General features: G+C 70.9%; 53 protein-coding genes, 1 tRNA gene and 1 pseudogene (1 of these 55 running past the window's edge). 25 read left to right on the top strand and 30 right to left on the bottom strand.

The window, feature by feature from the left end; all coding sequences use genetic code 11:
• Positions 1–7 precede the first annotated feature (7 nt).
• From ACIQVZ_RS17980 to ACIQVZ_RS17970, 3 genes and pseudogenes are all read left to right on the top strand, one after another.
• Positions 8–460, top strand: a complete 453-nt coding sequence (locus tag ACIQVZ_RS17980; protein ID WP_402450967.1) for an ATP-binding protein — start codon at positions 8–10, stop codon at positions 458–460.
• Positions 461–473: 13 nt separating this feature from the next.
• Positions 474–1,040 (top strand): hypothetical protein, encoded by a 567-nt coding sequence (locus ACIQVZ_RS17975; RefSeq protein ID WP_402450964.1) that lies wholly within the window; start codon positions 474–476, stop codon positions 1,038–1,040.
• Between the two features lie 151 nt (positions 1,041–1,191).
• Positions 1,192–1,681 (top strand): annotated as a pseudogene (locus ACIQVZ_RS17970) (ATP-dependent helicase C-terminal domain-containing protein); the annotation flags it as partial.
• Positions 1,682–1,727: 46 nt separating this feature from the next.
• On the opposite strand, the gene ACIQVZ_RS17965 reads toward ACIQVZ_RS17970, so the two are convergent.
• Together ACIQVZ_RS17965 and ACIQVZ_RS17960 are read right to left on the bottom strand one after the other, a co-directional pair.
• Positions 1,728–1,904 (bottom strand): hypothetical protein, encoded by a 177-nt coding sequence (locus ACIQVZ_RS17965; protein ID WP_402450961.1) that lies wholly within the window; start codon positions 1,902–1,904, stop codon positions 1,728–1,730.
• Between the two features lie 290 nt (positions 1,905–2,194).
• Positions 2,195–3,073 (bottom strand): glycosyltransferase family 2 protein, encoded by an 879-nt coding sequence (locus ACIQVZ_RS17960; RefSeq protein WP_402450959.1) that lies wholly within the window; start codon positions 3,071–3,073, stop codon positions 2,195–2,197.
• Positions 3,074–3,778: 705 nt separating this feature from the next.
• On the opposite strand from ACIQVZ_RS17960, the gene ACIQVZ_RS17955 reads away from it, so the two are divergent.
• Entirely contained in the window at positions 3,779–3,982 is a 204-nt protein-coding gene (locus tag ACIQVZ_RS17955) for an EF-hand domain-containing protein (protein ID WP_402450956.1), read from the top strand.
• Between the two features lie 150 nt (positions 3,983–4,132).
• Here the strand turns inward: ACIQVZ_RS17955 and ACIQVZ_RS17950 are convergent, their stop codons facing one another.
• Entirely contained in the window at positions 4,133–4,273 is a 141-nt protein-coding gene (locus tag ACIQVZ_RS17950) for a hypothetical protein (RefSeq protein WP_402450953.1), read from the bottom strand.
• A gap of 126 nt (positions 4,274–4,399) precedes the next feature.
• Here ACIQVZ_RS17950 and ACIQVZ_RS17945 point away from each other — a divergent pair, with 126 nt between their 5' ends.
• Positions 4,400–5,251: an alpha/beta fold hydrolase gene (locus tag ACIQVZ_RS17945; protein WP_402450950.1), complete on the top strand. Its 852-nt coding sequence runs from the start codon at positions 4,400–4,402 to the stop codon at positions 5,249–5,251.
• 96 nt (positions 5,252–5,347) lie between these two features.
• On the opposite strand, the gene ACIQVZ_RS17940 is transcribed toward ACIQVZ_RS17945, so the two are convergent.
• Entirely contained in the window at positions 5,348–5,749 is a 402-nt protein-coding gene (locus ACIQVZ_RS17940) for a hypothetical protein (RefSeq protein ID WP_402450947.1), read from the bottom strand.
• 148 nt (positions 5,750–5,897) lie between these two features.
• Positions 5,898–6,560, bottom strand: coding sequence for a class I SAM-dependent methyltransferase (locus tag ACIQVZ_RS17935; RefSeq protein WP_350881720.1), 663 nt, complete (start codon positions 6,558–6,560; stop codon positions 5,898–5,900).
• Positions 6,561–6,630: 70 nt separating this feature from the next.
• Between ACIQVZ_RS17935 and ACIQVZ_RS17930 the strand changes: the two genes are divergently transcribed.
• Positions 6,631–7,311 (top strand): TetR/AcrR family transcriptional regulator, encoded by a 681-nt coding sequence (locus ACIQVZ_RS17930; RefSeq protein WP_402450943.1) that lies wholly within the window; start codon positions 6,631–6,633, stop codon positions 7,309–7,311.
• Between the two features lie 69 nt (positions 7,312–7,380).
• Here the strand turns inward: ACIQVZ_RS17930 and ACIQVZ_RS17925 are convergent, their stop codons facing one another.
• Entirely contained in the window at positions 7,381–7,929 is a 549-nt protein-coding gene (locus ACIQVZ_RS17925; protein ID WP_402450940.1) for a GNAT family N-acetyltransferase, read from the bottom strand.
• A 122-nt stretch (positions 7,930–8,051) separates the two neighbouring features.
• Positions 8,052–10,739 (bottom strand): DNA polymerase I, encoded by a 2,688-nt coding sequence (gene polA / locus ACIQVZ_RS17920; protein ID WP_402451036.1) that lies wholly within the window; start codon positions 10,737–10,739, stop codon positions 8,052–8,054.
• A 271-nt stretch (positions 10,740–11,010) separates the two neighbouring features.
• Here polA and ACIQVZ_RS17915 point away from each other — a divergent pair, with 271 nt between their 5' ends.
• From ACIQVZ_RS17915 to ACIQVZ_RS17890, 6 genes are all read left to right on the top strand, one after another.
• A complete protein-coding gene (locus ACIQVZ_RS17915; protein WP_350881726.1) occupies positions 11,011–11,475 on the top strand; it encodes a hotdog fold thioesterase in 465 nt (154 codons plus the stop codon).
• Between the two features lie 601 nt (positions 11,476–12,076).
• Complete coding sequence (locus ACIQVZ_RS17910; RefSeq protein WP_350881728.1) at positions 12,077–13,315, top strand: branched-chain amino acid ABC transporter substrate-binding protein; 1,239 nt, start codon at positions 12,077–12,079, stop codon at positions 13,313–13,315.
• Positions 13,316–13,474: 159 nt separating this feature from the next.
• Positions 13,475–14,404 (top strand): branched-chain amino acid ABC transporter permease, encoded by a 930-nt coding sequence (locus ACIQVZ_RS17905; RefSeq protein ID WP_350881730.1) that lies wholly within the window; start codon positions 13,475–13,477, stop codon positions 14,402–14,404.
• Positions 14,405–14,409: 5 nt separating this feature from the next.
• Positions 14,410–16,338 (top strand): branched-chain amino acid ABC transporter permease, encoded by a 1,929-nt coding sequence (locus ACIQVZ_RS17900; protein ID WP_402451034.1) that lies wholly within the window; start codon positions 14,410–14,412, stop codon positions 16,336–16,338.
• A gap of 8 nt (positions 16,339–16,346) precedes the next feature.
• Positions 16,347–17,168: an ABC transporter ATP-binding protein gene (locus ACIQVZ_RS17895; RefSeq protein ID WP_350881767.1), complete on the top strand. Its 822-nt coding sequence runs from the start codon at positions 16,347–16,349 to the stop codon at positions 17,166–17,168.
• Positions 17,165–17,881 carry an ABC transporter ATP-binding protein gene (locus ACIQVZ_RS17890; protein ID WP_350881732.1) on the top strand — a complete coding sequence of 239 codons (717 nt, stop codon included), beginning with the start codon at positions 17,165–17,167 and terminating at the stop codon, positions 17,879–17,881. Before ACIQVZ_RS17895 ends, ACIQVZ_RS17890 begins: the two co-directional genes overlap by 4 nt.
• Before the next feature lie 66 nt (positions 17,882–17,947).
• Here the strand turns inward: ACIQVZ_RS17890 and ACIQVZ_RS17885 are convergent, their stop codons facing one another.
• Positions 17,948–18,634 (bottom strand): ANTAR domain-containing response regulator, encoded by a 687-nt coding sequence (locus tag ACIQVZ_RS17885; protein WP_402450935.1) that lies wholly within the window; start codon positions 18,632–18,634, stop codon positions 17,948–17,950.
• Between the two features lie 66 nt (positions 18,635–18,700).
• Between ACIQVZ_RS17885 and ACIQVZ_RS17880 the strand changes: the two genes are divergently transcribed.
• Both ACIQVZ_RS17880 and ACIQVZ_RS17875 read left to right on the top strand, forming a co-directional pair.
• Positions 18,701–18,778 (top strand) — tRNA-Leu (locus tag ACIQVZ_RS17880).
• Between the two features lie 116 nt (positions 18,779–18,894).
• Positions 18,895–19,668, top strand: coding sequence for a transcriptional regulator (locus tag ACIQVZ_RS17875; RefSeq protein ID WP_402450933.1), 774 nt, complete (start codon positions 18,895–18,897; stop codon positions 19,666–19,668).
• A 43-nt stretch (positions 19,669–19,711) separates the two neighbouring features.
• Here ACIQVZ_RS17875 and pyk read toward each other — a convergent pair whose 3' ends face one another.
• Positions 19,712–21,142, bottom strand: coding sequence for a pyruvate kinase (gene pyk / locus ACIQVZ_RS17870; RefSeq protein WP_350881740.1), 1,431 nt, complete (start codon positions 21,140–21,142; stop codon positions 19,712–19,714).
• A 281-nt stretch (positions 21,143–21,423) separates the two neighbouring features.
• On the opposite strand from pyk, the gene ACIQVZ_RS17865 reads away from it, so the two are divergent.
• The 5 genes from ACIQVZ_RS17865 to ACIQVZ_RS17845 all read left to right on the top strand — a co-directional run bounded on the left by ACIQVZ_RS17865 (position 21,424) and on the right by ACIQVZ_RS17845 (position 27,422).
• On the top strand, positions 21,424–22,500 hold the full coding sequence (locus ACIQVZ_RS17865; protein ID WP_402450930.1) for a hypothetical protein: 1,077 nt from the start codon (positions 21,424–21,426) through the stop codon (positions 22,498–22,500).
• An 8-nt stretch (positions 22,501–22,508) separates the two neighbouring features.
• On the top strand, positions 22,509–24,140 hold the full coding sequence (locus ACIQVZ_RS17860; protein WP_402450927.1) for a VWA domain-containing protein: 1,632 nt from the start codon (positions 22,509–22,511) through the stop codon (positions 24,138–24,140).
• A complete protein-coding gene (locus ACIQVZ_RS17855) occupies positions 24,127–24,684 on the top strand; it encodes a hypothetical protein (RefSeq protein WP_402450924.1) in 558 nt (185 codons plus the stop codon). The genes ACIQVZ_RS17860 and ACIQVZ_RS17855 overlap by 14 nt, the downstream gene beginning before the upstream one ends.
• A 251-nt stretch (positions 24,685–24,935) precedes the next feature.
• Complete coding sequence (locus tag ACIQVZ_RS17850) at positions 24,936–26,768, top strand: 5'-nucleotidase C-terminal domain-containing protein (protein WP_350881748.1); 1,833 nt, start codon at positions 24,936–24,938, stop codon at positions 26,766–26,768.
• An 84-nt stretch (positions 26,769–26,852) separates the two neighbouring features.
• On the top strand, positions 26,853–27,422 hold the full coding sequence (locus ACIQVZ_RS17845; RefSeq protein ID WP_402450921.1) for a Uma2 family endonuclease: 570 nt from the start codon (positions 26,853–26,855) through the stop codon (positions 27,420–27,422).
• Positions 27,423–27,510: 88 nt separating this feature from the next.
• Here the strand turns inward: ACIQVZ_RS17845 and ACIQVZ_RS17840 are convergent, their stop codons facing one another.
• The 19 genes from ACIQVZ_RS17840 to hisI all read right to left on the bottom strand — a co-directional run bounded on the left by ACIQVZ_RS17840 (position 27,511) and on the right by hisI (position 48,680).
• Complete coding sequence (locus tag ACIQVZ_RS17840) at positions 27,511–28,968, bottom strand: aldehyde dehydrogenase family protein (RefSeq protein WP_350887750.1); 1,458 nt, start codon at positions 28,966–28,968, stop codon at positions 27,511–27,513.
• 84 nt (positions 28,969–29,052) lie between these two features.
• Positions 29,053–29,919, bottom strand: a complete 867-nt coding sequence (locus ACIQVZ_RS17835; RefSeq protein ID WP_402450917.1) for a helix-turn-helix domain-containing protein — start codon at positions 29,917–29,919, stop codon at positions 29,053–29,055.
• A gap of 342 nt (positions 29,920–30,261) precedes the next feature.
• A complete protein-coding gene (locus ACIQVZ_RS17830) occupies positions 30,262–31,722 on the bottom strand; it encodes a glutamate synthase subunit beta (RefSeq protein ID WP_350887754.1) in 1,461 nt (486 codons plus the stop codon).
• On the bottom strand, positions 31,715–36,316 hold the full coding sequence (gene gltB, locus ACIQVZ_RS17825; protein ID WP_350887756.1) for a glutamate synthase large subunit: 4,602 nt from the start codon (positions 36,314–36,316) through the stop codon (positions 31,715–31,717). Before gltB ends, ACIQVZ_RS17830 begins: the two co-directional genes overlap by 8 nt.
• A 489-nt stretch (positions 36,317–36,805) precedes the next feature.
• Entirely contained in the window at positions 36,806–37,528 is a 723-nt protein-coding gene (locus ACIQVZ_RS17820) for a VIT1/CCC1 transporter family protein (RefSeq protein WP_350885790.1), read from the bottom strand.
• A gap of 160 nt (positions 37,529–37,688) precedes the next feature.
• Entirely contained in the window at positions 37,689–38,798 is a 1,110-nt protein-coding gene (lgt, locus tag ACIQVZ_RS17815; RefSeq protein WP_402450914.1) for a prolipoprotein diacylglyceryl transferase, read from the bottom strand.
• Positions 38,799–38,941: 143 nt separating this feature from the next.
• Positions 38,942–39,805: a thioredoxin domain-containing protein gene (locus ACIQVZ_RS17810; RefSeq protein WP_350885693.1), complete on the bottom strand. Its 864-nt coding sequence runs from the start codon at positions 39,803–39,805 to the stop codon at positions 38,942–38,944.
• A gap of 67 nt (positions 39,806–39,872) precedes the next feature.
• A complete protein-coding gene (locus tag ACIQVZ_RS17805) occupies positions 39,873–40,391 on the bottom strand; it encodes a MauE/DoxX family redox-associated membrane protein (RefSeq protein WP_402450909.1) in 519 nt (172 codons plus the stop codon).
• Between the two features lie 176 nt (positions 40,392–40,567).
• Positions 40,568–40,816 carry a hypothetical protein gene (locus ACIQVZ_RS17800; RefSeq protein WP_350885697.1) on the bottom strand — a complete coding sequence of 83 codons (249 nt, stop codon included), beginning with the start codon at positions 40,814–40,816 and terminating at the stop codon, positions 40,568–40,570.
• Positions 40,817–41,028: 212 nt separating this feature from the next.
• Positions 41,029–41,838, bottom strand: coding sequence for a tryptophan synthase subunit alpha (gene trpA, locus ACIQVZ_RS17795; protein ID WP_402450906.1), 810 nt, complete (start codon positions 41,836–41,838; stop codon positions 41,029–41,031).
• A 2-nt stretch (positions 41,839–41,840) separates the two neighbouring features.
• Complete coding sequence (gene trpB / locus ACIQVZ_RS17790; RefSeq protein WP_350885701.1) at positions 41,841–43,112, bottom strand: tryptophan synthase subunit beta; 1,272 nt, start codon at positions 43,110–43,112, stop codon at positions 41,841–41,843.
• Between the two features lie 47 nt (positions 43,113–43,159).
• Positions 43,160–43,309 (bottom strand): tryptophan biosynthesis modulator TrpM, encoded by a 150-nt coding sequence (gene trpM / locus ACIQVZ_RS17785; RefSeq protein WP_167745855.1) that lies wholly within the window; start codon positions 43,307–43,309, stop codon positions 43,160–43,162.
• Between the two features lie 9 nt (positions 43,310–43,318).
• A complete protein-coding gene (gene trpC, locus ACIQVZ_RS17780; protein WP_350885703.1) occupies positions 43,319–44,125 on the bottom strand; it encodes an indole-3-glycerol phosphate synthase TrpC in 807 nt (268 codons plus the stop codon).
• A gap of 347 nt (positions 44,126–44,472) precedes the next feature.
• A complete protein-coding gene (locus ACIQVZ_RS17775; protein WP_350885705.1) occupies positions 44,473–44,916 on the bottom strand; it encodes a DUF2752 domain-containing protein in 444 nt (147 codons plus the stop codon).
• Between the two features lie 168 nt (positions 44,917–45,084).
• The gene (locus ACIQVZ_RS17770) at positions 45,085–45,339 is read right to left on the bottom strand and encodes an HGxxPAAW family protein (protein WP_350885707.1); all 255 of its coding nucleotides are present in this window, start codon (positions 45,337–45,339) and stop codon (positions 45,085–45,087) included.
• 209 nt (positions 45,340–45,548) lie between these two features.
• A complete protein-coding gene (locus ACIQVZ_RS17765) occupies positions 45,549–46,079 on the bottom strand; it encodes a TIGR02234 family membrane protein (RefSeq protein WP_402451031.1) in 531 nt (176 codons plus the stop codon).
• A 68-nt stretch (positions 46,080–46,147) separates the two neighbouring features.
• Positions 46,148–46,672, bottom strand: a complete 525-nt coding sequence (locus tag ACIQVZ_RS17760) for a Uma2 family endonuclease (protein ID WP_402450899.1) — start codon at positions 46,670–46,672, stop codon at positions 46,148–46,150.
• 64 nt (positions 46,673–46,736) lie between these two features.
• Positions 46,737–48,260, bottom strand: coding sequence for an anthranilate synthase component I (locus tag ACIQVZ_RS17755; protein ID WP_402450896.1), 1,524 nt, complete (start codon positions 48,258–48,260; stop codon positions 46,737–46,739).
• A gap of 48 nt (positions 48,261–48,308) precedes the next feature.
• Entirely contained in the window at positions 48,309–48,680 is a 372-nt protein-coding gene (gene hisI / locus ACIQVZ_RS17750) for a phosphoribosyl-AMP cyclohydrolase (RefSeq protein WP_063347172.1), read from the bottom strand.
• 204 nt (positions 48,681–48,884) lie between these two features.
• On the opposite strand from hisI, the gene ACIQVZ_RS17745 reads away from it, so the two are divergent.
• Entirely contained in the window at positions 48,885–49,454 is a 570-nt protein-coding gene (locus ACIQVZ_RS17745) for a hypothetical protein (protein ID WP_402450893.1), read from the top strand.
• A 19-nt stretch (positions 49,455–49,473) separates the two neighbouring features.
• Entirely contained in the window at positions 49,474–50,112 is a 639-nt protein-coding gene (locus tag ACIQVZ_RS17740) for a TIGR03085 family metal-binding protein (protein ID WP_402450891.1), read from the top strand.
• Positions 50,113–50,216: 104 nt separating this feature from the next.
• Here the strand turns inward: ACIQVZ_RS17740 and ACIQVZ_RS17735 are convergent, their stop codons facing one another.
• Together ACIQVZ_RS17735 and ACIQVZ_RS17730 are read right to left on the bottom strand one after the other, a co-directional pair.
• The gene (locus ACIQVZ_RS17735) at positions 50,217–50,717 is read right to left on the bottom strand and encodes an NUDIX domain-containing protein (protein WP_402450890.1); all 501 of its coding nucleotides are present in this window, start codon (positions 50,715–50,717) and stop codon (positions 50,217–50,219) included.
• A 29-nt stretch (positions 50,718–50,746) separates the two neighbouring features.
• Entirely contained in the window at positions 50,747–52,099 is a 1,353-nt protein-coding gene (locus tag ACIQVZ_RS17730) for a tetratricopeptide repeat protein (protein WP_402450888.1), read from the bottom strand.
• 192 nt (positions 52,100–52,291) lie between these two features.
• Here ACIQVZ_RS17730 and ACIQVZ_RS17725 point away from each other — a divergent pair, with 192 nt between their 5' ends.
• From ACIQVZ_RS17725 to ACIQVZ_RS17710, 4 genes are all read left to right on the top strand, one after another.
• Positions 52,292–52,972 carry an ATP-binding protein gene (locus ACIQVZ_RS17725; protein WP_402450885.1) on the top strand — a complete coding sequence of 227 codons (681 nt, stop codon included), beginning with the start codon at positions 52,292–52,294 and terminating at the stop codon, positions 52,970–52,972.
• A gap of 16 nt (positions 52,973–52,988) precedes the next feature.
• Positions 52,989–54,110 (top strand): radical SAM protein, encoded by a 1,122-nt coding sequence (locus ACIQVZ_RS17720; protein ID WP_402450883.1) that lies wholly within the window; start codon positions 52,989–52,991, stop codon positions 54,108–54,110.
• The gene (locus tag ACIQVZ_RS17715; RefSeq protein WP_402450881.1) at positions 54,107–54,241 is read left to right on the top strand and encodes a hypothetical protein; all 135 of its coding nucleotides are present in this window, start codon (positions 54,107–54,109) and stop codon (positions 54,239–54,241) included. Before ACIQVZ_RS17720 ends, ACIQVZ_RS17715 begins: the two co-directional genes overlap by 4 nt.
• Positions 54,242–54,310: 69 nt before the next feature.
• On the top strand, positions 54,311–54,861 hold the 5' portion of the coding sequence (locus tag ACIQVZ_RS17710) for an aminoglycoside phosphotransferase (protein WP_402450878.1). Its footprint extends 259 nt past the window's final position; 551 of the gene's 810 nt are visible here — the first part of the coding sequence; it begins with the start codon at positions 54,311–54,313; the stop codon falls past the right edge of the window.

The raw sequence follows: 54,861 nt of genomic DNA, 5'->3' as shown, positions 1-54,861 counted from the left end.
CACAACCATGCTCGTTTCCCGTCGGCCCCGGACGTTCGCCGCCAGCCTCGGCTCCCGCACCGAATCCACCCCCGTCGCCCGGCAGTTGCTCCGCGCCTACCTCGCCGCCCTCCCCGCCGGCGACCGCTACCGCGACACCGCCGAACTCCTCCTCGGCGAACTCTTCGCCAACGCCGTCCAGCACACCGACGCCCCCACCGACCGCCTCATCGAAATCCGCTTCTCCCTCACCCCCGACCACCGCCTCCGACTCGAAGTCCACGACGCCGGCACCGGCCGCCCCTCCCTCCACACCCCCACCCCCGACGACGAACACGGACGCGGCGTCCTCCTCGTCAACGAACTCGCCGAGAAGTGGGGCTGCTGCCCCCGCGCCGGCGGCATCGGCAAATTCGTCTGGGCCCTGATCGCCCCCACGCCCTCCCCCGCACCCACCGCCCTCACCCTCCTCACCGTCTGAACAGGCACCCACCATGCGACTCCCCCTCACCGCCCGGCACCTGTTCGACACCGGCTCCACCCCCGCCGACGCCTACGCCACCCTCGCCCGCCGCACCCGCCAGCCCCTGCGCTCCGCCCGCGCCGTCTGCATCGCCCTCGGCATCCCCGCCGCCGACACCCAGCGCCGCCTCGACGACTGCTACGACGCCCTGCTCGCCAGCCCCCGACCGGGATCCGAGGCCGACACCGGCGAACTCCTCGAAGCCCTCGGCGTCTTCGACATCCCCAAGACCCCCGACGACCGCGACCTCGCCATCATCGACCTCTTCCTCACCGCCATCGACGCCCACGGCAGCATCCGCGCCGGCCACCAACACGGCCTCACCCGCTGGTTCACCACCGGCAACCTCACCACCGCCTACCTCTCCCTCACCGCCACCCAACCCCACCCCACCACCGGCGACCCCGCCCGCTACTGGACCACCCTCATCACCGCCGGCGAACTCCTCACAGCCCACCCCTCCCCCGACCCCCGCCTCAAACCCGCCCTCACCCACGCCCGCACCCAAGCCCAAGCCGCCCACGCAACCCACCACTGACCCGCACCAGAAGTCGACCCCACCGACTTCCTACGCAACGCAGAAAACACCGCCCCAGGCTCCCCACCTCCTCGCCGCCGGATCCGCCGCCTTTCCACCCTCCTCCGACGGCGGGCCCCTATCCGGGCCGCTGGCGCGCGGAAGTCCGCCGCCTGTTGCCGACGTCAGCGCCGAGGCGCTGCCGGAGCACGCCGAAGAGTGGCTGGAACCCGAACTCTCCCAGGCCCGCCGCCGCGCCGACCTCGCCCACATCGACACCACAGGGGCCCTCCAACGCCTCCTCCCCTGGGCCACCGGCGAGGCAGGCCGCCTGGACGAACTCGCGCCGGAGCGGATCACCGTCCCCAGCGGGTCGACGATCCGCGTCGACCACACCACCGAACACCCCGTGTTGGCCGTCAAGTTGCAAGAACTCTTCGGCTGGGCAGCGGCCCCCGCCCTGGCCGGCGGCCGCATACCGCTCACCATCCACCTACTCCCCCGCCGACCGCCCCGCCGCCGTCGCCGGCGATCTGGAGAGCTTCTGGCACAACGGCTACCGCGCCGTCCGCGCAGAGCCGAGAGGCCGCTACCCCCGCCACCCCTGGCCCGAAGACCCGACGACGGCGGAACCCACCCGCCGCCTCAACGCCCGGAAGTAGCCGGCGCGACTGACGACACCGCCGCCGCTGCCCGACTGCGTCGTCGTCAGTCGCGCCGGTTCGTCCGGATCGCGGAGTAGAGGACGAGCGCCAGGATCACAGAGGTGAAGAGGATCAGGAACTTCCGGAAACCCTCGGAACTGGCGGGCAGCCATCCCTGGAGCAACCCGACCAACAGCACGATGTCGAGCACGATCGCTATCGCGTACCCTGGCCGCTTCATGCGCTCCCCCCTCCCGGATCCCGTTCGCACCACACCCGTCGTCTTCCGTTAGATCAAGCGGGATTTTACGAAACGGAAGCCGGCTGCGGCCGAGACCTCGGGTACCCCGTGATCCGCCAGATGAATCCGAGGTCACGCGGATACGAGCTCGGAAACCCGCTGAGCAAGCTCGGGAGCGCCGGGAATTCCTCGTGTGCGATAGAAGGCAATGGTCGCGCGCACCATCTTGAGCTCTTTCTTGTTCCGGTCGGATGCCACGCCATCTGGACCTGACCACGCTGGGCCGGCCGTCAGAACACCGGTGGTCGGCCCAGCTTCGCCATCCGCCACACCGTGCTCCACCGCATAGGCCGACGCGGCGGGCACGGTGTGCGCACGCCCTCGAAGAAGCCTGACCACCACGCCTTGAGACCGGACAGCGGCGGCCGGCGGACCAGCGTGTACAGCGCCCAGGAGGTGAGGTAGACCGGCACCAGCACCGCAGGCAGGTGGCGCTTGGCCAGCCAGACCCGGTTGCGGGCCGTCAGCCGGTAGTAGGTGGCATGCCGGGCCGGGTCGGTGCGGGGGTGCTGAAGCACCACGTCGGCGCGGTAGTCGATGCGCCAGCCCGCGTCCAGGGCACGCCAGGCGAAGTCGGTCTCCTCGTGGGCGTAGAAGAAAGCAGCGGGGAACAACCCAACCTGGTCGATCACGCTCATCCGGATGGCATGGCCGCCGCCCAGGAAGGTGGTGACCGGCCCGGACTGCATCGGGTCGCTGGCGCCGAGACGGGGGACGTGCCGACGCTGGGTGAACCCGGTCTCATCCGCGATACGGAAGGACATGATCCCCAACTGCGGGTCCTGCTCGAAGGCTGCCCGGACCAGGCGGAAGGTGTCGGTGCGGGGCAGCAAGCCGTCGTCGTCCAGGACGACCAGTACATCCACGCCGCCCAGTTCGCGCAGCCGCTCGACGCCCACATTGCGGCCTCCGGGAATCCCGAGGTTCTCCGGCAGCTCCACGGCGTCCGCCCAGTCCGGCAGTTCGGGCAGCTCCACGCCCTGCCCGAGCACCACGGTCCGCACGCCGCTGTCGCCGCCGTCCTGGGCCCGTACCGAGTCCAGCAGCGCCGTCAGCTCCGCAGGCCGGTCTCCCATCGTCAGCACCACCACGCCCAGCGTGACGCCCATCGCACCCGACCCCAAGTTGAGGAACCCTTCATGATCCCGCCGACACCGCATCCCGGGAACGCGCCGCTGCGTGTACTGGCTGAGACCGGCCATCTCCCGGACCACCAGTACATGGACCGGACCACACTGGCCTGGATCGCCGGCAACCGTCCCACCGGTCCGGGTGTCCGGGCCACCATCCCATACCGTCCGCTCCTGCTGGTACCCGAAGGCCCCTGGTTCGCCCGTAGGGAGGCTGCCGGCTGCGGGCGAAGACGTTTGTGCGCCAGTAGACCGCGAGGAGGAGGGTGCAGCCGTCCAGCAGCAGCGACCAGGGGCGCGCCGGGCACGTCGTACGTCATCGAGTCGAACGTGAAGTCCCCTCTCCCACCATCCGAAAGACGCAGCCAGAGCGAGAGGGCGCGGGCCAGTTCCGCTACCGGGGACCTGTTCTCGCTCCACACCGTGCGGCCGCCGTCGCCGATTGTCGCCGCCGGTTAGGAGTGCGGGTCAGTAACCAACGCGGTTCCTGATTTCAGGAGAGAGCCCTTCCTGTGACTCCAGCCATAAATTGCATTCTCCTATGATCCTAATCGTGCAACTAATTTCCCGCCTATTCTCTCCCTGGGGAGTCCTGGGCAAATAAAGAGTCGACTGCCATATTCTTCAGCGGGCGAGGAATGTTCTCGGCCTGACATCGACGGTTCCAACGAACAGAGGATGGCGATGACCAGCATGCGCAGCGCCCGCGAGCAGTTTGACGAGATCGACACCGATCACAACGGCTACATCAGCCCCGATGAGCTGAAGACGTACCTCATGCAGAACCCCAAGGTCAGCGAAGCCAACGCGAAGGCGACGATCCAATACGCCGACGAGAACAACGACGGCCAGATCGGCTTCAAGGAGTTCTCCGACCTCATTCGGTAGGCGGGGCCGTCCCCGACTCGACCGCTCCAAGGCACCTGCCGTGACCGCACGGCAGGTGCCTTGGCGGTTGGCTACGAATCCGGCCTTGCGGCGTACTGAACTTCAATGCGTGATGCCGGGTTGGTTATCCGAGCACCTGCCCCTCCGCCGTCACGACGAGAGCCGCCGCATCAACCGAACCCGCTCTTTCGAGATCGAGCAGATCTGGTCCTTGAGCCCGATCGGCGCGTTGGCAGCGTCCACCCGTGTTCCGATCGGGAACCTGGCCAGCGACCAGGCGACCACCTCCATCGCGGAGACCAGCCCTCCGCATCAAGGGTTGGCAAAGGCGCCACCCGCAACAATGCCCGCCGCACCCGCCTGGTCAGCCCTGTGATCTGATCGTCCTCTTGACGGACCGCCACCAGGAGCTGACCCATGTCGACACCCCAGCCCACCGCCCTCCGCCTGACCGTCGGCCGGCACACCTTCGACGCGCTGGCCGCCGGGCCCGCCGACGGGGAACTCGTCCTGCTGCTGCACGGGTTCCCCGAGTTCGCCGACTGCTGGAGCGCCGAGCTGACGGCGCTGGCCGCGGCCGGCTACCGCGCGGTGGCGGTGGACCAGCGCGGCTACTCCCCCGACGCCCGCCCCTCCGACATCGCGGACTACTCCGTCGAGCTGCTGGTCGCGGACGCGCTGGGCTTCGCCGACGCCCTGGACGCGCCGCGCTTCCACCTGGTCGCCCACGACTGGGGCGGCCTCGTCGCCTGGGCGCTGGCCTCCACCCACCCGGAGCGGCTGCACAGCCTGACCGTGCTCTCCACCCCGCACCCCGAGGCGCTCTACGAGGCCCTGAACAACGACAGCGACCAGCGCCAACGCTCTCAGTACATCAGGGAGTTCCGCCTGCCGGGGCACGTGGCCGAACAGGCCATGCTGGCCGACGACGCGGCCAGGCTGCGCGCGATCTACCGGGGCGCGCTGCCGACGGACCAGGCCGAGTCCAACGTCCGACGGCTGACCGAGCCGGGCGTGCTGACGGCCGGGCTCAACTGGTACCGGGCGATCAACGAGGAACTCCGGGTGCCGGCCGGTGAGATCACCGTCCGCACGCTCTTCGTCTGGGGTACCGAGGACCGCGCCCTGGGCCGCGAAGCAGCCGACCTGACGGCCAAGCACGTCAGCGCCCCGTACCGGTTCGTTGCGCTGGAGGGTGCCACCCACTGGCTGCCGGAGGCCGACGCCGAGCGGATCGTGCCGCTGCTCCTGGAGCACCTCGCGGGCTGACCCGGAGGTGTTCCCGGCGTGCCGCCCCACCGGCGCGCCGGCTTCGCCGCCCTCAGGCCGCCCTCAACCCGTACTCAGCCCGGCCCCAGCCCGGCCTCAGCGCGTCTTCGGCGCGTTCCGGGATCGCGCCCAGCTCTCCGCCTGCTCCTGGTCCCACAGGAGGCGGGCCCCGAAATCCTTCTCCTCGCCGGGTTCCGCCTCCGTCAACGCGCGCACCAGCGCCGGGCTGTAGACGGCATGGACCCGGAAGTTCACCAGGAACCGACTCTTGATCACGATCCGCACGTAGCGGCGGCTGTTGCCCCGGTGGCGTCCGGCCACGATGACGCAGTCACCGCCATCACCCCAGGCCGGCGGCGCGATCCACACCTTCGCCCCCGGCGCGAAGTGCCTCAGCCCCTTGCGGATCTCCGACCCGCCTTCGCCGTGGCCGGTCTCCTGGGCGACATTGGCCACGAGGCACACGCCCAGCGGCTCCGGTCCGGTTGCATCCGTCATGGCAGCCATGATCGCCTGACCGGACGCAGTGGCGCGCGTCCTTTTTCCCTGGGCATCCGTGAGTTGCCCACGCGTCACGACCAGTGTCGTACCGGACTACCCCCACGAAGAACGCGGTACCCGCACCTGATCACGACGCCACACGGGTCTACAGGCGGCAGCTGATCTCCATTCCGTCCTCCACGGGGAACGTGACGCTCTGGTAGCCGTTGCGGGGGTCGCGGACGTAGTCGAGGTAGGGCGCGAGGGCCTCCAGGTCGACGTCGTCGGCGACGACGAGGGTGCCGGGCGCGAGGCGTGGTTCGAGGAGTCGCAGGACGGGCAGGCACAGGTCCTTCCAGCCGTCGAGGAGGACGAAGTCCGCGGAGCCGTCGACTGCGGCGAGGGTGTCGCGGGCGTCTCCTTCGAGGACGGTGATCAGGTCGTCCAGCCCCGTCTCGGCGAACGTCCGGCGGGCGGCCGCGGCCTTGGCGGCGCTCAGTTCCGTACTGATCACCCGCCCCGTCCCGTTGTCGCGCACCGCGGCGGCGAGATGGAGCGTGGAGATGCCGAAGGACGTGCCGAACTCGACGACGGTGGCGGGGCGGGTGGCCCGGATCAGGTTGTAGAGGAGGCGGCCGCCCTGGGCGGAGATCGGCATGTACACCTCGGCGTTGGCGTCAGCCTGCTCCTGCGGGCCGAGGGGCGCGGAGCCCTGGGGCCACGCCGCCCGGATCCGCTTGCTGGTCGCCTCGTCCTGCTCGGCGTGCCGGAACATCCGGTCGAGGGCGGTGGCGACGCGGGGGTCTTCGAGGGTGTTGGTCGGTGTCATGGACCTAGACTAGACGCACCGTTGCGTTGCGTCTAGCGGTTCTGGCCTACCCTGGCCCCAGGAGGCAGACATGGAACGAGGAAGTACGGCCGCCGCGGCGGCCGGGTCGCAACCGGCGGCACGCCACCACGGCAACCGGCACGGCCGCAGCGAACAGGCCCGGCAGGCAGTGCTGGAGGCGGCCGACGACCTCCTGGTCGAGAAGGGCTTCACCGGCGTCACCATCGAGGGCATCGCCGCCCGGGCGGGCGTCGCCAAGCAGACCGTCTACCGCTGGTGGAAGACCAAGACCGACATCCTCCTGGACGCCTTCCTCCAGGACGCGGCCGAAGCCCTGACCCCGCCGGACCACGGCGACCTGGCCCCGGACCTACGCGCCCACCTGCGCCAACTGGCCCTGTTCCTCACCCGGTCCGACGCCGGCGCCGTCTTCAGGGCCCTCATCGGGCACGCCCAGCACGATCCCGCGTTCGCCGCCGCCCTGCGGTCCGGGTACCTCGACGAACAGCGCCGACGCGACCGGCTCCCGCTGGAACGCGCGGTGGAACGCGGCCAGCTCGCCGCCGGACTCGACATGGCGGCGGAGATCGACCAACTCGTGGGGCCGCTCTACCACCGCGTCCTGGTGACGGCGGAACCCGTGGACCAGGCTTTCACCGACCGCCTCGTCGAGGCGTTCCTGCACCGCGTGAACGTAGCGGACGTAGCGCACGCAGCGGACGCAGCGCACGCGGCGCACGCGGCGGAGTAGCCGACGCAGGGGAGACGGTGAGCAGTTGACTCCGAGGCACCGGCGGGACCGCCGATCGGATGGCCGAGCTCAGTGCCGAGTGGTCGTTGCGGCGTACTGGTCCGACGACAACGCGAACACCCGCACTCGCCGACCGCCGGCGGGACTGACGGTCTCACGGGTCAGCTGCATCCCCAGTTTGGTCATGATCCGTTCGGAGGCGTCGTTGCCCACCTGAGTGATGCTGACGATCCGCTCCAGCCCTCGCTCCTCGAACGCGAACCACACAGCGGCCGCAGCGGCCTCGGTGGCCAAGCCCTGCCCCCAGTGGGAGCGCCCCAACCGCCAGCCGACCTCGACCGCCGGCAGTACCTCCGGCAGGAAGCCGGGGACCGAGAGACCGGTGAACCCGGCCAGCTCGCCAGTGGAGCGGATCTCCACCGCGAACAGGCCGAAGCCCTGCGCATCCCACTCGCTCTCCCACGCCTGGATCCCGCCGCGGGTCTGCTGCTCGTCACGGACGCTGCCGTCCCGGATCCACCGCATCACCTCGGGGTCGGCATTGACGGCAGCCATGGGCGCAACGTCCTCCTCGCGCCAGCGGCGCAGGATCAGACGCGGAGTCTCAAGCGTGGCCATCGGATCATTCTGGACAGCCAAGGGGCTCTCCGCCATCCCCCGCTGCGCGACGGCCCGCGGAAACCTGGCAGCGGGCTCGGACACCAGCCGTGTCCGAGCCCGCCGAGAACCGCGCCGCCAGATCAGTGCGCGGCGGCCTCCCAGTTGGCGCCGACGCCCACCGAGACGTCCAGCGGGGCGCGCAGCGGGTAGGCGCCGGCCATCTGCTCGCGGACGATCGCCTCGACCTGCTCGCGCTCGCCCGGCGTCAGCTCCAGCACGATTTCGTCGTGCACCTGGAGCAGCATCCGGGAGGTGAGGCCGGCGGCGCGCAGCGCCTCGTCCACCCGCAGCATGGCGATCTTGACGATGTCGGCGGCCGAGCCCTGGATCGGGGCGTTGAGGGCCATCCGCTCCGCCATCTCGCGGCGCTGGCGGTTGTCGCTGTTGAGGTCCGGCAGGTAGCGGCGGCGGCCGAGCAGCGTCTCGGTGTAGCCGGTGGCGCGGGCCTCGTCGACGACCCGGCGCAGGTAGTCGCGGACGCCGCCGAAGCGCTCGAAGTAGGTGTCCATCAGGCCCTGGGCCTCGCCGGGCTTGATGCCGAGCTGCTGCGAGAGCCCGTACGCGGACAGCCCGTAGGCGAGGCCGTAGGACATCGCCTTGATCTTGCGGCGCATCTCGGCGTCCACCGCGCTGCCCGGGACCTCGAAGACCTGGGAGGCGACGGTGGTGTGCAGGTCCTCGCCGGTGGCGAAGGCCTCCAACAGCGCCTCGTCCTCGGAGAGGTGGGCCATGATGCGCAGTTCGATCTGCGAGTAGTCGGCGGTGAGCAGCGACTCGTAGTCCTCGCCGACGACGAAGGCGCGGCGGATGGCGCGGCCCTCCTCGGTGCGGACGGGGATGTTCTGCAGGTTCGGGTCCTGCGAGGAGAGCCGGCCGGTGGCGGCGACCATCTGGTTGAAGGTGGTGTGGATGCGGCCCTTGGGCGAGACCGTCTTCAGCAGGCCCTCGACGGTGGTGCGCAGCTTGGCCTGGTCGCGGTGGCGCAGCAGGATGACCGGCAGTTCGTTGTCGGTCTGGGTGGCGAGCCAGGTGAGCGCGTCGGCGTCGGTGGTGTAGCCGGTCTTGATCTTCTTGGTCTTGGGGAGGGCGAGCTCGCCGAAGAGGATCTCCTGGAGCTGCTTGGGCGAGCCGAGGTTGAACTCGCGCCCGGCGGCGGCGTGCGCCTCCTCGACCACGCGCTGGATCTCGGTGGCGAACTGCGCCTCCAGGCTGGTGAGCCAGGGGCGGTCGGCGGCGATGCCGGTGCGCTCCATCCGGGCCAGCAGGGCGGCGATCGGCAGTTCCATGTCGCGCAGCAGCCCGGTGGCGCCGACCTCGGCGAGGCGGGTGTCGAAGAGCGCGGCGAGGTCGAGGACGGCACGGGCCTGGAGCATGAGCGCCTGGGCGCCGGCCGCCGGGTCCTCCTCCGGGGCGTCGAAGGCGAGTTGGCCGTCCTCGGTGGCGGGGGCGGGGGTGAGCGAGCGGGCCAGGTACTCCTCGGCGAGCACCTCCAGGGTGAAGGTGCGGCGGCCGGGCTTCTCCAGGTAGGCGGCGAGGGCGGTGTCGGCGACGACGCCCTCGATGGCCCAGCCGCGCTCGGCGAAGGCCCGCATGACCTGCTTGGCGATGTGCAGGGCCTTGGGGGCGGCCGGGTCGGCGAGCCAGGCGGCGAAGGCCCGCTCGTCCTCCTCGGCGAGCTGCGCCGGGTCGAACCAGGCGGCGGCTTCTCCTGCGGCCAGGGCGACTTCGGTGACCTCGCCGGTGCCGAGCGCCCACTGGTAGACGGCGGCGAGGGCGACCGGGGCCTTGGTGTCGGCGGCGTGCTCGCGCAGCCAGCCGGCCAGTGTGCCCGGGTCGGTGAGGAGTTCGCCGTCGACCTCGACGCCGGGGGCGAGTTCGGCCGCGGCCTCCTCCTCGCCGGCGGCCGGGTCGATGCCGTGGACGCGGTCGCGGAAGTTGGCGTTGCGGAACTCCAGCGACTCCATCAGCGTGCCGACGGCGGCCTTGTCGAACGGCGCGCGGGCCAGGTCGCCGACGCCGAGCGGGAGTTCGACGTCGCGGACGAGCTCGGTGAGGACGCGGTTGCGCTTGACCGAGTCGAGGTGTTCGCGCAGCTTCTCGCCGATCTTGCCCTTCACCTCGTCGGCGCGGGTGACGAGTTCGTCGAAGGAGCCGAACTGGTTGACCCACTTGGCGGCGGTCTTCTCGCCGACGCCGGGGATGCCGGGCAGGTTGTCGGACGGGTCACCGCGCAGGGCGGCGAGGTCCGGGTACTGGCGCGGGGTGACGCCGTACTTCTCGGCGACCTTCTCCGGGGTGTAGCGGGTGAGCTCGGAGACGCCCTTGGTCGGGTAGAGGACGGTGATGTGTTCGGTGACCAGTTGGAGGGAGTCGCGGTCGCCGGTGACGATGTCGACGTCGTAGCCGGCCGCCTCGGCGGCGGTGGCCAGGGTGGCGATGATGTCGTCGGCCTCGAAGCCCTCGGCCGTCAGCCGGGGGACGTTCATCGCGTCGAGCAGTTCGCCGATCAGGCCGATCTGGCTGCGGAACTCGTCCGGCGTCTTGGCGCGGTTGGCCTTGTAGTCGGGGAACTCGACGGAGCGGAAGGTCTGCCGGGAGAGGTCGAAGGCGACGGCGAGGTGGGTGGGCTGCTCGTCCCGGACGGTGTTGGCGAGCATCGAGGCGAAGCCGTAGACCGCGTTGGTGGGCTGGCCGGTGGAGGTGTTGAAGTTCTCCACGGGCAGGGCGTAGAAGGCCCGGTAGGCCATCGAGTGCCCGTCGAGCAGCATCAGCCGGGGCCGCGGGCCGGCCCCGCCGCCACCCGTCGCGCCCTTGTCCGTACTCTGCGTAGCCACGTCAACGTCCCGTTCCTGCCGATTCCACTACCGGCCACCGATCCTATGGCCCGGCACCGACAAAAGGGGCGCCGTGCCCGTCGAGCGCCGCGCCCGGGGCGCCCGTTGACACGCCCCGGCCCCGGACACGACCGCTACCGCCGAGTAGGACGGTCGTACGATCACAGGCAGCACGATGACGATCCCCGAGCGGCAGGAGTTCCCCATGACCGACGCGGCCCCCGACGCGGCCCCCGTCCTGAAGGTCCCGCAGGACGTGCTGGACCACTTCGCCAAGCTCGGCGTCGACCCGCAGACCTTCTCCGGCGGCGCCCTCGGCGAGAAGCTCGGCCTCCGGATCGTCGAGGCCTCCGGCGACCGGGTGGTCGGCACCATGCCGGTGGAGGGCAACCAGCAGCCGTACGGGCTGCTGCACGGCGGCGCGTCGGCGGCGCTGGCCGAGACGCTGGGCTCGATCGGCGCGATGCTGCACGCGGGCCCCGGCCGGTACGCGGTCGGGGTGGACCTCAACGCCACCCACCACCGCTCGGCCACCTCCGGGCTGGTCACCGGGGTGGCGACGGCGGTGTTCAAGGGCCGCACCGCCGCCACGTACGAGATCGCGATCACCGACGACACCGGCAAGCGGGTCACCAGCTGCCGGCTGACCTGCATGCTGCGCGACCTCTGACCCCGCGCCGGGACGCTTCCCGGTGCCGACGGATCATCAAATCCCTTGGCCGCCCCCTTGTTTGACCTCACGCCCCCCTGGGCAGGCGTTGGTCTGGACAAGGGGGCGGCGGCATGTCCGGGCAGCTCCGGGCGCGGCCGAAGCGGCAGCATGTCCGAAATCCGCACAAGTAACGCTGCGTAACCAGTAGGAAATCCGAGCAATGGCCCGCTCCGAGGCCCGCAGGCAGCCCGGAGTTCCTTCGCCATGCCCTCATTGTCCGAAATCCGGACGAGCATGACCGGAACAAGTGAATCGGACACGAGTGTCCGAGTATCGACCAGGCCAGCTGCAACCCCCATTTCTGGCCCTTACATCGCCCCAACAGCCCCTAAACGCCCTACATCGGCGGATCGGTCGCGCCAAAACGACCACATGCTGAGACAACTGCTCTGTGTGCTCATAACAAGAGAATCACAGCCTCGCCACACCACTGCCCGAGTCGCCCAGAGGCATCTAGAGTCACGGCCAGTCACCGCGCCAACGGATTGGGCCCGGCCCTCCGCGCATCCCGGCTCCCGCCAACTCAGGCGCGGCGCCTCCCGAACCGAAGGGGACCCTCGTGCGTCACCGTTCCGCAATTGTCGTGAGCATTGCCGTGATCGGCGCCCTGAGCCTCAGCGCGTGCGGCTCCCGCGACGACAAGAAGTCCGCCGACGGAGGCAGCGGCAACAGCGGCTCCACCACCACCGTCACCATCGGCATCGACGCCCCGCTCACCGGCGACCTCTCCGCCATCGGCATCGGCATCCGCAACTCCGTCGACCTCGCGGTCAAGAAGGCCAACGAGCAGAACGAGGTCCCCGGCGTCAAGTTCCAGGTCAAGGCCCTGGACGACACCGCCAAGCCCGGCCCCGGCCAGCAGAACGCCACCCAGCTCGTCGCCGACAACAGCGTCCTCGGCGTCGTCGGCCCGCTCAACTCCAGCGTCGCCCAGTCGATGCAGCAGATCTTCAACGACGCCAACCTCGTCGAGATCTCCCCCGCCAACACCGGCGTCGCCCTCAGCCAGGGCGAGAAGTGGGTCACCGGCGAGAAGAAGCGCCCCTTCAAGACCTACTTCCGCACCGCCACCACCGACGCCGTCCAGGGCCCCTTCGCCGCCCAGTTCCTCGCCAAGGACGCCAAGAAGTCCAAGGTCTTCCTCATCGACGACCAGAAGACCTACGGCGCCGGCCTCGCCGCCACCTTCAAGGCCGAGTTCACCAAGCAGGGCGGCAGCATCGTCGGCGAGGAACACGTCAACCCCGACGACCGCGACTTCTCCGCCATCGTCACCAAGGTCAAGACCTCCGGCGCCGAAGCCGTCTACTACGGCGGCGAGTACCCCGCCGCCGGCCCGCTCTCCCTCCAGCTCAAGGACGCCGGCGTCAACATCCCGCTGATGGGCGGCGACGGCATGCAGAGCGCCGACTTCATCAAGCTCAACCCCAAGAGCGCCGGCGACTACGCCACCGCCGTCGGCGGCGCCGTCGAACAACTCCCCACCGCCGCCAAGTTCATCGCCGACTACAAGGCCGCCGGATACAAGGACCCCTACGAGACCTACGGCGGCTACTCCTACGACAGCGGCTGGGCCATCATCCAGGCCGTCAAGGCCGTCACCGCCGCCAACAACGGCAAGCTGCCCGCCAACCCGCGCGCCGCCGTCGTCGACGCCGTCCAGAAGGTCTCCTTCGACGGCGTCACCGGCAAGGTCTCCTTCGACGAGTTCGGCGACACCACCAACAAGCAACTCACCGTCTACACCGTCAAGGACGGCAAGTGGACCGTGGAGAAGACCGGCACCTTCAACGGCTGAACCTCCAGCGGCTCAGCCTTCGGCGGCTGAACCCCAGCGGCCGAGCCGGCCCGCACCACCTTCCAGCAGCACAGCGCGCGGGGGCGCCACGAGTGCCCCCGCGCGCCCCCACATCCACCACCCACGCGGACACCCCGAACGCACTACGGAGGCCCAGCGGTGCACGACCTACCGCAGCAGCTGGCCAACGGCCTGATCCTCGGCGCCCTCTACGGACTCGTCGCGATCGGCTACACGATGGTCTACGGCATCGTCCAGCTCATCAACTTCGCCCACGGCGAGATCGTCATGGTCGGCGGCTTCGGCGCCCTGACCGCCTACCTCGCCCTCCCCGGCGGCACCACCCTGTGGCTGGCCCTGCCGCTCATGCTGATCGCCGGCATCCTGGTCTCCACCCTCACCGCCGTCGCCGCCGAGCGCTTCGCCTACCGGCCCCTGCGCAACGCCCCCCGACTCGCCCCCCTCATCACCGCGATCGGGCTGTCCATCTTCCTCCAGCAACTCGTCTTCTCCTTCTACCCCGACGCCAAGAAGGCCCGGGTCTTCCCCAAGATCCCCGGCGACCCCTTCAACCTCGGCTCCGTCACCATCCAGCGCAGCGACCTCTTCCTGCTCGTCGCCGCCCCGCTGTGCATGCTCGCCCTCGGCTGGTTCGTCACCCGCACCCGCTCCGGCCGCGCCATGCAGGCCACCAGCCAGGACCCCGACACCGCCAAGCTCATGGGCATCGACACCGACCGCATCATCGTCATGGCCTTCGCCATCGGCGCCGCGTTCGCCGCCGTCGCCGCCGTCGCCTACGGACTGCGCAGCGGCCAGGTCGACTTCCGCATGGGCTTCATCCTCGGCCTCAAGGCCTTCACCGCCGCCGTCCTCGGCGGCATCGGCAACATCTACGGAGCCATGCTCGGCGGCATCGCCCTCGGCCTCGCCGAAAGCCTCGCCACCGGCTACATCCAGCACCTCCCCGGCATGCATCTCTTCGGAGGCGGCGCCTGGAAGGACGTCTGGGCCTTCGTACTCCTCATCCTCGTGCTCCTCGTCCGGCCCCAGGGCCTGCTCGGCGAGCGCGTCGCGGACAGGGCGTGACCACCATGACCACCACCACCGAAACCACCCCGGTCATCCCCCTGCCGGCCCGCGCCGCCACCGCCCTCACCGGCCTCGGCGCCCTCACCACCGCCGCCTCCGCCGCCCTCCCCTGGACCTGGACCTCCGACTTCCCCGGCGACCTCACCTACACCGGCTCCCCCGCCGGCCTCCAATGGCTCGCCCTCGCCGCCGGACTCCTCACCCTCCTCCTGCTCCTCGCCACCCACGGCACCCCCGGCCTGCGCTGGGCCGCCCCCACCCGCAGCCACAACGCCGTCCTCTACACCGCCACCGGCACCCTCGCCGTCAGCGTCTTCTCCGTCGCCGCCATCGCCACCGAACTCGGCGGCCTCGCCAACCTCGAAGCCGGCGGCTGGATCCTCGCCGCCGGCGGCCTCCTCACCGTCCTCGGCGCCCTCGGCCTGCCCCTCGACCGCCGCACCAGCGTCCCGCTGCGCATCCTCGACAGGCGCCTCTTCCTGCTCGTCCCCGTCGCCCCCGCCGGCTGGTTCGCCGCCCACGCCATCCCCGGCGACCAGCCCGTCGCCCCCGTGATGACCGCCCTCGCGGGCGCCCTCGCCATCGCCGCCGGCGTCGTCCTGCTGCTCCAGCTCGGCCACCTCGCCCACACCTGGCTGCGCCTGGGCACCGTCGAGCGGCCCCTGCCCGCGCCGCGCCAACTCCCCTCCTGGGCCGAAGTCCTGATCATCGTCCTGGCCTTCGGCCTCGGACTGTTCACGATCACCTTCGGCATCGACACCGAGTACGGCGAACTCTTCATCGGCTACCTGCTGCTCGCCGCCCTCGTCGTCCCCGCCCTCACCCGGTCCGGCCTGCTCGCCCGGCTGCGCGCCCTGACCGTCAAGCACCGCCCCGTCACCACCGGCGCCGCCTTCGCCGCCGCCGCCAGCTTCCCCTTCACCCAGACCAGCGACCAGTACACCTCCGTCGCCACCAACATCCTGATCTTCGCCACCGTCGCCCTCGGCCTCAACATCGTCGTCGGCCTCGCCGGCCTGCTCGACCTCGGCTACGTCGCCTTCCTCGGCGTCGGCGCCTACGCGGCGGCCCTGGTCTCCGGCTCCCCCGCCTCCCCCATCCACGTCCAGTTCCCGTTCTGGGCCGCGATGCTCACCGGCGCCGCCGTCTCCATGGTCTTCGGCGTCCTCATCGGCGCCCCCACGCTGCGCCTGCGCGGCGACTACCTCGCCATCGTCACCCTCGGCTTCGGCGAGATCTTCCGCATCACCATGCTCAACCTCAACGGCACCACCGGCCCCAAGGTCACCAACGGCTCCAACGGCATCCCCCGGATCCCCGACCTGGAGATCCTCGGCTTCGACCTCGGCAAGCCGCACACCGTCGCCGGCATCGAACTCGGCCGCTTCTCCAACTACTACCTGCTGATGCTCCTCGTCACCGCCCTGGTCGTGCTCGTCTTCGCCCGGGTCGGCAACTCCCGCATCGGCCGCGCCTGGGTCGCCATCCGCGAGGACGAGACCGCCGCCGAAGCCATGGGCATCAACGGCTTCCGCCTCAAGCTCCTCGCCTTCGCCCTCGGCGCCTGCCTCGCCGGCCTCGCCGGCACCGTCCAGGCCCACGTCAGCTACACCGTCACCCCCGACCAGTACACCTTCGCCGAGGCCCTGCCGCCCAACTCCGCGTTCCTGCTCGCCGCCGTCATCCTCGGCGGCATGGGCACCATCAGCGGGCCCCTCGCCGGCGCCACCCTCCTCTTCCTCATCCCCAAGAAGCTCGAATTCCTCTCCGACTACCAGCTGCTCGCCTTCGGCGCCGCCCTCATCATCCTGATGCGCGTCCGCCCCGAGGGCCTCATCCCCAACCGGCGCCGCCAACTGGAGTTCCACGAGGCCGCCATCCCGGCCCAGCCCGCCGGCGACGGCGCCGCACTCACCAAGGCAGGGGCGTGACCACCCAGATGACCACCACCGCCACACCCCTGCTCGAAGTCACCGGCGTCACCATGCGCTTCGGCGGCCTCACCGCCGTCAACGACGTCAGCCTCACCGTCGGCGAAGGCGAGATCATCGGCCTCATCGGCCCCAACGGCGCCGGCAAGACCACCTTCTTCAACTGCCTCACCGGCCTCTACGTCCCCACCGAGGGCGCCGTCCGCTACCGCGGCACCCTCCTGCCGCCCAAACCCCACCTCGTCACCCAGGCCGGCATCGCCCGCACCTTCCAGAACATCCGGCTCTTCGCCAACATGACCGTCCTGGAGAACGTCCTCGTCGGCCGCCACACCCGCACCAGGGAAGGCATCTTCTCCGCCATCCTCCGCGGCCCCGGCTACCACCGCGCCGAGAACGAGAGCCGCGAGAAGGCCATGGAACTCCTGGCCTTCACCGGCCTCGCCGACAAGGCCGACCACCTCGCCCGCAACCTCCCCTACGGCGAACAGCGCAAGCTGGAGATCGCCCGCGCCCTCGCCTCCGACCCCGGCCTCCTGCTGCTCGACGAACCCACCGCCGGCATGAACCCGCAGGAGACCCGCGCCGCCGAGGAACTCGTCTTCGCCATCCGCGACCAGGGCGTCTCGATCCTCGTCATCGAGCACGACATGCGCTTCATCTTCAACCTCTGCGACCGCACCGCCGTCCTCGTCCAGGGCCAGAAGATCGTCGAAGGCGACCGCGAAACCGTCCAGAACGACGACCGCGTCATCACCGCCTACCTCGGCGCCCCGCTCGAAGGCACCACCCCCGCAGTCGCGGAGACCGTTACGGAGACCGACCAGTGACCGCACTCCTCGAGGTCGAGGACCTCCGCGTCGCCTACGGCAAGATCGAAGCCGTCAAGGGCATCAGCTTCACCGTCAACCAGGGCGAGGTCACCACCCTCATCGGCACCAACGGCGCCGGCAAGACCACCACCCTGCGCACCCTCTCCGGGCTCCTCAAACCCACCGCCGGACGCATCGCCTTCGACGGCCAGGACCTCACCACCGTCCCCGCGCACAAGATCGTCGCCCTCGGCCTCGCCCACTCCCCCGAAGGCCGGCACATCTTCCCCCGCATGACCATCGAGGAGAACCTCCTCCTCGGCGCCTTCCTGCGCACCGACACCGCCGGCATCACCGCCGACGTCGACCGCGCCTACGACCTCTTCCCCATCCTCGGCGAACGCCGCCGCCAGGCCGCCGGCACCCTCTCCGGCGGCGAGCAGCAGATGCTCGCCATGGGGCGGGCCCTGATGTCCCAGCCCAAACTGCTCATGCTCGACGAGCCGTCCATGGGCCTGTCGCCGCTGATGATGCAGAAGATCATGGCGACCATCATCGAGCTCAAGGCCGCCGGCACGACCATCCTGCTCGTCGAACAGAACGCCCAGGCCGCCCTCTCCCTCTCCGACCGCGGCTACGTCATGGAGACCGGCCGCATCGTCCTCTCCGGGACGGGCGCCGACCTCCTGCACGACGAGTCCGTCCGCAAGGCCTACCTCGGCGAGGACTGACACCCCCACGCGTCCACGCACGAAGGGCCCGGCGGATCCCATCCGCCGGGCCCTCCTCGCATCCGTCTACTCGGAGACGTCCCCGTCCGCCTTCTTGCGGTCCTGGGCCTCGCCCTCCTCGATGACCGCCTCGGCCACCGCGGCCATCGTCATCCGCCGGTCCATCGACGTCTTCTGGATCCACCGGAACGCCGCCGGCTCGTTCAGCCCGAACTTCGTCTGCAGCACGCCCTTCGCCCGGTCCACCAGCTTCCGGGTCTCCAGCCGCTGGGTGAGATCCGCGATCTCCTCCTCCAGCGTCCGCATCTCGGTGTACCGCGACACCGCCATCTCGATCGCCGGCACCAGATCCGCCTTGCTGAACGGCTTCACGATGTACGCCATCGCCCCGGCGTCCCGCGCCCGGTCCACCAGCTCCCGCTGCGAGAACGCCGTCAGCATCAGGACCGGCGCCAGGTGCTTCTCGTGGATCTGCTCGGCGGCGGAGAGCCCGTCCAGCACCGGCATCTTCACATCGAAGATCGCGAGGTCCGGCCGGAGCTCCTCCACCAGCTTCACCGCCGTGGCCCCGTCCCCGGCCTCACCGACGACGGTGTACCCCTCCTCTTCGAGCATCTCCTTGAGGTCGAGGCGGATCAGCGCCTCGTCCTCGGCGATCACAATCCGGGTGATCTGGGGCGAATCGGTCTCAAGCGGCTGTGCCTGCTCGTCGGCGGTGCTCACGGGGCTCCTAGTTCCGGCGGGGTACTGCATGCACGAGGGTACCCAGACACGGTATGTTTGAGTTAATCGATTGAGGCAGCCGCCTTCAAATCGTAGGCCCCGATAGCCCAATTGGCATGAGGCAATGGTCTCAAACACCATAAAGTGTGGGTTCGAGTCCCACTCGGGGCACCACGCCTTCGAATCGAAGGAAGTTCGATTCGGCCCAACGGTCGGAGGGCTTCACCCGCCAGGGTGAAGCCCTCCCTGTTTGTGCGCCAGCGTCCCCCCAGCCGTGCAATCTCGGTCACATGTACGACATGGCTACGCGGCAGCGGGCGCTCGACCTCCACGCGAACGGGCTGACCTTCAGCCAGGTCAGCCGTGCGACCGGAATATCCCGGTTCGCGATCCGCGCGTGGGCGTCCGGCACCGTGCCCAGTCCACGCATGACCGCCGAGTGCCCGGTCCGCAGCGGCCGGCTCGACCCCTCACGCCCGCGCGCCGGCTACTCCTACCTCCTCGGCCTCTACCTCGGCGACGGCTGCGTCAGCGAGGGCCGCCGCAAGGTCTACGCCCTCCGCATCGCCTGCTGCGACGCCTGGCCCGGCCTCATCGACGAATGTGAGCGAGCCGTCTCCGCCGTCATGCCGCTCAACAGGGTTCAGCGCGTCCGCGCGCCGGGCTGCACCAGTGTCGTGAGCACCAGCAAGCACTGGCCCTGCCTCTTCCCCCAGCACGGTCCCGGCCCGAAGCATCGACGGTCGATCTCCCTCGCACCCTGGCAGCAGGAGATCGTCGACGCCCACCCGTGGGAGTTCCTGCGCGGCCTGGTCCACTCCGACGGCTGCCGCATCACCAACTGGACGACACGGACGGTCGGCGGCGTCAAGAAGCGCTACGAGTACCCGCGTTACTTCTTCACCAACACCTCGACCGACATCATCGGCCTCTTCACCGCCACCCTCGACGCCGTCGGCGTCCAGTGGAAGGCCGCGGCCCGGCCGACCGGTGCCACCAACATCTCCGTCGCCCGCAAGGAGTCCGTCGCCCTCATGGACGCCCACATCGGCCCCAAGCACTGACAGCGGCGGCGCGGCCCCTCCGGAAGGGCCGCGCCGCACCCGGTCAGTTGTCCAGGGTCCCCACGTGGTGGACGCGGACGAGGTTGGTGGAGCCGGCGAGGCCGGGCGGGGAGCCGGCGGTGATGACGACGATGTCGCCCTTCTGGCAGCGGCCGAGCGACAGGAGGGCCGCGTCGACCTGTTCGACCATCTGGTCGGTGGTGGGGGCGAAGGGGCCGAGGAAGGTCTCGACGCCCCAGGTGAGGGCGAGTTGGCTGCGGACGGCGGGTTCGTAGGTGAAGGCGAGGACGGGGATGGGCGAGCGGTAGCGGGTCAGCCGGCGCGCGGTGTCGCCGGACTGGGTGAAGGCGATGAGGTACTTGGCGTGCAGGAAGTCGCCGATCTCGGCGGCCGCGCGGGCGACGGCGCCGCCCTGGGTGCGCGGCTTGTTGCCGGTGGTCAGGGGCGGCAGTCCGGCGGCGAGGATGTCGGTTTCGGCGGCCTCGATGATGCGGCTCATGGTCTTGACGGTCTCGACGGGGTACTTGCCGACGGAGGTCTCGCCGGAGAGCATCACGGCGTCGGTCCCGTCGAGGACGGCGTTGGCGACGTCGGAGGCCTCGGCCCGGGTGGGCCGGGAGGCGTTGATCATCGAGTCGAGCATCTGGGTGGCGACGATGACCGGCTTGGCGTTGCGCTTGGCGAGCTTGACGGCGCGCTTCTGGACGAGCGGGACCTGTTCGAGGGGCATCTCCACGCCCAGGTCGCCGCGGGCCACCATGATGCCGTCGAAGGCGTCGACGATGGATTCCAGGTTGTCGACCGCCTGCGGCTTCTCGATCTTGGCGATGACGGGGACGAGGCGCCCCTCCTCGGCCATGATCCGGTGGACGTCCTCGATGTCGCGGCCGCTGCGGACGAAGGAGAGCGCGACCAGGTCGGCGCCGGTGCGCAGGCCCCACCGCAGGTCGGCGACGTCCTTGTCGCTGAGTGCGGGGACGGAGACGGCGACGCCGGGGAGGTTGAGGCCCTTGTGGTCGGAGACGAGCCCGCCTTCGATGACGAGGCAGCGCACGCGCGGCCCGTCGACCTCGACGACCTCCAGGGTGACCCGGCCGTCGTCGACGAGGATGCGTTCGCCGCGGGTGACGTCGGCGGCGAGGCCGGGGTAGGTGGTGCCGCAGATGTCCTTGTCTCCGACGACGCCGTTGTCGGTGGAGATGGTGAACTCGTCGCCGCGTTCGAGAAGTACGGGGCCGTGGGCGAAGGTGTCGAGCCGGATCTTCGGGCCTTGAAGGTCGACGAGGATGCCGACGCTGCGGCCGCTCTCGTCGGCGGCCTTGCGGACGCGGCGGTAGCGTTCCTCGTGCTCGACGTGGGTTCCGTGGCTGAGGTTGAAACGGGCGATGTCCATTCCGGCGTCGACCAGGGATTTGATCTGGTCGTACGAGTCGGTGGCCGGCCCGAGGGTGCAGACGATTTTTGCTCGGCGCATACTGCTGAGGGTAGGCATTACCGGCGCGTAACCACGACGCGGGTCCGGACGGCGGGATGACCTTTGCCGTAAGGCGAGTTGAACAATCTGACACATCCTCGGACCGGTGTACGAGCACCTGCCCGGGTGTCGTCGCCGCCCGGCCTTCCGATGCGAACCCGTGAAGGGGTGTTCACCCTTGGTTCACCGTCGGTTCCGCCGCCGCTCCCCGCCCGGCGGGACGCTCGTCACCCCCGGGTGACCACCCGGACGACGTAGCGGACGAGGGGGAGGCGTTCGGCATGAGACGCACTCTGGGGGTGTTGGCGGCGTTGGCCCTGCTGGGCGGGGTGACGTACGCACTGATCCCGCAGGACGACCCGGGCGGCGACATCGTCACCGTCTCCGGCCTGATCGGTTCGGAGAAGCGCGACTTCTTCCAGGATCCGCAGGTCGTCGCCGAGTTGGCCAAGCAGGGCATGAAGGTGAACGCGGAGAGCATCGGCTCCTGGCTGATGGACGGCGACGCGAAGGACTTCGCGTTCCCGGCCAGTCAGCCGCCGGCCGACAAGCTGCGCGTGGACTGGAACATCAAGGAGGTCCCGGTCCAGCCGTTCTACTCGCCGCTGGTGATCCTCGCGCACCGCCCGGTGGCGGACGTCCTGATGGGCAACGGCCTGACCACCCTGGACCGTTCCACCGGGCTGTGGACGTTCCGGATGGACGCCTACCTGGCCGCGCTGAAGGCCGGCCGCACCTGGCCGGACCTCGCGGGCGCCACCGAGCACGCGGAGCTGAAGGGCCCGGTGTTCCTCACCACCACCGACCCGGAGACGTCCTCCTCGGGGGCGCTGCACATCGCCCTGCTGTCGTACCTGTTGAACAACCGCCAGGTGGTCTACGACCAGGCCGGGATCGACGCCACCAAGGACGTGCTGCGCACGGCGACGGCGATCCAGGGCGGCCAGAAGAGCAGCAGCGACGAGCCGTTCAAGGCCTTCCTGGCCGGGGTCGGCAATCCGCTGGTGCTCGCGTACGAGTCGCAGGCCGCCGCGATGGTGCTCAAGGGCGAGTCGACCGGCGACATGGTGGTGCTGTACCCGGACACCACCGTCTACACCGACCACACCATCGTCGGCCGCACGCCGAACGGCCGGCGGCTGGCCGCCCAGCTGCACGACAACGCCGAACTGCGCAGGCTGGAGGCGAAGTTCGGCTTCCGCCCGCAGGACGACCCGGACGCCTTCGCCGCGCTGGTGAAGGGCAGGACCCCGGTCCTGGCGCCCAATCTCGCGGCGGCGAAGGTCAACCAGCCGCAGATTCCCGTGCCCGACATCCTGACCAGGCTGATCAAGGCCGCCAAGGGGAAGGCTCAGTGAACTCCCGGATGAAGAAGCACAGTTGGCCGGTCGCCGCGCTGGCGACGCTGCTGGCGGCCGCCGCCTGCACCTCCACCCCGCCGGGCCCGAAGCCGTCCGACCCGCCGGCCACGACGGCGCAGGCGGGGGTGCTGCGGGTGCTGGCCGGCAGCGAGCTGCAGGACCTGGCGCCGATCCTGGAGGACGCCAGGAAGGCGACCGGGGTGACGGTGCAGTTCTCCTGGACGGGCTCGCTGGACGGCGCGGACGCGGTGTCCTCGGGCCGGGCGGACGGCAAGTACGACGCGGTGTGGTTCCCGTCCAACCAGTACCTGCGGCTGGACGACGCGGGGAAGTCGAAGGTGCTGTCGGAGACGCCGGTGATGGTGTCGCCGGTGGCGGTGGGGGTGCGGTCCTCGGTTCTCGACGAGCTCGGCTGGGGGGACGGTTCGAAGGTCTCCTGGGCGCAGATCGGGGATGCGGCGTCGGCCGGGAAGCTGGCGTACGGGATGGCGGACCCGTCCCGGTCGAACTCGGGCTTCTCGACGCTGGTGGCGGTGGCGTCGGCGTTCTCGGGCGCGGGGGCGGCGCTGACCGAGGGGGACGTGCAGAAGGCGGCGCCGCAGTTGAAGCAGTTCTTCACCGGCCAGAAGCTGACGTCGGGCTCCTCGGGCTGGCTGGCGCAGGCGTACACCCGGGCGGAGCCGGGCAAGGTCGGGGCGCTGGTGAACTACGAGTCGGTGCTGCTGTCGATGAACAAGTCGCTGGCGGCGGGCCAGCAGTTGACGGTGATCCGCCCGGTCGACGGGGTGGTGTCGGCGGACTATCCGCTGTCGCTGCTGTCCTCGTCCGCGCAGCGGGAGCGGGACTCCTTCCAGCGGTTGACGGCGTACCTGGTGAAGGAGGACGTGCAGAAACGGATCTCCGAGACGACGCTGCGCCGCCCGGTGGCGCCGGGGGTGTCGCCGGCGGCCGGGCTGCCGACGGACCGGCGGCGGGAGCTGCCGTTCCCGGGGAGCCGGGCGGTGGCGGACGGGCTGCTGGCCTCGTACCAGAACGAGCTGCGGCGGCCGTCGCGAACGGTGTACGTGCTGGACACCTCGGGGTCGATGGAGGGTTCGCGGATCTCGGCGCTGAAGTCGGCGCTGGGCCGGTTGACGGGGGCGGACGACACCCGGGCGGTGCGCCGGTTCCGGGACCGCGAGGAGGTGACGCTGATCTCCTTCGCGTCGAAGGTGAAGTGGGCGAGGACGCACGCGGTGCCGGCCTCGGGGAGCAAACCGGGCCCGGAGGCGGAGCTGGCGTCGATCGACGCGGACGTGCAGTCGCTGGCGGCGTCGGGGGGTACGGCGCTGTACGACTCGCTGGAGGAGGCGTACCGGGTGATCGACCGGCAGCAGTCGGCGGCGGGGGATGACCGGTTCACGTCGATCGTGCTGATGACCGACGGGGAGAGCAACGAGGGGGCTTCGGACGGGGACTTCAAGCGGTTCCACGACGGGCTGCCGGCCGGGCAGAAGTCGATCCCGGTGTTCCCGATCAAGTTCGGGGAGGCGGCGGTGAGCCAGCTGCAGGGGATCGCGGACGTGAGCGGCGGCAAGCTGTTCGACGGGTCGGGCTCGCTGGACGGGGTGTTCGAGGAGATCCGTGGCTACCAGTGACGGGTTCGGCCGGCGGGTGCTGCGGTACCTGGAGTCGGCCCGGAACCTGGTCGGCTGCGGGGGCGGCGCGGTGGGGCTGGGGCTGCACTTCGCCGGGCTGGGCGGGGCGTGGTGGCCGGCGGTGGTGGCGGGGCTGTACGGGGCTGGCGCGCTGCTGACGCCGGGCCCGCGGACGGAGCCGCCCGTCGTACCGCCCGTCGTCCTGCCCGTCGATCCGCTGGTGCCGCCGCCGTCGGGGCCCGGCCCGGAACCGGAGCCCGGGCCGGAGCCCGCACCGCGACCCGATCCCGAGCTCGCGGCGCTGTCCGACTACCTGGCCACGGTGCCGCTGCCGGATTCGGCGGGGGTGGCGGGCCTGCTGGCGGCGCTGCGCTCGGCGGGGCCGGGGCCGGTGCCCGAGGAGATCGTGCGGCACCGGCTGCCGGTGGCGGTGGCCGGCTACCTGCGGGCGCTGACCTGGCGGCCGTGGGCGGGGCCGGACGCCCCGGACCCGGAGGCGGAGCTCGGCCGCGAGGTGCGCCGGCTGGTCGCGGACCTGACCTGACGGTCCTGCCTGAGAAAGCCCCGGCAGGCCCAGGCCGGAGCCCCTTACCACCCCGCCCTCCGCGCACCCCCGTCACGAACGAGTCGCCAAGATCTCACCTGCTGGAAACGTCGGAGGGCTATCCACCGGCCGGGCCCGCACGGCACACTTCTACGCGCGTCCTTCTACGCGCGTCGATGCGCGTCGGCGCGCCACCCGAACACCAGTTGACGGACCATCGGCCCGTCAGTCCCCACCCGGGAGAGTCGTCCATGCCCCTGAACCGCCGTGACTTCGTCACCCGGTCCGCCGCCACCGCCGCCGGCGCCGCCCTGACCGGCGGAGCAGTCGTCGCCGCCGCCCCCGCCGCCGTGGCCGCCGAGCCGGCCGCGGCGGCCGCCAAGGGCAAGCGCAAGGGCCGCAAGCAGGCCTTCACCGTCATGGGCACCACCGACCTGCACGGCCGGGTGCTCAACTGGGACTACTTCACCGACGCCGTGTACGCCGACAAGGCGCACAACGACGTCGGCCTCGCCAAGATCTCCACCTTGGCCAACCAGGTCCGCGAGGAGAAGGGCTGGGACCGCTGCCTGCTGATCGACTCCGGCGACATCATCCAGGGCACCCAGCTGACCTACTACTACGCCCGGATCGAGCCGATCGCCACCGACGGCGACAACGTGCCCGACCACCCGATGGCCGTCGCCATGAACCTCATGGGCTACGACGCCGCCGCGCTCGGCAACCACGAGTTCAACTACGGCATCCCCACCGTGAAGGCCTTCGAGGACCAGCTGGAGTTCCCGCTGCTGGGCGCCAACGCGCTGCACGCGAAGAACGAGAAGCCGGCCTTCAAGCCGTACGTGATCAAGGAGGTGTGGCTGGACGAGGACACCCCGCTGAAGGTCGGCATCCTCGGCCTCACCAACCCGGGCATCGCGATCTGGGACAAGGCCAACGTCACCGGCAAGATGGTCTTCCCGGGCATCGTCGAGACGGCCGCCAAGTACGTGCCCCGGATGAAGGCCGCGGGCGCGGACGTCATCGTCGTCTCCGCCCACTCCGGCATCGACGAGCCGACCACCTACGGCGACCAGCTGCCCTGGCCCGAGGACGCCTCCGGCGAGATGGCCGAGACCGTTCCGGGCATCGACGCGGTGCTGGTGGGCCACACCCACAAGGAGGTGGCGCAGCGGCTGATCGTCAACAAGAAGACCGGCAAGACCGTGGTGCTCTCCGAGCCGCTGTGCTGGGGCCAGCGCCTGAGCTGCTTCGACTTCGACGTCGAGTTCGCCGACGGCGCGTGGAAGGTCCTCTCGGTGTCCTCGCGGGTGCTGAACTCCAACACCGTGCCGGAGAACCCGGAGATCGTGGACGCGCTGACCGAGCAGCACAAGAAGGTCGTGGCGTACGTCAACCAGCAGATCGGCACCTGCAAGACGGACCTGTCGATCGCCGAGGCGCGGTTCCGGGCGACCCCGATCATCGACCTGATCGGCCGGGTGCAGGCGGACGCGGTGAAGGCGGCGCTGGCGGGCGGGCAGTACGCCAACCTGCCGGTGCTGGCGCAGGCGGCGCCGTTCAACCGGACGGCGCTGATCCCGGCGGGCCAGGTGAAGCTGCGCGACGCGGCGGGCCTGTACATCTACGAGAACACGCTGGAAGCGCGCGTCCTGACGGGTGCGCAGCTGAAGGACTACCTGGAGTTCTCGGCCAAGTACTACAACCGGCTGGCTCCGGGCGCGCCGGTCGACAAGGACGCGCTGACCGGTGCGGAGACCACGCCGGACTACAACTACGACTCGGTGTACGGGCTGAGCTACGACATCGACATCGCGCAGCCGAAGGGTCAGCGGATCGTCAACCTGTCGTTCCAGGGCAAGCCGATCGACCCGGCCGCGCAGTTCGTCCTGGCGGTCAACAACTACCGTGCCAACGGCGGCGGCAACTTCCCGCACGTGGCGCAGGCCAAGCTGGTCTGGTCGAACTCGGACGAGATCCGCAACACGATGATCGCCTGGGTGAAGGCCAAGGGCGTCATCGACCCGGCCGACTTCTTCACCGACTCCTGGCGCCTGGTGCGTGCCGGCCAGCCGGTGTTCTGAGCACCTCATCCGAAGGCCGTCGGCGCGGGACGAACCGTCCCGCGCCGACGGCCTTCGTGCTGTTCGCAGTGGAAGAATGGGGCCATGAGCGAGTTCCAGATCCCAGAGCGCCACGCGCGGCTGCTGGCCTACGCGCGGAGCCTGACGCCTCCGGCCGGGTGGAAGATCGAGATCTCCGGCGACGAGATCATCATGATGGCCGGCCCATCGGTGATCCACCAGCGCAACCTGCTGCTCATCCGCGAGCAGTTCGACGCGCGCCGCCCGTCCGACCTGATGCCGAGCGAGAACACCGATCTGGCGTCGCCGAACGTGGGCAAGCTGCGCAACCCCGACCTGACCTACATCCCGATCTCGGTCGTCGAACTGGGCGGCAACGAGGTGCCGGCCGAGGAGGCGGCGATCGCGGTGGAGATCGTCTCGCCGTCGAACCCGGAGAACGACCTGGTCGGCAAGGTGCGCGACTACCCACAGATGGGGATCCCGCTGTACCTGCTGATCGATCCGCGCAAGGGCGACATCACCCTCTACTCCGAGCCCTCCGGCGGCGCATACCACCAACGCTGGACCGGCGGCTTCGGCGACCGGGTGCCGATCCCCGCCCCCTTCGGCTTCGAGCTCGCCACCGACGGTCTCATCCGTTACCCGGCCTGACCGATCAGGTCGCCCGGCGGCTGCCGCCGGGCGACCCGCACCGCCCGAGGCGGCACCGTCAGAACAGAAACACCCGGAACAAGAACGCTCAGAACGGGAAGGCCGTGCGCCCGTGCTGGACGGAGATCCACTTCACGGTGGTGAACGCGTCCACCGTGGACTCCCCGTTGAGCCGCCCGATGCCGGAGTTCTTCTCCCCGCCGAACGGCACCGCCGGCTCGTCGGCGATGGTCCCGCCGTTGACGTGGATCATGCCGGTCTCGATCCGGTGCGCGACCCGGACGCCGCGCTCGACGTCGCCGGTGTGCACCGCGCCGCTGAGCCCGAAGGGGCTGTCGTTGGCGAGCCGGACGGCCTCGTCCTCGCCGTCGAAGGGCACCACGAGCACGACCGGGCCGAAGAGTTCGCGCTGGAGGATCGGCGCGTCCTCGGCCAGGCCGGTGAGGACGACGGGCTCCATCAGGCTGCCGACCGTGGTGCCGCGCAGCAGCGCGGTGGCGCCGGCGGCGATGGCCTGGTCGACCTGGGCGGTGATGGTGTCGGCCTGGACGGGGTTGATCAGCGGGCCGATCTGGGTGGCCGGGTCCTTGGGGTCGCCGACGGTGAGCGAGGAGATCTTCGCGACGAACTTGGCGGTGAACTCGGCCTCGACGGAGCGGTCGACGAGGACGCGGTTGGCGGCCATGCAGACCTGGCCCTGGTGGGCGAAGCGGCTGAACACGGCGGCGTCCACGGCGTAGTCGAGGTCGGCGTCGTCGAGCACGATCAGCGCGCTGTTGCCGCCGAGTTCGAGCACGGTGCGCTTGAAGTTGGCGGCGGCGACGGTGGCGACGTGCCGGCCGATCCGGTCGGAGCCGGTGAAGGCGATGACCTTGGGCACCGGGTGCTCGATGAAGGCGTCGCCGATCTCGGCGATGTCGGTGACCACGACGTTGAACAGCCCGGCCGGCAGGCCCGCCTCCTCGAAGAGCCGGGCGATCAGGGTGCCGCCGACGATCGGGGTCTCCTGGTGCGGCTTGAGCACCACGCCGTTGCCGAGGGCGAGGGCGGGGGCGACGGCCTTGATCGAGAGGTACAGCGGGAAGTTGAACGGGCTGATCACGCCGACGACGCCGACCGGCAGCCGGTAGAGGCGGTTCTCCTGGCCCTGCGTGATCGAGGGCAGCAGCCGGCCTTCCAGGCCCAGGGCCACCCGCAGGCAGTCCCGCAGCATGTCCTTGACCAGGGAGAGCTCGAAGGCGGCCTTGAGCGCGGTGCCGCCGAGCTCGGCCATGATGGCGTGGGTGATCTCCTCCTCGCGCTCCTCGATCAGGCGCAGCACGCGTTCGAAGACGAGCCGGCGGGCGTAGGGGGTGGTGGCGGCCCACTGCTTCTGGGCCCGTTCGGCGGCCCGGTAGGCCCGGTCGACCTCGGCGATGGTGGCGACGGTGATGGTGGCGAGCTTGTCGCCGGTGTAGGGGTCGACGTCGACGATGTCCCAGGAGCCGCTGCCGCTGCACCATTCGCCGTCGATGTACTGCAGCGCCAACTCGGAGAAGTACGACATCTGATCCCTCTCGTGCCGGTTCGGGGAACGTCGGCGGGCGAGCCGCTACGGCCCGGTCTGATTGGGCATCATCGTACTGACGTCTCAGAGCTCTTGGCGTACGGAGTACAGGAGCTGCCGAGTCTGTTCGGGGTCGAGGCTGTCGGCGAGCAGTCCTTCCATGGCGTGGCGGTACTCGGCGACCTCGGCCGGCTTGTCGAGGTAGAGCGCGGTGGTGAACTGTTCGACGTAGACGACGTCGGCGAGTTCGGGTTCGGCGAAGCCGAGCACGGTGAAGGCGCCGCTCTCGGCGCTCAGTCCGGCGCAGCCCAGCGGCAGCACCCGGAGCCGGACGTTGGGCAGTTCGCCGAGTTCCAGCAGCCGGTCGATCTGGTTGCGCATCAGCTCGGGGCCGCCCCAGGGGCGGCGCAGCGCGGCCTCGTCGAGGATCGCGAGCAGGCGGGGGCCGCTCTCGGCGGTGAGCACGGCCTGGCGTTTGAGCCGGACCTCGACGCGGCGTTCGATCTCGCCGGGGTCGGTGACGTGGCCGCCGGCGGCGATGACGGCGCGGGCGTAGTCGGCGGTCTGGAGCAGCCCGTGGACGAACTGGACCTCGTAGCTGCGGATCTCGGCGACGGCTTCTTCCAGGCCGACGTAGTTCTGGAACCAGGCGGGCAGCACGTCGCCGTACTCGTGCCACCAGGAGGTGGCGTTGGCGTCCCGGACGAGTCCGAGGACGGTGGCGCGCTCCTGCTCGGCCTCCACGCCGTAGAGGGTGAGCAGGTCGGCGACGTCGCGTTCCTTGAAGCCGACCCGGCCGAGTTCCATCCGGCTGATCTTGGACTCGGAGGCGCGGATCGAGTAGCCGGCCTCCTCGCGACTGACTCCCCTGGCCTCGCGGAGCTTGCGCAGCTGGGTGCCGAGCAGCAGGCGCCGTACCGTGGCGCCTCCGCTTGTCTGAGTCGTGCTCATCGCGTCAACCTCCGCACTCGCGCAGCAGCCCCCCGGCCGTCGGCGGCAGTCTGCCACCTGGCACCGACGAACAACAGTCCGTCCGGCCAGGCCCTCCCGCACGGCGCCCGGAACGGGCCTACGGTAGACCCAAGTCCTGGGAAATGTCTGAGAGTTGACGCGACTCTTGACGGGCCGGCCAGCTTCGGGGTAACGCGGGGGAACGCGACGGCGCCCGCCCTCCAACTGGTCGGGGAAGAGGGCAGGCGCCAGGAGACCGCGTTGGCCCGGCGACGCTGGCGGGGGCAGCGGGTTGAGCTCCCGGCGATGCGGCACCGGGGGTTCGGGGGGCCGGTCGGCCCGTCAGACGACCAGCGGGCGGTCGGTGGGACGGATCGGGGCCGGCAGTGGGGTCTTGCCGCCGAGGTACTTGTCCACCGCGGCTGCGGCCGAGCGGCCTTCCGCGATGGCCCAGACGATCAGCGACTGACCGCGACCGGCGTCTCCGCAGACGTACACGCCATCGACATTGGTGGCGAACCGGCCGTCGCGGCCAATGTTACCGCGCGCGTCCAGGTCCACGCCGAGCTGCTCGACCAGGCCGTTGCGGACGTCGGTGCCGGTGAAGCCCATGGCCAGGGTGACGAGCTGCGCCGGGATGGCCCGCTCGGTGCCGGGGACGGGCTCGAAGCGGCCGTCCCTGAACTCGACCTCGACGAGGTGCAGCTCCTGGACGTCGCCGTGCTCGTCGCCGGTGAAGTGGGTGGTGTTCACGGAGTAGATCCGCTCGCCGCCCTCCTCGTGCGCGGAGGTGACCTTGTAGGTCATCGGCATGGTCGGCCAGGGCTGGTGGCCGGGGCGCTCCTCGGCGGGCCGCGGCATGATCTCCAGCTGGGTGACGGAGGCCGCGCCCTGGCGGTGGGCGGTGCCGACGCAGTCGGCGCCGGTGTCGCCGCCGCCGATGACGACGACGTGCTTGCCCTTGGCGCTGATCGGCGACTCGACGAAGTCGCCCTCCTGTACCTTGTTGGCCAGCGGCAGGTACTCCATGGCCTGGTGGACGCCCTTGAGCTCGCGCCCGGGCACCGGCAGGTCGCGCGCGGTGGTGGCGCCGGCGGCGACGACGACGGCGTCGAAGCGCTCGCGCAGCTGCTGGCCGGTGATGTCCTCGCCGACGTGCACGCCGGTGCGGAAGCGGGTGCCCTCCGCGCGCATCTGCTCGACGCGGCGGTTGATGTGGCGCTTCTCCATCTTGAACTCGGGGATGCCGTAGCGCAGCAGGCCGCCGACGCGGTCGGCGCGCTCGTACACGACGACGGTGTGCCCGGCCCTGGTGAGCTGCTGGGCGACGGCCAGGCCGGCCGGGCCGGAGCCGACGACGGCGACGGTCTTGCCGGACAGCCGCTCCGGGACCTGCGGCGTGACGCCGCCGCGGTCCCAGGCCTTGTCGATGATGGTGACCTCGACGTTCTTGATGGTCACCGCGTCCTGGTTGATGCCGAGCACGCAGGCCGACTCGCAGGGCGCCGGGCAGAGGCGGCCGGTGAACTCCGGGAAGTTGTTGGTCGCGTGCAGCCGCTCGATCGCGCCGACGAAGTCGTCCCGGTAGGCGAGGTCGTTCCACTCGGGGATGAGGTTCCCGAGCGGGCAGCCGTTGTGGCAGAACGGGATGCCGCAGTCCATGCAGCGGCCGGCCTGCTCGGTGATGATCGGCAGGAGGCTGCGCTCGACGTAGACCTCGTTCCAGTCCCGCAGGCGCACGTCGACGGGGCGCCGCTCGGCCAGCTGCTTGGGCGTGGTCAGGAAGCCCTTGGGGTCAGCCATTAGCCGCCTCCATCATCTTGCGAGTGGTCTCGGCCTCGGAGAGGCCATCGCGCTCAGCGGCGTCCTTGGCGGCGAGCACTGCCTTGTAGTCGGTCGGCATGATCGTGGAGAAGCGGGAGACCCCGCTGCCCCAGTCGGCCAGGAGTTCGGCGGCGACGGTGGAGCCGGTCTCCTCGTAGTGCTGCTGCACGGTCTCGCGCAGCCAGTCGCGGTCGGCGGCGGAGGGGGCCTCGATGCCCACCAGGCCGTCGTTGACGTTCGCGGGGCGCAGGTCCAGGACGTAGGCGATGCCGCCGGACATGCCGGCCGCCAGGTTGCGCCCGGTCTCGCCGAGGATGACGACCCGGCCGCCGGTCATGTACTCCAGGCCGTGGTCGCCCACGCCCTCGACGACGAGGGTGGCACCGGAGTTGCGGACGGCGAAGCGCTCGCCGGCCTTGCCGCGCAGGTGGATCCGGCCGGAGGTGGCGCCGTAGCCGATGGTGTTGCCGGCGATGACGTGGTTCTGCGCGTCGTTGCCGATGGCCGCGGCGTCGCGGGCCGGGCGGACGATCACGACACCGCCGGAGAGGCCCTTGCCGACGTAGTCGTTGGCGTCGCCCTCCAGCCGCAGGGTCACGCCGCGCGGCACGAAGGCGCCGAAGGACTGCCCGGCGGAGCCGGTGAAGGTGACGTCGATGGTGCCCTCGGGCAGGCCCTCGCCGCGGTAGCGCCTGGTCACCTCGTGGCCGAGCATGGTGCCGACGGTGCGGTTGACGTTGCGGATCGGCAGCTGGATGCGGACGGTCTCGCCGCGCTCCAGGGCGTCCTCGGCGAGCGTGATCAGCTGGTTGTCCAGGGCCTTGTCGAGCGCGTGGTCCTGGAAGGTGGTGCGGTGGCGGGCCGCGCCCTCGGGCAGCTGCGGGACGTGGAAGAGCGGGGCCAGGTCGAGCCCGGCGGCCTTCCAGTGGTCGATGGCGGCGGCCGCGTCGATGTGCTCGGCGTGGCCGACGGCCTCCTCGATCGTGCGGAAGCCCAGCTCGGCGAGGATCTCCCGGACCTCCTCGGCGATGAACTCGAAGAAGTTGACCACGAACTCGGGCTTGCCGGAGAAGCGCTCGCGCAGCACCGGGTTCTGGGTGGCGACGCCGACCGGGCAGGTGTCCAGGTGGCAGACGCGCATCATGATGCAGCCGGAGACGACCAGCGGCGCGGTGGCGAAACCGAACTCCTCGGCGCCGAGCAGCGCGGCGATGACGACGTCGCGGCCGGTCTTGAGCTGGCCGTCGGTCTGCACGACGATGCGGTCGCGCAGGCCGTTGAGCAGCAGGGTCTGCTGGGTCTCGGCGAGGCCGAGCTCCCAGGGGCCGCCCGCGTGCTTCAGCGAGGTCAGCGGGGAGGCGCCGGTGCCGCCGTCGTGCCCGGAGACCAGCACCACGTCGGCGTGCGCCTTGGAGACGCCCGCGGCGACCGTGCCGACGCCGACCTCGGAGACCAGCTTCACGTGGATGCGGGCGGCCGGGTTGGCGTTCTTGAGGTCGTGGATGAGCTGCGCCAGGTCCTCGATCGAGTAGATGTCGTGGTGCGGCGGCGGCGAGATCAGGCCGACACCCGGGGTGGAGTGCCGGGTCTTGGCGACCCACGGGTAGACCTTGTGGCCGGGCAGCTGGCCGCCCTCGCCGGGCTTGGCGCCCTGGGCCATCTTGATCTGGATGTCGTCGGCGTTGACCAGGTACTCGGAGGTGACGCCGAAGCGGCCGGAGGCGACCTGCTTGATGGCCGAGCGGCGCTCGGGGTCGTACAGGCGGTCCGGGTCCTCGCCGCCCTCGCCGGTGTTGGACTTGCCGCCGAGGCGGTTCATCGCGATGGCGAGGGTCTCGTGCGCCTCCAGGGAGATGGAGCCGTACGACATGGCGCCGGTGGAGAAGCGCTTGACGATCTCGGAGACCGGCTCGACCTCCTCGACCGGGATCGGGGTCCGGCCGAGGGCGTCCAGTTGGAACAGGCCGCGCAGTGTCATCAGGCGGGTGGACTGCTCGTTCACCCGGTCCGTGTACTGCTTGAAGATGTCGTACCGGCGGTTGCGGGTGGAGTGCTGGAGCCGGAAGACGGTGTCCGGGTCGAACAGGTGCGGCTCGCCCTCGCGGCGCCACTGGTACTCGCCGCCGATCTCCAGCGCGCGGTGCGCGGCCGGGATGCCGGAGGCCGGGTAGGCCTTGGCGTGGCGGGCGGCGGTCTCCTTGGCGATCTCCTCCAGGCCGATGCCGCCGAGCTTGGTGGTGGTGCCGGCGAAGTAGCCGTCGACCAGCTCCTGGGAGAGGCCGATGGCCTCGAAGACCTGGGCGCCGCGGTAGGAGGCGACGGTCGAGATGCCCATCTTGGACATGACCTTGAGCACGCCCTTGCCGAGCGCCTTGATCAGGTTCTTGATGGCCTTCTCGGCCTCGACGCCCTGGATGAACACCTTCTGGGCGACGAGGTCCTCGACGGACTCCATGGCCAGGTACGGGTTGACGGCGCCGGCGCCGTAGCCGATCAGCAGCGCGACGTGGTGCACCTCGCGGACGTCGCCGGCCTCGACCAGCAGCGACACCTGGGTGCGCTGCTTGGTGCGGATGAGGTGGTGGTGGATCGCGGAGGTGAGCAGCAGCGAGGGGATCGGGGCGTGCTCGGCGTCGGAGTGCCGGTCGGAGAGCACGATGATCCGGGCGCCGTCGGCGATCGCGGCGTCGGCCTCGGCGGCGATCTCGGCCAGCCGGGCGGCCAGGCCCCGGCCGCCGGCGGCGACCTTGTAGAGGCCGGAGAGCGTGACGGCCTTGAGGCCGGGCTGGTCGCCGTCGTGGTTGATGTGGACGAGCTTGGCCAGCTCGTCGTTGTCGATCACCGGGAAGGTGATGCCGACCGAGCGGCAGGCGGCGGCCTCGGCGGCCAGCAGGTTGCCCTCGGGGCCGAGGTTGCTGAGCAGCGAGGTGACGAGCTCCTCGCGGATGGCGTCCAGCGGCGGGTTGGTGACCTGCGCGAAGAGCTGGACGAAGTAGTCGAAGAGCAGGCGCGGCTTCTCGCTGAGCGCGGCGATCGGCGAGTCGGTGCCCATCGAGCCGAGCGCCTCGCCGCCGGTCTTGGCCATCGGGGCGAGGATGACCCGCAGCTCCTCCTCGGTGTAGCCGAAGGTCTGCTGGCGGCGGGTGACCGAGGCGTGGGTGTGGAAGATGTGCTCGCGCTCGGGCAGCTTGGCGAGCTGGATCTGCCCGGCGGCGACCCACTCCGCGTAGGGGTGCTCGGCGGCGAGGGAGGACTTGATCTCCTCGTCCCCGACGATGCGGCCCTCGGCGGTGTCGACGAGGAACATCCGGCCGGGCTGCAGGCGGCCCTTCTTGGCGACCTTCTCCTGGTCGATGTCGAGCACGCCGACCTCGGACGAGAGGACGACGAGGCCGTCCTCGGTGATCCAGTAGCGGGCCGGGCGCAGGCCGTTGCGGTCGAGCACGGCGCCGATCTGGGTGCCGTCGGTGAAGGTGACGCAGGCCGGGCCGTCCCAGGGCTCCATCAGGTTGGAGTGGTACTGGTAGAAGGCGCGGCGGGCCGGGTCCATGGTGGCGTGGTTCTCCCACGCCTCCGGGATCATCATCAGCACCGAGTGCGGCAGCGAGCGGCCGCCGAGGTGGAGCAGCTCCAGGACCTCGTCGAAGGAGGCGGAGTCGGAGTGGTCCGGGGTGCAGACCGGGAAGATCCGCTCCAGGCCCCGGCCGTTGCGGTTGGCGGGGATGAGGTCGGTGGCGAGCTGGGACTCGCGGGCGCTCATCCAGTTGCGGTTGCCCTTGACCGTGTTGATCTCGCCGTTGTGGGCGACGAACCGGTACGGGTGGGCGAGCGGCCAGCTCGGGAAGGTGTTGGTGGAGAAGCGCGAGTGCACCAGGCCGACGGCGGAGGCGTAGGAGCGGTCCGACAGGTCGGGGAAGAAGGGCTCCAGCTGGCCGGTGGTCAGCATGCCCTTGTAGACGATGGTGCGCGCGGACAGCGACGGGAAGTAGACCCCAACCTCGCGCTCGGAGCGCTTGCGGACGACGAAGGCGGTCCGGTCGAGCTCGATCCCGGCCAGGCCCTCCTTGGCGAGGAAGAGCTGCCGGAAGCGCGGCATGACGCTGCGGGCGGTGGCGCCGAGCAGGTCCGGGGTGACGGGGACGTCGCGCCAGCCGAGGACGGTGAGGTCCTCCTCGGCCGCGATGGCCTCGATCCGGGCGACGGCGTCCGCGTCGGCGGCGTCCTCGTCGGGCAGGAAGGCGATGCCGACCGCGTAGGAGCCGGCGGCGGGGAGCTCGAAGTCGACCTTGCCGCGCAGGAAGGCGTCCGGGATCTGGGTGAGGATGCCGGCGCCGTCACCGGAGTCCGGCTCGGCGCCGGTGGCGCCGCGGTGCTCCAGGTTGCGCAGGACGGTCAGCGCCTGTTCGACGATGGTGTGGTCGGCGATGCCGGTCAGCGTGGCGACGAAACCGACGCCGCAGGCGTCGTGCTCGTTCCGCGGGTCGTACAGGCCCTGAGCGGTAGGTCGCGCATCCGGAACGAGCGCGTACGGCTGGCGGGCTGCGCCGGCCTGGGGCTCGTTGGCGGAGTGCATGGATGCAGGCAGCATCGGCTCTCCCGTCGTCGTCTTTCGGCTGTGTGGTGCAAGGAGGGACGACGTTGGCCCTGATGCGATTTCGTGCAAGTTACATGATGCCCAAGATCCCGGGAAGTGGAATATCTCGTCCACATGGCGGACTGATCCGCAGGTCAAGGGGGGAATGAGAGGACGCGCCACAATGCGCGTCCCCTCGATTGTGCCCGGCGGTCGGCCGCCTGAAACAGGGGCGAAACCCGATCGCCACACGGGACGATCAAGGACGCCTGTGAATCGATCCCGAGGGCTCGGCCACGGATGCGAATCCTCGGCCCCGAGGCCCGAATGGTGAGACTAGGCCAGGCGCCACCCGGCAGCCATGTGCGGAACGTCACGCACTTCCCGGCATAGTCATGCACTCCACCGGGTCGTCACACACCCCGGCCGAACGAGCGCACCCGGGTCCTGTCCGGCCGATCTTGCCGGGCCCGCGACGCCGGGCAGGACCTAGCCGACGTGCCCGCCGATCAGCCACCCCAGCAGGTACGTCACCCCGGCCGCCGCCCCGCCCAGCACCAGCTGCCGAAGCCCGCTGAACCACCAGCTGCGCGCCGTCACCCGGGCCACCACCGCGCCGCACAGGAACAGCCCCACCACCGACAGCAGCAGCGCCGGCACCAGCGAGGTCGCCCCCAGCAGGTACGGCAGGAGCGGCAGCAGCGCGCCCACGGCGAAGCAGACGAAGGACGACCCGGCGGCCACCCACGGTGACGGCAGGTCGTTCGGGTCGATGCCCAGTTCCTCCCGGGCGTGGATCTCCAGGGCCTGGTCCGGGTTGGCGGACAGCTGCCGGGCCACCTCGTGGGCGAGGTCCGGTTCCACCCCGCGGGCGATGTACAGCTGCGCCAGCTCGGCCAGCTCTCCGTGCGGGTTGCGGCTCAGCTCCAGCCGCTCGGCCTCGATCTCGGCCTGCACCAGCTCGGCCTGCGAGGCCACCGAGGTGTACTCCCCCGCCGCCATCGAGCAGGCGCCGGCCACCAGCCCGGCGAGCCCGGTCAGCACCACCGTGCCGCTGGACGCCGAGCCGCCGACCACGCCGGTCATCAGCGCGAAGTTGGAGACCAGGCCGTCCATCGCCCCGAACACGGCGGGCCGCAGCCAGCCTCCGTTCACGTCCCGGTGGTGCCCGGCAGCGGGTATGCGGGGGTGGTTCCCGGCCTCGGGCTCCAGGGTGGTCGCGCTCACGGCAGTTCCCCTCCGTTCGATTCGTCTGCCCCGACCGTAGACCGCCTGACCTGCGCATTTCCAGCAAAGTAAGGCTGTCCGAACAGCGCTTCGGCCGCCCTGCGCGAGCATCGCGCGGGCGGCCGAAGCGGGGGTAACTCCCAGGTCAGGTCAGGTTCTTGGCATTCTTGTCGGCGCTCTCGACGGCTTCGGAGACCGCCTCCGCGTCCGCCTTTTCGTCCGTGGGCTGAGACAGTTCGGCGGTCTCACCGGCCCCGGCGACCTTCTCGGACGGCGCGGGCCTCCCGGCGGCCTTCTCCGCCGAAGCGGCCTTGCCGGCCTTCTCGGCCTTGCCGGACTTCTCGGACGGCGCGGCCTTGCCGGACACCGCGGCCTTCTCGGACGCCGCCGCCTTGTCGGACGGGCCCTGCGCCTCGCCCTCCTCGTCGGCCAGCGGGTCGATGCTCGCCGGGTCCTCCCGGCCGGGCCGCTTCTTGCCGACGACCACCAGGTAGACCACGGCACCGATGAACACCACGATCGACGTCCAGTCGTTCAGCCGCAGGCCGAAGTAGACGTGCGCCTCGTCGATCCGCAGCCACTCGGTCCAGAACCGGCCCACCGTGTACGCGGCCACGTACAGCGCGAAGGCCCGGCCGTGCCCCAGCTTGAAGCGGCGGTCGGCCCAGATGACCAGCAGCGCGACCCCGACGCACCAGATCGACTCGTACAGGAAGGTCGGGTGGTAGACGCCCTTGACGACCTCGCCGCCCGGCAGCGTCTTGTCGATCTCCAGGCCCCACGGCAGCGTGGTCGGCCGGCCGTACAGCTCCTGGTTGAAGTAGTTGCCCCAGCGGCCCATCGCCTGCGCGAGCGCGATGCCCGGCGCGATGGCGTCCGCGTACGCGGGCAGCGGCACGCCCCGGCGGCGGCAGCCGATCCAGGCCCCGACCGCGCCGAGCGCGACGGCGCCCCAGATGCCGAGGCCGCCCTCCCAGATCTTGAAGGCGTTCCAGGGGTTCCTGCCGGCCCCGAAGTACAGCTGGTGGTCGGTGATCACGTGGTACAGCCGGCCGCCGACCAGGCCGAAGGGCACGGCCCAGACGGCGATGTCGCCGACCGTGTGCTTGGCACCGCCCCGGGCGACCCAGCGCTTGCTGCCGAGCCAGACGGCCACGACGACACCGAGGATGATGCAGAAGGCGTAGGCGCGCAGCGGGATCGGTCCGAGGTACAGGACGCCCCGCGACGGGCTGGGAATGTAGGCGATATCCATGGCGGTTCCGACGCTACAGGGTCTGCGGCCCCCGCTGGGCACCCCCGGGGTCACAGATACCGAACAACGGGCACCGGGAACGGCGCCGCCGCCCCCTCCGGACGGGGAGGAGGAGGCGGCGGTCACCCGGCGGTGTGCGGGGCTCAGCCCGCGGTCGGCGACGGGTTGTTGGCCTCCGAGGCGGTGCTGGTGGGCGCCGGGGTCTGCCCGTTGGAGCCCGCGGTGCCCAGCTGCTTGCCCTGGTTGGCGGCGTCGACCCACTTCACCAGGTTCGCCGGGGTGATCTCCTCGGCGCCGTTCTTGGGGTAGATCGGCTGGCCGTTGAGCAGCACGGTCGGGGTGGACTTGTAGCTGGACTTGTCGAAGTCCTGCTGCACGGACGACACCCATCCGCCGTACTTGTTGTCGTTGACGCAGGCCTCGAACGTGGGCGTGTCGAGGCCGTTGACCTGTTTGGCGAGGTTGATCAGGACGGCCTTGTCGCCGAAGGCGTCGCTGGTCTCGTCCGGCTGGTTGCGGTACAGCACGTCGTGGAAGTCCCGGAAGTGCCCGGCGTCCTGGGCGCAGGCCAGCGCGTTGGCGCCGGCCTTGGAGCCCTTGCCCGGGACGGCCCGGTCGATGAACGACACGATGTGGTAGTTGGTGTAGATCTTGCCGGCGTCTTCCAGCTGGTCGACGGTCGAGGAGAACTCGCGCTCGAAGATCCCGCAGGCCGGGCAGCGCGGGTCCTCGTAGACGGTGAGGACGGCCGGGGCGTTGGCCGATCCGGCCGGGATGACCAGGTTCTTGTCGCCGATCGTCCCGGCGGGGGCGGCGACCGGGGTCTCCGGCTTGGAGCGCTGGTTCTGCACCACGACGCCGGTGACCACGGCGGCGGCGATCACCACGAGCACCGCGCCGCCCACCAACAGCTTCTTCCTGCGCCTGGACGTGGCCTCGTCGGCCGCCCGCTGCTCCAGCATCCGCTCGCGGGCGGTGCGCTTGCCTTCTCGGTTCTTCTCGCTCATTGCCTTGACATCCACAATCGGGGAGGGCCTTCGTGGGGTGGGGTGGGGGTGCGGCGGGGCCGGCCGGTCAGCTCGCCAGCCAGCCGTCCGCCGAGATCCTGGTGCGGGGCCGCCACAGCAGCCACCCGGCCAGCAGGAGGAACCCGGTGTCGCGCAGGATCTCCTGGAGGTACTCGGTCTGCGAGGCGTCGACGTGCCCGCCGCCGCCGAAGCAGCCGCAGTCGATCGAGATGCCGCGCGCCCAGGCGGCGGCGATCCCGGCGATGAAGGTGAGCAGCAGCAGCGCCGAGACGCCGGCGACGATCCGGACGCCGAGGCCGATCACCAGCAGCAGGGCGAGCGCCAGCTCCAGGAAGGGCAGGGCGTAGCCGACCGGCTTGACCAGGCCCTCGGGCAGGATCTCGTAGGCGCGGACGGCCTGGGCGGCCTCCGCCGGGTCGGCGATCTTGGCCAGGCCGGCCCAGCCCCAGACCACCGCGAGGCCGAGCCGGACGACGGTGCCCAGCCACGGACTCCAGGCCGGCACCGGCCGCCGGGCGGGCGGCGCGGGCGCCGGGTCACCGGGCTGCGCTGCCGGGCCGGCCATCAGGGAACCCCCCTCGGGAAACTCGTTCACTTCCTGATGAACCGTAAGGGATGAAGGACGGTTCCTCCATATTCAGGAATTAAGCCGGATGGGTGACGTCTGGTGATGGTGTGTCCGAATCCGGCGAACGTCCGTTCAGGGGTGGGTGGCCGTGGTCGATCAGGTCCGCCCGGCTCTCAGGAACGGCAGCCGGGCGGGCGGCCGGGGTCGAACAGGTCGGCGCGGCCCTCGTGGTGCGGGTGGGCGGCCCGTTCGGCGGCGTCCCAGCGGGCCGCCTCGGCGCAGGCGTACGCGTCCCGCACGGCCCGCTCGGCACCGCGCTTGGCCAGCGCCTGCCCCACCTCGGTGTGCGCTCCGACGGCGGCGCCGAGCGCCAGTGCGGCGGCGGCCGCCCGCAGCAGAACGGCCCGATGGAGACCCGGCACCGGCTCACTCCTTCGCTCGCTCGGCAACCCCCGTGCACCTCGTTCGTGCACTCGTCCCTCCACTCAACGCCGGTCAACCCCGGCTGATGCGTGTGCCCGTCGCTGTTCACCCGTTCGGGGCCGCGCGAGCGCCGCCGCCCGGCGAGCCGGGCGCACGCAAGCGCGACGGCCCGCCACCCACGAAGGGTGGCGGGCCGTCACGTGGTACCGGGTCAGCGCCGGCGGACGCCCGCCGCCAGCTCGCCGGCCAGGGCGCGCACCGCGTCCAGCGCGGCCGCCTCGTCGTCGCCGGCCTCCAGGATCCGCTTGACGAACGCGGAGCCCACGATCACGCCGTCGGCGAAGCCCGCCACCTCGGCGGCCTGCTCGGGGGTGGAGACGCCGAGGCCGACGCAGACCGGCAGGTCGGTGGTCGCCCGGGTGCGGGCGACCAGGTCCTCGGCGAGCGAGCCGACCTGGGCGCGGGTCCCGGTCACGCCCATCACGGCGGCCGCGTAGACGAAGCCGCTGCCGGCCGCGGTGACCTCGGCCAGGCGCGGGTCCTTGCTGCTGGGGGCGACCACGAACACGGTGTCCAGACCGTGCTCGTCCGCCGCCTTGCGCCACTCCTCGGACTCCTCGACCGGCAGGTCCGGCAGGATGCAGCCGGCGCCGCCCGCGGCGGCGAGGTCGGCGGCGAAGCGCACGGTGCCGTAGCGGTCGACCGGGTTCCAGTACGTCATCACCAGCACCGCCGCCTCGGGGTGCGCGGCGGCGACCTCCTGGACGGTGCGCAGCACGTCCTTGATCCGCACGCCGCCGCGCAGCGCGATGTCGTCGGCGGTCTGGATGACGGCGCCGTCCAGCACCGGGTCGGAGTGCGGCAGGCCGACCTCGACGATGTCGCAGCCGCCCTCGATCAGGGCGTTGATCGCCCGGATGCCGCCGTCGACGGTCGGGAAGCCGCCCGGCAGGTAGCCGATCAGCGCGGCGCGGTCCTCGGCCTTGGCGGCCGCCAGGATGCCACTGAGCTTCGATGCCATGGTCACTTACCCCCGTGGGCCGCGTCGTGGGCCGAACCGCCGGCCGGCTCGTCGTACAGGCCGAAGTACTCGGCCGCGGTGTGCATGTCCTTGTCGCCGCGCCCGGAGAGCGAGACCAGGATGGTGGCCTCGGGCCCGAGCTCGCGGCCCAGTTCCAGGGCGCCGGCCAGCGCGTGGGCGCTCTCGATGGCCGGGATGATGCCCTCGGTGCGGGACAGCAGCCGCAGCGCCTGCATGGCGGCGTCGTCGGTGACGGGGCGGTACTCGGCCCGTCCGGTGTCCTTCAGCCAGGCGTGCTCCGGGCCGACGCCCGGGTAGTCGAGGCCGGCGGAGATGGAGTGCGACTCGATGGTCTGGCCGTCCTCGTCCTGGAGGACGTAGGTGCGCGAGCCGTGCAGCACGCCGGGGTCGCCCTTGGTGAGGGTGGCGGCGTGCTTGGGGGTGTCGGCGCCCTCGCCGGCGGCCTCGCAGCCGATCAGGCGCACGCCGGCGTCGGGGATGAACTCGTGGAAGATGCCCATCGCGTTGGAGCCGCCGCCGACGCAGGCGACGACGGCGTCGGGCAGCCGCCCGGTGCGGTCGAGCACCTGCTGGCGGGCCTCGACGCCGATGACCCGGTGGAAGTCGCGGACCATCATCGGGAAGGGGTGCGGGCCGGCCACGGTGCCGAACAGGTAGTGGGTGGAGTCCACGTTGGCGACCCAGTCGCGGAACGCCTCGTTGATGGCGTCCTTGAGGGTGCGGCTGCCGGAGGTGACGGACACCACCTCGGCGCCGAGCATCCGCATCCGGGCGACGTTCAGCGCCTGGCGCTGGGTGTCGACCTCGCCCATGTAGATGGTGCAGTCGAAGCCGAACAGGGCGCAGGCGGTGGCGGTGGCCACGCCGTGCTGGCCGGCGCCGGTCTCGGCGATGATCCGGGTCTTGCCCATCCGCCGGGTGAGCAGGGCCTGGCCCAGCACGTTGTTGATCTTGTGCGAGCCGGTGTGGTTGAGGTCCTCGCGCTTGAGCAGGACGCGCGCGCCGCCCGCCTCGGCGGAGAAGCGGTGCACGTCGGTCAGCGGGCTCGGGCGGCCGGTGTAGTCCTTGAGCAGGCCGTCGAGTTCGGCGGCGAAGGCCGGATCGGCCTTGGCCTTCTCGTACTCCTCGGCGACCTGCTCGACGGCGGCGACCAGCGCCTCGGGGATGAAGCGGCCGCCATAGGCACCGAAGTAGCCTCGGGCGTCCGGCACCTGGGCGCCGGGCAGGTAGTCCTTCGCGGACTTGTCGGACATGGTGGAGTCCTTTGGGAGATGACGACAGGGACGTCTCGTGGCTGGGCTCAGCCGGATGTCCGTCGCCATCGGCGGCCCGGCACCTGCCCGGGCTCGCAGCCGATCACGTACCGCACCCGCCGCCCCAGCACCCGGCGTGCGGGCGCGCGGCAGCCGCGCGGGCGGCAACCGGGGGCGAGGCGGGTGGCGATCTTCATGTCGGCGGGTCAGTCCTTGTGCCGGACGGCGGGGTGGGCGCCGGCCGCGACCAGGTCGGCGACCGCGGCGCGCGGGTCCCTGCCGGTCACCAGGGACTCGCCGACCAGGACTGCGTCGGCGCCCAGGTTGGCGTAGGAGATCACGTCCAGCGGGCCTCGCACGCCGGACTCGGCGATCTTGACGACGCTGTCCGGGATGGCGTGGACGACGTTGCCGAAGGTGTTGCGGTCCACCTCAAGGGTCTTGAGGTTGCGGGCGTTGACGCCGATGATCCGCGCCCCGGCGTCCACCGCGCGCTTGATCTCCTCCTCGTCGTGCACCTCGACCAGCGGGGTGAGGCCGATCGACTCGGCCCGCTCGATCAGCGACACCAGGGCCGACTGGTCGAGGGCGGCGACGATCAGCAGCGCGAGGTCGGCGCCGTGCGCGCGGGCCTCCCACAGCTGGTAGGCGGTGACGATGAAGTCCTTGCGCAGCAGCGGGGTGTCCACCGCCGCGCGGACGGCGTCCAGGTCGGCCAGCGAGCCGCCGAAGCGGCGCTGCTCGGTGAGCACGCTGATCGCGGCGGCGCCGCCGGCCGCGTAGTCGCTCGCCAGGGCGGCCGGGTCGGCGATCGCGGCCAGCGCGCCCTTGGACGGGCTGGAGCGCTTCACCTCGCAGATCACCCGGACCCCGTCGCCCTTGAGCGCGGCGACGCCGTCCTTGGCCTCGGGGGCCTTGGCGGCGAGTTCCTTCAGCTGGTCCAGGGAGACCCGGGCCTGCCGTTCGGCGAGGTCCTCGCGGACCCCGTCGATGATCGTGTCGAGCACACTCATGCGCACACCTCGCTTCGCTCAGCAGGCGCTGCGCGCAACACGCACCTGTCAATGGTTCGCTCGCTCACGCGAAGTGCCCCCAACATTTCTGTTCGTTCGCCGGCGACGAGCCGTCCGGGCGGTGGCCCGGCGGCACTTCGATGGTATCGGCACCCGGGGGCGCGGGGCGCATCCGCCCGGTGTGCGTCTCGCGTGCCGGACGCCCCCCTGGGCGGCTCCCAACTGCGGTTTCACCGGTTCTCCGGCACCGCCCGGACGTGCGGCGCGGACCAAGTGGACCGATGTACGGGCCCCGCTGTGGACCGGTGCGCCGGCCCGCGCGGGTCGCTACCCGTCGGCGCGGGCGATCAAACCAGCAGGGGCGCCAGCCCCGCCCCGACGGGCAGGTTGCGCACCACCGTGAACACCAGCAGCAGCAGGAGGACCAGCACCCAGCGCCGGGCCCCGAGCGGGGCCCTGGGCCGCGGCCCGCCGCCGGTCAGCGCGACCCAGGCCCAGCGCAGCCACAGCAGCGCCAGGACGCCGAACAGCAGGACGGCCGCGGCGTTGTCGTGCAGCGCGCCGGTGAAGTCCCCGTGGGCCAGCGCGTGGACGCAGCGCAGCCCCCCGCAGCCGGGGCACCACCAGCCGGTGGCGGCCAGGAAGGGGCAGTCGGGGTAGTGCCCGGGGGTGTTCGGGTCCACCGCGGCGACGTAGACGGCGGGGACGGCCACCGCCGCCAGCGCGGCCAGCGGCGGGCCGAGCCGGCGCAGGACGGGCGGCAGGGCGGAGGTGGTGGAGGCGGAGGTCACGCCCCAATTCTGCCCGGGCCGGGCCCGGACAGAACGAAACGGCGGGCGTGGCGCGCCCGCCGTTCGGTACTGCTACGACGTCGGTACTGCTACGAGTCGGTACTGCCACGAGTCGGTACTGCCGCGAGTCGTACTCCTGCGGGTCGTACTGCTGCGAGGAGTCCGTCGTCAGGCGGCGACGGCGGCCCGGGCCGCGCGCTGCTCCTCGTGCGAGGTGTACACGTTGGCGCTCGGCTGCTTGCCCATGCCCGCCATCGACATGGCCTTGCCGACCACACCGCCGGCCAGGATGACCGCGATGCCGGCCCAGACCAGCATCACCGACGGGAGGATCATCGCGACCCCCGCGATCCCGAAACCGATGAACGTGATGGTCACGCCGGTCCAGGCGGCGGTGGTGTGACCGTGTGCTGCTGCTGCCATCTGAGTGGTGCTCCTAGCCTCTCGGGGCCCGGCCGGGCCTGCGGGGCCGCCGGCGGGTTGACGGGTTCCATTGTGCCGGGCCACACACCGGCGACCCAAAGCGGGTGGCGGGTCTATCGCGTCACACCGGCGTCGGGGCCCACCGAGGGCCGCTCAGGGCCTCTCAGGGCCGCTCAGGCCTGCTCAGGCCGGAAGCCCCGGCCCGGCGCTCAGACCGTGGTCGGGTCCTCGCCCCGGTCCAGCGCCTTCCACAGGTCTGCCGGGGTCTCGCTCTTCGCCGGGGCCTTGCGGGTGGGCGCCTCGTAGCGGCTGCCCATGGCCGGCCAGCTCCGGCCGTAGCGGAGGGTGAGCAGCCCGGCGACGGCCAGCAGCAGTCCACCGGCCAGCGCCACCCAGGGCCAGCCGGTGTGGCCGACCTCGGTGGCCGCCGAGCCGGACAGCGCCAGCTTGCGGGCCGCCTCGGCGTCCAGCGCGGCGGTGTCCCCGGCGCCGGCGGCCGAGGCGACGGCCGCGCCGAGGCCCGCCAGCAGGGTCAGCGCGCCGACCGCGAGCCGGCCCGCGCCGCGCACCGCGAACACCGCGACGGCCGCCGCGAGCCCCACCAGGGCCAGCCCGCCCGGGAGTTCGGAGATCGTGCCGCCGGAGACGGACACCGCCAGGGTGCCGGCCCGGCCCTCGGCCCAGACCCGGCCGACGGCGGTCAGCACCAGCACGGCGCTCAGCACGGTCAGCAGGAGCATCACGCCGAGCGTCCGGCGCCCCGACGCGGGGGCCGGCGGGGCGGGTACGGGGGTCTGGTCAGGTGCGCTCACCCGTCCACTATCCCCCGACCGGCGTCCGGCCCCGCACCCGGGGTGGGCGGCCCGGCCGGGAACTCGTCCGTCCGCAGCACCAGCGTCCGCCCGGCGAGCGGCAGGAAGAGATCATTGCCGAACGGCACCCGCTCCGCCTCCCGGTACCCGCCGTCGGCGGACGGCGCGGTGTGCACGGTGCAGGCCGCCGCCACCGGATCCACCACCACGTACAGCGGGATCCCGCTGCGCGCGTACGCCGGCGCCGCCTCGGCGAGGTGCGGCCGGGCCACCTCCAGGACGGCCTCGACATCGCCCCCGGCGTACCGGCCCCGGCCGTCGGGCTCCGCCCCCGGAGCGGTCACCACCAGGTCGGAGATCAGGTCGGGGATCAGGTCGGGCACCCCGGCCGGAGCACCGATCCCGGCGTCGACCACCGCGCCGGCCAGCGCCCGTCCGTGCCCGCCCAGCTGGTCCTCGATCTGGGCGGCCGCATCGAGCACGACCACCCGCCGCAGTTCGTCGGGCGACACCTCGGACATCCCGGCCGCCTCCCTCGACGACTTACGGCTCACAGCTCACGACTGCCGACTCACGACTGGCGACTCACGACAGTTCCGGCGTCCGCAGCGTATTGGCGGTGGCGACGGCCCGCAGCACGGCGGCCGCCTTGTTGCGGCACTCGGTGTCCTCCCCGTGCGGGTCGGAGTCCGCGACCACGCCCGCGCCGGCCTGCACGAAGGCGGTGCCGTCGCGCAGCACGGCGGTGCGGATCGCGATCGCGGTGTCGGAGTCCCCGGCGAAGTCCAGATAGCCGACGCAGCCGCCGTACAGGCCGCGGCGGGTGGGCTCCAGCTCCTCGATGATCCGCATCGCGCGGGGCTTGGGCGCGCCGGACAGGGTGCCGGCCGGGAAGCAGGCGGTCAGCACGTCGAAGGCGGTCCGCCCGGGCGCCACCCGGCCGGTGACGGTGGAGACGATGTGCATCACGTGGCTGTAGCGCTCGATGTGCATGAAGTCGATCACCTCCACGCTGCCCGGCTCGCAGACCCGGCCCAGGTCGTTGCGGCCCAGGTCGACCAGCATCAGGTGCTCGGCCCGCTCCTTGGGGTCCGCGAGCAGCTCGGCGGCCAGCGCCGCGTCCTCGTGCGGGGTGGCGCCGCGGTGCCTCGTCCCGGCGATCGGGTGCACCATCGCCTCGCCGCCGGTCACCTTGACCAGCGCCTCCGGGCTGGAGCCGACCACGTCGAAGCCGCCCTCGGCGGTGCCGTCCGGCCCCGGGAAGCGGAACAGGTACATGTACGGGCTGGGGTTGGTGGTGCGCAGCACGCGGTAGACGTCCAGCGCCGAGGCCGGGCAGGGCGCCTCGAAACGCTGCGAGGGGACGACCTGGAAGGCCTCGCCCGCTCGGATCCGCTCCTTGACCACCTCCACCGCCGCCCGGTACAGCGCGCCGCCGAACGGGGAGCGGGCCTCGCCCGGCCCGGCCGGGGTGAAGGTGGCCAGGCCCGGGTCGACCGGCTTGAGCAGGTCGGCCTCCATGGCGTCCAGCCGGGCCACCGCGTCCGCGTACGCCTCGTCCACGCCGCTGGCGAGGTCGTTGTGGTTGACGGCGTTGGCGATCAGCAGCACCGTGCCGTCGACGTGGTCGAGCACGGCGAGGTCGGTGGCGAGCAGCATGGTCAGCTCGGGCAGCCGCAGGTCGTCCGGGTTGAGGTCGGGCAGCTTCTCCAGCCGGCGGACGACGTCGTAGCCCAGGTAGCCGACCAGGCCGCCGGTGAGCGGCGGCAGGCCGTCGTCGTCGCGGCGCGGGGTGTGCAGCGCCTCCAGCGCGGCGCGCAGCACCTGCAAGGGGTCGCCGCCGGTCGGGATGCCGACCGGCGGGGTGCCCAGCCAGCGGGCCTCGCCGTCCTCCCCGACGGTGAGGACGGCGGCGCTGCGGACGCCGACGAACGAGTAGCGCGACCAGCTGCGGCCCTGCTCGGCGGACTCCAGCAGGAAGGTGCCGGGCCGCTCCTCGGCGAGGCTGCGGTAGAGGCCGATCGGGGTGAGACCGTCCGCGAGGAGCCTGCGGGTGACCGGGATGACCCGGGTGTCGACGGCGAGCTTGCGGAAGGCTTCGAGATCCATGGCGAGCGGCACCTTCTGGAGTTCCGGCAGGAGGAGTGGGGGGAGAGGTCAGGCGAGCGGGAGCACGTCGGCGTCGAAGCAGGTGCGGTCGCCGGTGTGGCAGGCGGCACCGGTCTGGTCGACCTTCACCAGCAGGGTGTCGCCGTCGCAGTCCAGCGCCACCGACTTGACCGCCTGGGCGTGGCCGGAGGTGTCGCCCTTCACCCAGTACTCGCGGCGGCTGCGGCTCCAGTAGGTGCAGCGGCCGGTGGTGAGCGTGCGGTGCAGCGCCTCGTCGTCCATCCAGCCCAGCATCAGCACCTCGCCGGTGTCGTACTGCTGCGCGATCGCCGGGAGCAGGCCGTCCTCGGTGCGCTTGAGGCGCGCGGCGATCTCGGGGGCCAGGGCGGTGGTGCCGGGGGTGGCGGGTGTGGTGGACATGGGGCCATTGTTGCAGTCCGGCCCACCGCCCCGGATGCGCCCTGCGCCCCCGTGCCGTGTGCCCCTACTCGGTGCGCTCACCACCTCCGGGCCGGATCCGCGCCGCCCGGGAGTCTGCCGCACCCCACCCCGAACATCGCCGTAAAGGGGCGATTTCGGCCAACCGCCTGCCGTGCGGGCCCCGCGTGGGCCATCCTCATGCCCATGACCTCCGAGCAGCAGCCGCCTGCAGCCGCCGACTCCCGCCCGTCCCGGGGCCTGGTCCTCGCCGTCGTGGCCGTTCTGGCCGTGCTGCTCGCGGTGGTGGCCACCGTCCTGCTCTGGCCCGAGGAGCGCAAGCCCGCCGCAGCGCCGCCCCCGCCCACCCCCACGGCCACCCCGACGCCCACGCCCACTCCGACACCCACCCCGACCAAGGCCCCGCCGTACGCCTTCTTCCCGGTCGGCGCCTGCTTCGACCACCCCCAGCTCAGCCCGGTGATCACCAAGGCCGAGGAGCGCCCCTGCACCGGCGAGCACGACGGCCAGGTGATCGCCGACCTGAAACTGGCCGACGGCCTCACCGGCGAGATCCCGATCGCACTCGCCATGCGCGAGGGCTGCAAGGAGGCCGAGGCCGCCGCCAAGGCCCGCCAGAACGACGGGAAGACGTACTACGGCCGCCAGTTCGGCCCCGCCCAGGCCAACTACCAGCAGGGCTGGCGGGACTACACCTGCACCCTGACGGCCTCCAACAAGCAGGGCGGCCCCAAGCTCACCGGCAACCTGCGCTGACAGCCTCTATCGTGGCGCCATGTCGAACCACGCCCTCGCCGAGCGTCACCGTCTCGCCGAACTCCTGGCCGCCGCCGGGCCGGACGCCCCCACCCTCTGCGCCGGGTGGACCACCCGCGACCTCGCCGCCCACCTGGTGATCCGCGAGCGCCGCGCCGACGCGGCGGCCGGCATCCGGGTCGGCGCCCTCGCCGACTGGACCCACCGGGTGCAGTCGGCGTACGCCGAGCGCCCGTACGAGGAACTGCTGAAGCTCTTCCGCTCCGGCCCGCCGGTGTTCTCGCTGTTCGCCCTGCCCGGCGCGGACGAGGCCGCGAACACCGTCGAGTACTACGTGCACGCCGAGGACGTCCTGCGGGCCGCCGACGACTGGACGCCCTCCCCGGTGCCCGCCGGCCGCGCCGAAGCCCTGTGGCGCCGACTGCCGCTGCTGGCCCGCCTGGAAGCCGGCCGCCGCTCCCCCGTCCGCCTGACCCTGAACCGCCCCGACGGCCAGTCCCTCACCATCGGCCCCGCCGGCTCCCCCACCGTCCACCTCACCGGCGAACCGGGCGACCTGGTCCTCTTCACCTACGGCCGCGGCGCCCACACCACCCTCACCGTGGACGGCTCCCCCGACGCCCTCGAAGCCCTCCGCCACGTCCTGCCGCTGCCTTAAAGAGAGAAAAAAAATGATGCGCTGCCCCTCGGAACACCGAGGGGCAGCGCTCGACGACCCAAGACCAAGAGGAATGGGAGGAGATCGGAAACTCCCCGCGGCTATCAGCTCCGCCACGAGTCGAGGGAGACGCTCGGTCCATTGGTCAGATAACTGATCAGGGCATCCCTGGTAGTGGAGACGAATTCCTCCGGTACGGCACCGACGTCGACCCAGGCAACGTCCGAGTGCTTGGCGGGTTCCCCGTTCGCGAGTTCACCGGACCACCGGTGGGCGGCGAAAACTACGGTCAGGAAGCCGTTGGGAGCCTCGACGCCGCGAGCACCGTGGATGACGTGGGCGAGTTGCAAGTCCGCGGCAGCGACGACGAGCCCGGTCTCCTCCCTGAGTTCGCGAACCGCCGTCTCCGTGATCGGCTCGCCTGGTTCGTTCTTGCCGACCGGCAGATCCCACAGGCCCTGCGCGAACTTGGCCCGGGGCCCCCGCCGGAGAAGAACGACACGTTGAGCTTCAAGGTCATGGACGATGACGGCGGCGACCAACAGGGTCATCGACTCCGTGGCGGGCTTGAGAGCAGTCGTCTGATCAGCGGTCGGCTGGGCCACTCGGTCGGGTCCTTCCTGCGGTGCGGCTGTCATGTCAGTGCCTCACGTGTTCGGCGTTCCAGATCTACGGCTCCAGGAACACCACGTCTACGGTAGATCGCCAAGCAAGGGCGGATTGAGGAAATCGCCTTTCTCGTCCGATCCGAGGTCATGCCAGCCATGAGGCCGAGCGCACATCCCCAGGCTGCGACCGCCTCGTCCGCTCGGGCTTGAACAGCCAAGCTGTCACCCAGGTCTGCGTAGGTGAGGGCGTGAACCCGCTTGTACTTCTCGGCATCCCAACGAATCAGCGCGGCACGGTGCTGCTGTTCGGTTCCTGCGTGGTCCCCGAGGTCGGTGAGGGTTCGGGCAGTGTGGCTGGCGACAGTACCGACCGCAGGGCCACTGACGAACGAGAAACTGGGCTGCGGGTCGCCGTCTCGGACGAGGGCGTTCTCTGCGGCGAGGAGTGCCTTGGCTGCAGCGGGCTTGTCACGGGTGGCGGCGAAAGCACGAGCGTGAGTGATGTGAAGAAGCGCCTCGGTCTTTCCATCAACCCGACCAACGCTCCGAGCGAGTGCATTCTCGATCAGCGCCGCACAGTGGTGGGGCTGCTTGAGACTGAGCGCCTGATGGGCCAGGGTGCGCATCATCCATCCGGCGTGACCATGCGGATCCGACTCCACAGCGAGTTGGTAACCGACCTGGTAGTAGCGCTGGGCGGCGCCTTCTTGGCCGAGGTCGTGGTGTTTCCATCCAGCAAGGTAGGCAAGTTCGGCCACGGCTCCGAAGGCGTGCCGCCGCACACTTTCGTTGGGGAAGCGGCCGTTGAGCATCGGGGCTGCCGTGTCGGCCAGGTAGGCGGTCACGGTGGTCAGCCCATGCCCGCCGCCGAGTCGTTCGTCTGCCGCGCTGAACGCGGCAGTGATCTGCCGAACGACCTCAACTTCTTCAACACCGATGCGAGCCAAGCCGGTCCGGGCCCTCATCAGACGCGAGATGGGCTCAGGATCGTAGAGCAGCGGCATGGCTACACCGGCAGTTGTGAATGCAGCGACAGCCAGAAAGGTGCGGCGCTCGACATCTGCACGGCCGAGGTTGGCAACCGCCTCGACCGGATCACTACTCACCGCCAAGGACTCTTCCGGGGTGGCGAAGCCGAGTTCGGCAAGGGTGACCCGGCGCCCGGACCGGCGGGAGAGCGCCTCTGCGATGTAGTGGCCGACTTGCCCGGCCGGCTGCGCGCCGTTGATCCAGTGGGCCACGGCGGACTTGTTGGTGAGGAGCATCTCTCCGTTCTCCGCACCGATGCACCGCACAACACGGGCTAACGCCTCATAGGTCCATCCGCCCGCTGAAATCGTCTCCCTGAGGCGGTGATTGGGTTCCCTGCGTGTGGCCACGATCGATCCCCTGAGGTCGAGCTGTAAACCGCGTAAACCACTCTACGTGTCGACAGGCATACCGATCGTGTTGTTGGGCCGGTTCACTGGATTCGAGCCTGCCAGGGCCATCGAGTCCTGTCGCTCCGAAGGTCGAACCACCGTGCGGTTGCTCATCGCCGCGCCGATCAACGCCCCAGTCCGGGAGGGCTGATGAACACCGACGACTGCGCTGTACTCCCGATGCCGAAGTCCCAAGAGGTGCAACCGACCACGGCTGCGGTGAGATTCGCCCGACTGTGGGTGGTGCATGTGGCTCGGTCCTGGCCGGAACTCCTCTCCGAGAAGTCGCTGCGGGACGTGGAGTTGTGCGCCGACGAGTTGCTGGCCAACGCCGTTGAGCACACCGGAAAGCGCTGCCGCGTCACGGTCCGGTGGACCGGAGTCCGCCTCCGGGTCGAGGTCGCGGACAGGAGTCCGCAGCCGCCAGTGAGGAGCGCGGCGGACGACATGGCCACCGGCGGCCGCGGCCTGCTCCTGGTGGAGGCGCTGGCCCACTCCTGGGGCTGGTACCCCTCGGAGGAGGGCAAGGTGGTCTGGTTCGAGGCGGCGCCCGACCAGGTCGTGACGGTCGACTCGCGGCTCGCCGCATCAATCCTTCCGGCTCACGTTCATGCCCGGCCGGGAGTCGCGGTGAGCGCTCCTTCCGCCTTGTCTCGGTACGAGATCCGCCTGATCGACTCCCGAAGCCCCCATTTCTTCCTGCTGGAGTGCTGGGGGATCTACGACCGCGAACAGCACGGGTACGTACGCGTTCCTGGCTCCTCGGACCGGATCAGACGCTTCTACACCAAGTCGGCTGCCCAGTCCCAGCTGCGCCACTCAGACACCTGACGGTCGAGGAGGAAAAGTGCACAGCCTGATCGCAAGTCCGTTCCTCAAAAGCTTCGTTGTGCTGCAACCGGGTCGGCTGGAGGGCATCAAGCTGCCCGAACAACGGTTCCGGGAGCTGGAGCGCGCCCACGGCTCCGGGGCCGATCTCCCGTTCTGGCTCGCGAGCGCCGCCCGCGCCCGCTGGGGCACCGAGCTGGCGATCCGACCAACGAGTGAAGCCGTTCTGATCCGTGACTCCCCGATGTACGGACACAGTCGCGCGAGTTGGGAGATCAACCTCGGCTGCGATCTCGACTGTGAGCACTGCTACCTCGGAGAAAAGCGGTTCGCCGGCCTGGACTGGAAGGGCAAGCGCCGCCTGCTGCTGACCCTGCGGGACGCCGGGATCCTGTGGCTCCAGATCACAGGTGGCGAGGCGCTGATCGACCCGCATTTCACCCCTTCGTGTCAGCTCGCGCACGATCTCGGGATGATGATCGAGGTCCTGACGAACGGCACCCGACTATCGAGCCCCGCCACCGTGGAGGCGCTCGCCGCCGGCAGGCCATACAGAGTCACCGTCTCCCTCTACGGGGCGACCGTGGAGACGTACGACTCGTTCACCCGTCGGCGGGGCGCCTTCAAACGGGTCACACGGGGGCTGGCCGCCGGAATCGAGGCCGGCCTTCCCTTGCAACTGGCGTTGATCGTCACCGCGCAGAACGCGCACGAGCACGACCGGATGCGCGAAATGGCGGACGAACTCGGGCTTCCCTACCGGGAGTACACCCACATGTCGCCGACGATCTACGGCGGCGCCGAATCGCTTGCGAGCCAGTCACCGGCTCACCTGAAGCCGCTTGAACGGTTCGCGGGCTGCAACGCAGGACACACCTTCCTGCACGTCGACCCGCACGGGCAGGCCTCAATGTGCAAGGTCGGCCGAGACGAGCAGATCGATCTCATGGCCGAGGGCGTTCGCGGCCTCGGCCGGCTCGGCGGAATCGCCGACCGCCTCATGCTTCGCACCGGTGGATGCTCCGGCTGCCAGCTCTCCGAGAAGTGTTCGGTGTGCCGGCCGCTGGCCAAGCGCTACCAGGAGGCGAAGGCACCACTGAACACCTACTGCCAGCACGGACAGAAGGGAAACGCAGGATGACCGCTGTCATGGTCGAGATGACCGCCACCCGTACGGAGAGGGACGAGGACGAGATCTCGTTCATCGACGACATGGAGGACTTCGGCGCCGGCGCCCTCCCCGGGTGCAGCGACGACAATCCGTACCGCTAAGGCGCAACCCCGGAGGCCGACGGCTGTGGCGCCGTTGGCCTCCGGGCTGACTCTGGGAGCCTGTAAGCCGTGACCACCACCCGCATCCACTGGGCAGACCTACCCGAATCCGTTCGCCTGGCCGTCGCCGCCCGTCTCGGAGCACGAGTCCTCACCGCGGAGACCATCTCGGCGGGCTTCAACTCCGAGATCGCCGTCGAGCTCACCACCACAGAGGGTCGCGCGTTCATCAAGGGCATGCAGCTGAGCCACCCGCGTGTGTGGACCCAACGGCGGGAGGCGGCTGTCAACCCCTACCTTCAAGGCCTCGCCCCCAGGGTGCTGTGGCACGCGGAGGTCGACGGCTGGAGTCTGCTCGCTTTCGAATACATCGAGGGGCGCCACGCCGACTACCGGGACGCCGGAGACCTGGAGCTGATGGTCGACACCCTCAGCCGGCTCGGCCGTACACCGTGCCCCCCGATCGAGCTACGCCGGGCCGAGCAGCGATGGGCAGCCTACGTGGACGAACCCAGGATGCTGTCCCGGTTCCGGGGGGACGCCCTGTTGCACACCGATCTGAACACCGAGAACGTTCTCGTTCACGGAGGCGGGGTTCTCCTGGTCGATTGGGCGTGGGC

It is taken from the genome of Kitasatospora sp. NPDC098663 (genome assembly GCF_044760075.1).
Taxonomy (GTDB): domain Bacteria; phylum Actinomycetota; class Actinomycetes; order Streptomycetales; family Streptomycetaceae; genus Kitasatospora.
Note: the sequence above shows the minus strand (reverse complement) of the source record. Positions and strands in the feature narration are given on the sequence as shown.

What these genes read in the sequence shown, in the direction of transcription:
- ACIQVZ_RS17980 (WP_402450967.1), top strand. Translation starts at nt 8, where the DNA reads ATGCTCGTTTCCCGTCGGCCCCGGACGTTCGCCGCCAGCCTCGGCTCC.
- ACIQVZ_RS17975 (WP_402450964.1), top strand. Translation starts at nt 474, where the DNA reads ATGCGACTCCCCCTCACCGCCCGGCACCTGTTCGACACCGGCTCCACC.
- ACIQVZ_RS17965 (WP_402450961.1), bottom strand. Translation starts at nt 1,904, where the DNA reads ATGAAGCGGCCAGGGTACGCGATAGCGATCGTGCTCGACATCGTGCTG.
- ACIQVZ_RS17960 (WP_402450959.1), bottom strand. Translation starts at nt 3,073, where the DNA reads ATGGGCGTCACGCTGGGCGTGGTGGTGCTGACGATGGGAGACCGGCCT.
- ACIQVZ_RS17955 (WP_402450956.1), top strand. Translation starts at nt 3,779, where the DNA reads ATGACCAGCATGCGCAGCGCCCGCGAGCAGTTTGACGAGATCGACACC.
- ACIQVZ_RS17950 (WP_402450953.1), bottom strand. Translation starts at nt 4,273, where the DNA reads ATGGAGGTGGTCGCCTGGTCGCTGGCCAGGTTCCCGATCGGAACACGG.
- ACIQVZ_RS17945 (WP_402450950.1), top strand. Translation starts at nt 4,400, where the DNA reads ATGTCGACACCCCAGCCCACCGCCCTCCGCCTGACCGTCGGCCGGCAC.
- ACIQVZ_RS17940 (WP_402450947.1), bottom strand. Translation starts at nt 5,749, where the DNA reads ATGACGGATGCAACCGGACCGGAGCCGCTGGGCGTGTGCCTCGTGGCC.
- ACIQVZ_RS17935 (WP_350881720.1), bottom strand. Translation starts at nt 6,560, where the DNA reads ATGACACCGACCAACACCCTCGAAGACCCCCGCGTCGCCACCGCCCTC.
- ACIQVZ_RS17930 (WP_402450943.1), top strand. Translation starts at nt 6,631, where the DNA reads ATGGAACGAGGAAGTACGGCCGCCGCGGCGGCCGGGTCGCAACCGGCG.
- ACIQVZ_RS17925 (WP_402450940.1), bottom strand. Translation starts at nt 7,929, where the DNA reads ATGGCCACGCTTGAGACTCCGCGTCTGATCCTGCGCCGCTGGCGCGAG.
- polA (WP_402451036.1), bottom strand. Translation starts at nt 10,739, where the DNA reads ATGCTGCTCGACGGGCACTCGATGGCCTACCGGGCCTTCTACGCCCTG.
- ACIQVZ_RS17915 (WP_350881726.1), top strand. Translation starts at nt 11,011, where the DNA reads ATGACCGACGCGGCCCCCGACGCGGCCCCCGTCCTGAAGGTCCCGCAG.
- ACIQVZ_RS17900 (WP_402451034.1), top strand. Translation starts at nt 14,410, where the DNA reads ATGACCACCACCACCGAAACCACCCCGGTCATCCCCCTGCCGGCCCGC.
- ACIQVZ_RS17895 (WP_350881767.1), top strand. Translation starts at nt 16,347, where the DNA reads ATGACCACCACCGCCACACCCCTGCTCGAAGTCACCGGCGTCACCATG.
- ACIQVZ_RS17885 (WP_402450935.1), bottom strand. Translation starts at nt 18,634, where the DNA reads ATGCAGTACCCCGCCGGAACTAGGAGCCCCGTGAGCACCGCCGACGAG.
- ACIQVZ_RS17875 (WP_402450933.1), top strand. Translation starts at nt 18,895, where the DNA reads ATGTACGACATGGCTACGCGGCAGCGGGCGCTCGACCTCCACGCGAAC.
- pyk (WP_350881740.1), bottom strand. Translation starts at nt 21,142, where the DNA reads ATGCGCCGAGCAAAAATCGTCTGCACCCTCGGGCCGGCCACCGACTCG.
- ACIQVZ_RS17865 (WP_402450930.1), top strand. Translation starts at nt 21,424, where the DNA reads ATGAGACGCACTCTGGGGGTGTTGGCGGCGTTGGCCCTGCTGGGCGGG.
- ACIQVZ_RS17860 (WP_402450927.1), top strand. Translation starts at nt 22,509, where the DNA reads ATGAAGAAGCACAGTTGGCCGGTCGCCGCGCTGGCGACGCTGCTGGCG.
- ACIQVZ_RS17850 (WP_350881748.1), top strand. Translation starts at nt 24,936, where the DNA reads ATGCCCCTGAACCGCCGTGACTTCGTCACCCGGTCCGCCGCCACCGCC.
- ACIQVZ_RS17845 (WP_402450921.1), top strand. Translation starts at nt 26,853, where the DNA reads ATGAGCGAGTTCCAGATCCCAGAGCGCCACGCGCGGCTGCTGGCCTAC.
- ACIQVZ_RS17840 (WP_350887750.1), bottom strand. Translation starts at nt 28,968, where the DNA reads ATGTCGTACTTCTCCGAGTTGGCGCTGCAGTACATCGACGGCGAATGG.
- ACIQVZ_RS17835 (WP_402450917.1), bottom strand. Translation starts at nt 29,919, where the DNA reads ATGAGCACGACTCAGACAAGCGGAGGCGCCACGGTACGGCGCCTGCTG.
- ACIQVZ_RS17830 (WP_350887754.1), bottom strand. Translation starts at nt 31,722, where the DNA reads ATGGCTGACCCCAAGGGCTTCCTGACCACGCCCAAGCAGCTGGCCGAG.
- gltB (WP_350887756.1), bottom strand. Translation starts at nt 36,316, where the DNA reads ATGCACTCCGCCAACGAGCCCCAGGCCGGCGCAGCCCGCCAGCCGTAC.
- lgt (WP_402450914.1), bottom strand. Translation starts at nt 38,798, where the DNA reads ATGGATATCGCCTACATTCCCAGCCCGTCGCGGGGCGTCCTGTACCTC.
- ACIQVZ_RS17810 (WP_350885693.1), bottom strand. Translation starts at nt 39,805, where the DNA reads ATGAGCGAGAAGAACCGAGAAGGCAAGCGCACCGCCCGCGAGCGGATG.
- ACIQVZ_RS17805 (WP_402450909.1), bottom strand. Translation starts at nt 40,391, where the DNA reads ATGGCCGGCCCGGCAGCGCAGCCCGGTGACCCGGCGCCCGCGCCGCCC.
- trpA (WP_402450906.1), bottom strand. Translation starts at nt 41,838, where the DNA reads ATGGCATCGAAGCTCAGTGGCATCCTGGCGGCCGCCAAGGCCGAGGAC.
- trpB (WP_350885701.1), bottom strand. Translation starts at nt 43,112, where the DNA reads ATGTCCGACAAGTCCGCGAAGGACTACCTGCCCGGCGCCCAGGTGCCG.
- trpM (WP_167745855.1), bottom strand. Translation starts at nt 43,309, where the DNA reads ATGAAGATCGCCACCCGCCTCGCCCCCGGTTGCCGCCCGCGCGGCTGC.
- trpC (WP_350885703.1), bottom strand. Translation starts at nt 44,125, where the DNA reads ATGAGTGTGCTCGACACGATCATCGACGGGGTCCGCGAGGACCTCGCC.
- ACIQVZ_RS17770 (WP_350885707.1), bottom strand. Translation starts at nt 45,339, where the DNA reads ATGGCAGCAGCAGCACACGGTCACACCACCGCCGCCTGGACCGGCGTG.
- ACIQVZ_RS17765 (WP_402451031.1), bottom strand. Translation starts at nt 46,079, where the DNA reads ATGCTCCTGCTGACCGTGCTGAGCGCCGTGCTGGTGCTGACCGCCGTC.
- ACIQVZ_RS17760 (WP_402450899.1), bottom strand. Translation starts at nt 46,672, where the DNA reads ATGTCCGAGGTGTCGCCCGACGAACTGCGGCGGGTGGTCGTGCTCGAT.
- ACIQVZ_RS17755 (WP_402450896.1), bottom strand. Translation starts at nt 48,260, where the DNA reads ATGGATCTCGAAGCCTTCCGCAAGCTCGCCGTCGACACCCGGGTCATC.
- hisI (WP_063347172.1), bottom strand. Translation starts at nt 48,680, where the DNA reads ATGTCCACCACACCCGCCACCCCCGGCACCACCGCCCTGGCCCCCGAG.
- ACIQVZ_RS17745 (WP_402450893.1), top strand. Translation starts at nt 48,885, where the DNA reads ATGACCTCCGAGCAGCAGCCGCCTGCAGCCGCCGACTCCCGCCCGTCC.
- ACIQVZ_RS17740 (WP_402450891.1), top strand. Translation starts at nt 49,474, where the DNA reads ATGTCGAACCACGCCCTCGCCGAGCGTCACCGTCTCGCCGAACTCCTG.
- ACIQVZ_RS17725 (WP_402450885.1), top strand. Translation starts at nt 52,292, where the DNA reads ATGAACACCGACGACTGCGCTGTACTCCCGATGCCGAAGTCCCAAGAG.
- ACIQVZ_RS17715 (WP_402450881.1), top strand. Translation starts at nt 54,107, where the DNA reads ATGACCGCTGTCATGGTCGAGATGACCGCCACCCGTACGGAGAGGGAC.